The sequence below is a fragment of the Sphingomonas sp. Leaf38 genome (assembly GCF_001421825.1).
GTDB lineage: Bacteria > Pseudomonadota > Alphaproteobacteria > Sphingomonadales > Sphingomonadaceae > Sphingomonas.
In genome coordinates, this window is the sequence record NZ_LMLD01000011.1 from 1,327,941 (window position 1) to 1,383,330 (window position 55,390).

The following is a 55,390-nucleotide window of genomic DNA, read 5'->3' on the forward strand; positions in this document are numbered from 1 at the left end:
CGCTTGGGTTACGGAAAGATGACGCGCGATAGGACCGTTGTTAACCATCCGGGCGCATAGTCTGCCGGTTCCTTGACGAGAGCGGGGTGACGACATGGCTTCCAGAATGAAACCGGCACAGGGCTCGATGACGCTGGCCGAGATGAAGGAATTTGCGAGCTTTCCGAGTTCGACGCAGCGGTACATTCGCCGTTCGCTCGATGTCGGGCTCGACCGCGACGACGCGATGACGCGCTGGTCACGCGACGTGGTCGAAGCCGCGAGCATCCGGGCGCAGGCGCGGCTTTACAACACGCTCCCCGATCTGCGTGCGATGGTGCCCGACGACAGCGGCCTCGATGCGATCGAGCCGTTCCTGGCGCCGCTGATGACGCTCGTGGCGTTCGACCTGGGGCAGGGGCGGCTGACGGGCTTTTCCGCGCTGCGCTTCCTGTACGAGCGATTGATCGGTGCCGAGGTCCGGCCTTGGCTGCCGTCGGCATTCTGTGCGGCGGCAGCGCTGCCGCATCTGCATCCCGAGTTGCGCCGCAAGCTGCTCCAGTCAATCAGCGAGGCGGCGGCGACTGCGTCAGGCTGGTCGAACCGGCAGCCCGCTTTCTTCCCTTATTGGGTCGAGAAGGTAGATTCGGGCACGACGCTGACGAACTGAGAGGTACCTCTGTCGCTCCGGACTTGCGCACTACCGGAGCGGCGTCGCGCTATCGGCATGCCCGCCAGCCCATCGCGCCGCGGTCGGCTTGGTCGAGATGCAGATGGTCGGCATGGGCCGCGTTGTAGTCCGGCGACAGGGTCGTCGCGAACAGCTTGCATGCGCCGTCCCGCACGGCGTGGAGGAAGGTGGACTTCGCACCGCCGCGCTGCCAGTCGCGGGCGACGGTGATATACGTACCGTCGCTCAGGCGGAAACCGGCGATGTCGACCGCATCGGCGGTCGAATGCTCGCTCCACGTCCCCGCATCGCGGCCATAGATCCGCCGGCAGCTGTAGCTCCCGAAATGATCGATGCTCACGACCCGCGCTCCGAAAAAGCGGACGGCAGCAGGCTGGATGACGTTCCATTCCCACATCGAGAGCGCTGCGGCGACCGGGCAGGCGACGCCGAGCCCCGCGGGCACGAAGGCGATCTTTCGCGCGCCACCGGTCAGCCTGACCGCATCGGCATAGCCACATTGCCCATCGCCTTTGCGCGGCGGCAGGGCCGTGTACCGAACGCCCGCGCGGTCAAGCAGCGCCCGGCATTGCGGGAAATCCCCGGTCAGCGCCGTCAGCTTTCGTCCGGTGGACATCCCGATCGGCTGGTCGAGACCAAGCGGCGTCCAAGGCAGGTCCTGTGGGCGCGCGCGCAGCATCGACCACAGCATCAATCCGAGCGTCGCGACGACCATCAGCCCAACCAGCCAGCAAAGCGTCAGCCGTACCGTCCGCATGTCAGCCGCGCACCGCGTCCAGCAGTGGCTCTGACGTAACAGGATAGCCCAAGTCGTGCGGGATACAGAGATGCTCGATCCCGTCGCGCACTTCGGTCCATGGTGTCACGGTCCGCACCGGATGCGCACGGGCATGTGCGACAGCGGCGTCGAAGGTGGCAAATTGCGCCAGCCGTTCCAGATTGCGCCGGGTCGGAAAGATGATCGTCGCGCGCCCCGCATCCGCCTCCGCTAACACGGTGGCCGCGGTCGTCCAGAACAGCCGGACATTCTCCGTCGCATCGACGCGCGGTTCGGGCGCGCCCGCCGGCAAACGCGCCAGATAGAAGCGCGTATCGAAGATCCGGGCATGGGCATGCGCGGGTCGCCACCGCGCGAAATATTCCAGCACATCCAGGTCGAGACTGACGTCGGCATCCGTCAGCGCCGCGCCAAACGCGAGTCCGTCATGCAGCGCCGCGCGCAAACGCTCGAACGCGGAGGGGGACGGCATCGGCGACAGGCCGATCGGCAGGCCCGCTTCCTCGATCGTCTCGCGTACGGCGGCGATTCGTGCTGCGCTTTCCGAGTCGTCCTTCCCAAGCATCGCCGCGAGCGCATGGTCGCCCGGATCGACACGCCCGCCGGGAAACACCAGCGCGCCGCCCGCGAACGCCATCGCCTTCGCGCGTTCGACGAACAGCAATTCGGGCGCACCGCCGCCGGCATCGCGGAATACGACCAGAGTGGCGGCGGGAATGGCGGGTGGCGTGTCGGTCATATCCCGGCGTAACGCGTCAAGCGCCGATCGGGTAGCGCGAGCGATGGCGTCGCAGCATGCACGGGCGGCGTGAACGTACGGCGTTGACGGGCGGCGCGTACAAGCGGCGTCAACGCGCGGCGGGGACGGAGCCGGCGGCGGCAGGGGCAGCCCCAGCGGTCGGCGTGGCGTAGAGGAGCGACCAGCCCGGCGGCAGATAGTCGGTCGACATATAATAATAGAAGGCACACGTGCCATCACGCCGGTAGGTGCCGCCCTTGACGAGGCCGAGCGCGACGGTCCGATCGAAGACCGGTGCGCCGCTGTCGCCGGCCTTGCACGTCGGCCCGGCGACCGCGACCCAGGTCGGCAGGCACGCGCCGCCGCACAGGTCGCCCGCCGGCGCGAAATCGACCATGGCGACGAGCGCGCAGCTATACCCGGTGCGTTCGCCGCGGTGGCAGACGAAATCGCCCGCGCGCGTGCTTTCGCGGTTGCGCCAGGTCGAGACGCTCCGCGTCAGCGTCTTGGCAGTATCGGCATAGAATGCCGGCGCGAGCGTCTGGACGGTCGGCAGCGCATTGATCTGGACGTCCTGATAGCCCCACCCCCATTGGCCGAAGAAGTCGAGCGCGACGCTGCCCCGCTGCGCATCGACATAGCGCAGCGTGTCGGGACAGTGCGCCGCGGTCGCGATCGCGGACCGTAGGCCATCGGTGACGACGAACCCGGTGGTACAGGCGTAACGCCGACCATCGACCGTTCCGACGACTCGAGCGCCGCCCGCGACGATCGGCACTCGTGCGGGGGGCAGCGTCTGCGGCGCCCCCGGCGTCACGCTCGGCGAAGTCGGGTCCTGAATCGGCACGGCCTGCGCCGTGTCCAACGGGCGAGCGTCGATCGCCTCGATCCGAACGGGCACGCCGGTCATCGTTTCGAGCTTCCTCCGCAATGCACCGTCGCGATCCAGTTCCGCATCGCGTCCGCTGATCATCACCAGTAGCGCGCCGGTCTGCTGATCGATGCCCAGACCAGGCGGATGCGGGAGCGCGGCGCGGATCTGCGCCTGATAGGTGGCGATCCTGGTCAGCATCGTCGCGCGGTTGACGGTCGCGCCGGTTCGGAAGACGATCGGCACGACGCGGTCGCCAGCCAGAAAGGACTGATCCGCGACCGGATCGTTCCCGGTCAGCAGGATCACGATCCGGTAAGTGGGAAGGTGCTCGACGACGATCCCCGCCCATCGATCGCGATAGGTTTCGCGCAGCTGATCGGTGACGACGATGCTGTCGGTCTGCGCGCGCAGCCGATGCATCGCCTCGTCGAGCGGTACGGCGAACGCGCGGGTATATTCCGCAGCATCCTGCATCAGCGCATCGACGGGCAGTTGCGGGCGTGGTGCGATCGCGCCCGTCGCACCGGTCGCGGCCGTCTGCGCGGACGCGGGTGCCGAGACGAGGATCAGCAGGGTGAGGGCGAAGCAAAGCCTCACTTGGAACGTCGACATCGTGATACGTATCGCAATAGGAGAGGCGGGTACCAGTAACGCTCCAGCGTGAACCGGGGCTTGCCGGTATCGCATAAAATGCTGGTGAGGCCGCAACTCGGTTGACGGCGTCGACTAGCCGGACGCCCCCAGCACCAATCCGGTGCAGACCTGGTTGCGACCGCTTTTCTTGGCCAGATACAATGCGCGGTCCGCCGAGGCGATCAACGCGTGCGGCATTTCTGCCGAGCCACCATGGCGCCACAGAACGGTGGCGGCGCCCACGCTGATCGTCAGGATGCGGGCATCGGTCGGTGCATGGCGATGTGGCAATTGCAGACCGCGAACCGCGTCGCACGCGCGCTGGCCAATGTCCGCCGCCCAGTCGGCACCGCCCTGCGCGAGAACAATGGCGAGCTCCTCGCCGCCATAGCGCGCGACGATATCGTCGGATGAGAGCGGTAAGGCCTGTAGCGCGGTCGCGATCGCACGAAGACAATCATCGCCGGTCTGGTGGCCGTAGGAGTCGTTGAACTCCTTGAAATGATCGACGTCGAGCAACAGCAGCGACATCTGGTTCTTCATCGTCTTGACCTGCGTCCAGGCTTTGGCGAGCGCGATGTCGAACGCGCGGCGGTTGGCGAGGCCGGTCAGTCCATCCTTCATCGCCATCGCAATCAATTGATCCTCGAGCAGCTTGCGTTCGGAGATATCGCGGATCACGACCGCACGTTCGCCGAGACCGTCCAGCGTCGGGCCACCGACGGGACGCGAGGTGATCTCGGTCCAGACCAGCGTGCCGTCGTATCGTCTGATCCGCACCGTCACGGTCGCGCTGCGAATCTGGCCGGCGCGCAACTGCGCGGTCGCGGCGGCAATTTCGGGCAGATCCTCCGCAACGACGAACTCGGCGATCGAATGCCCGAGCGCTGCCTCTACCGGCCAGCCGAACAGCCGCTCGACGGAGGGCGAGATATAGCTGAACATCATCTCCGCGTTGACCGTTGCGATGACGTCGCTGCAATATTCGCCGAGCAGGCGAAGATTGCGAAGCTCTTCGCGATCAATCTCGGAAGGTGTTGTCATTGCGCGTGCGGTGCTCCGTGGCAACTTGTGGACGATGCACGGTTAACATCGCATCAATGCGCCGGCATCGGCTGCAGGCTTGGGTGCGGGGTCCGATCGCGTCGGCATCGCGCGCGGGCCGGCCGGCGACGGCGATAACCCGGCTTCGTCAGGTCGATCGTGGCGGCATCATGGGGATAGGCGTCCGCGGCCGGAGCAGGACGAACCGGAAGCCCCTCTCGCATTTTACGTCGGCACGGCTAACCGACTCTATAAAAATCCCGCGGCGTCAGCCTCGAATGCGCGGCGTGGCAGCGGTCAGCGCGGCGGCGATCGCCGCGTACATCGGCTTGGCCTTGAACGCGCGGTCGTAAGGGCAGGGACGGCGTCGCGCCTTGTCCGTCCGCGGCTCGAATCCCTCGATCCAGCTGTAGCGATCGCTCATGCCCCACAACAGTACATCGTCGAGCTGCGGATAGGACAACATCTGGTCGAGATAGCCGCGCGTATACGCTGCCACCGCCGCGTCGCGTCTTGCGATGTCGGCGGGCAGCGCGGCGTCGCGGACATCGAGTTCGGTGATGACCAGCGCGTACCCCATGCTCGTCACTGCATCGAGGAAACGGCGCCACTCGCCTTCCAGCGCCGCGATATGCACGCGCGTATCAACGCCCTGCGTGATGATATGCGATTGCACGCCGAGCGCATCGACTGGGACGCCGCGCGCCTTGAATCCTTCGAGCAGTCGCAGCACGCCGGCGCGGTGCTGGGCATTGCCGGGCTCCCAGCTCATATAGTCGTTGTAGACGAGTTGCGCGTGCGGCGCGGCGGCACGCGCAATATGGAAGGCGAGGTCCAGCGTCGCCGTTGAACCGCCCAGCGCGCGGGACAGTCCGGTCTGGTACAGCGTCGCATCGGCGGGATTCACGGCTTCGTTGACGACATCGTAGCTCTGGATGCGCGTGCCGTATCGCTCGCAGACGGTGGTGATATGATCGACTAGCAACTGTTCCGCCGCACGACGGGGGGTGGCGCCGAAATCATGATTTTCCGCCCAACGTGGCATCCATTTCGGCTGATGCCATAGCAGATTATGTCCACGCACCGGCAGTGCATTGGCCTGTGCCCAGGCGATCATCGCATCGAACCGGGCAAAGTCGAAACGGGTAGGGGTCGGCCGAAGCGCCTGCCACTTCAGCTCGTTCTCGGGCACCAGAATACCGCAGTCGCGCGTAAGCAGCGCGGCGTAGGCAGGATTGGCAAACGATCCGCGATCCGCCCCGGGCATTCCCCAAGCAAAGCAGGCGCCGAGCCGTATCCCCTTGCTTGCGGCGATGGCCTGGAGCCCGCCGGACGCAGCGGGGCGGTGCATGTGCGCGCGGCCGGCGCCACCCGCCGTTGCGGCCAGTCCCGCCAGCATCGTGAGTCCGGTGCGTCGTGTGATGTGCATCGATGATCCTCGCGGTTTGACTGGCGTAGCGATGTCATTGTGGGTTGCGGGTTGCGGGTTGCGGGTTGCGGGTTGCGGGTCGCGTGCGGGACGCGTGCCTTGTAGCGGGCAAGATCGTGCGCATCCGTCCTCAGCACGTATAGGCGCGGGTATCGCGAGCGCCGCGGTATCCGCGGTCGCGACCATCGGGATCGTGTGAAACCATGCCTGCAATCGGTCTCTCCCATCTGGCGCGCAACGCGTCCGGTGCGCATTGACAGCGCATCCGATAACCAGACATGGTATCGCTATCACGACGATGGCATCGACAGCAATGCCGCGATTTACGGGAGCGGATCATGCCTGACGGTGCCACGACATCCTTCGCAACGAGCCGCCGCGGCGTGCTTCGCTGGCTCGGATCCGCCTCGATCGCGGCGCTGACGCCTGGCGGCGCGGCGGCGGCGATGCGCGGTGCGATATACAAGGATTCCCGCGCGCCGGTCGATCTCCGCGTCCGCGACCTGATGGCGCGGATGACGATCGAGGAGAAGGTGGCGCAGACCATATCGCTGTGGGCGACGAAGGCGGACGTGATGACCGCCGGGCAACTCACGTTCGATCCTGCCAAGGCGAGCGCGGCCTATCCGGCAAGCTTCGGCCAGATAACGCGACCGTCGGATCTGCGCGGTGGCCCGTCGGTGGCCGAGGTCGCGGGCGGAACCGGTGCACGCTTCCGGGGGTCGGCATCGACGATCGCGTTCGTCAACGCGGTACAGCGCTGGGCACGCGAGGGAACGCGGCTGGGCATCCCGGTGATCTTCCACGAGGAATCGCTGCACGGGTACATGGCGCCCGATGCGACGATGTTCCCGCAGGCGATCGGCATGGCGGGCAGTTTCGACCGCGACCTGATGCGCCGCGCGCAGAGCGTGATCGGCCGCGAGGTGCGCGCGCATGGCAGCCATCTCGCATTGTCCCCGGTTGTCGATATCGCCCGCGATCCGCGCTGGGGACGGATCGAGGAGACGTTTGGCGAGGATCCGTACCTGTGCGGCGAGATGGGCGTCGCGGCGGTCAAGGGTTTGCAGGGCGACAGCACGACGCTGGCGCCGGGCAAGGTGTTCGCAACGCTGAAGCATATGACGGGGCACGGCCAACCGCAGGCGGGCAACAATATCGGCCCCGCGCCGATCGGCGAACGCGAACTGCGCGAGAGCTTTTTCCCGCCGTTTCGTGCGGTCGTCACGCGGACCGGGATCGGCGCGGTGATGCCGTCCTATAACGAGATCGACGGCGTCCCAAGCCATGCGAACCACTGGCTGCTTGGCGACGTGCTGCGCGGCGAATGGGGATTTTCGGGCGCGATCGTCAGCGACTACGGGGCGATCGAGGAACTCGACACGATCCACCATGTCGCAAAGGACCAGGACGAGGCGGCGCGCCTGGCCCTGCGCGCGGGCGTCGACAGCGCGTTGCCCGATGGTCTTGCCTATCGCACGCTGCCCGCGCAGGTCCGTGCTGGGGCGATATCGATCGCGGCGATCGATGCGGCGTGCGCGCGGATCCTGACGCTGAAGTTTCGCGCCGGGCTGTTCGAGGCGGCGAGCGTCGACGCGAAAGCGGCAGCGCGGCTGACGGGCAACGCCGAGGCCCGCGCGCTCGCGCTTGAGGCGGCACGCAGATCCTTATGCCTGCTGACCAATGACGGCACGTTGCCGTTGACCGCGAAGGGGCGGGTCGCGGTTATCGGTCCCAATGCGGCGATCGCGCGGTTGGGTGGCTATTCCGCGCCGCCGCGCCAGTCGGTGTCGCTGCTCGATGGCGTGCGCGCGATCGTGGGCAGCGCGGCGGAGATCGTCCATGCGCAGGGCGTCTTCATCACGCAGAGCGAGGACCGGTCGGTCGACGAAGTCCTGCTCGCCGACCCGGTCCGCAACCGCGCGCTGATCGCCGAGGCGGTCGAGATCGCGCGCGGTGCCGACACGATCATCCTGGCGATCGGCGATACCGAGCAGACCAGCCGCGAGGGGTTCGCCAGAAATCATCTCGGCGACCGCACCACGCTCGATCTGGTCGGCGAGCAGGGCGCGCTGTTCGATGCTCTGCACGCGCTGGGTAAGCCGATCGTCGTGACGGCGATCAATGGCCGGCCGCCCAGTTGGCCCGATGTCGTTGCGCGCGCCAATGCGATCATCGAATGCTGGTATCCGGGGCAGGAGGGCGGCACGGCGATGGCGGAGGCGCTGTTCGGGCGGATCAATCCGGGCGCCAAACTGCCCGTCACGGTGGTTCGCGAAGTTGGGCAGGTGCCGTTCTATTATAATCGCAAGCCCTCGACGCAGCGCGGCTATCTGTTCGCCGAGATGACGCCGTTGTTCCCGTTCGGACACGGGCTGAGCTATACGCGGTTCGAGATCGGCGAGCCGCGCCTGTCCGCGGCGCGGATCGGTCGGGCGGGCAGCGTCGTCGTCGAGGTCGAGATCACCAATATCGGCGCGCGGGCAGGCGACGAGGTGGTGCAGGTGTACGTCCACGACCTCGTCGCGTCGGTCGCGCGACCGGTGCTCGAACTAAAGGGCTTCGAGCGCGTCACGCTCGCGCCCGGCGAGCGCCGCACGCTGCGCTTCACGCTCGGGCCCGACGCGTTCGCACTCTGGGATTCGGCGATGCACGAGACGGTCGAGCCCGGCCAATTCCACATCATGGTCGGGCCGGACTCGGCGCATCTGAAGACTGCGGTGCTCGAGATCGCCTGATTCAATAGCTCATGCGGACCGACATCCGCAGCGTTCGCGGTGCGCCGGGAAAGATCCAGACCGGGCTGTACGAGCTTTGTGCATAGCGCGCATCGAACAGGTTGTCGGCTTCGAGCCGGGCAGTGAATGCAGGCGAAACGGCGTATTCGACGGCGGCCTTCGCCTTGAGGTACTCTGGCAGGACGAGGCCGCTCGTGTCGATCGCGCCAGCGCGGGCGCCGACATAGCTGATCCCGGCACTGACCGAGGCACCGCGACCGCCCGCGTCGAGAAAGCGGCCGAGCGCGAATAGCGTGGCGGCGTGTTCGGGGACGTTGAGGACCCGGTCGGTGGCGAAGCTGCGATCGTCGGTCCGCGCGCGCGTCAAGGCGTAGTTGGCGACGACCTGCCAGCGTTCGGCAATCCGCAACGAGGCGTCGAACTCGATCCCGCGGCTGGTCAGCGAACCTACCGGTGCGAGGAAGTTCGGGTCGACCGGGTCGTTGGTCAGGATGTCGCTCTTGGCGATGTCGAACGCGGTGACCGCGATGTCGAGGCCGGGCAACGCCGCCGTTACGCCGACCTCATAGCCGTTGCCGCGTTCGGGCGCGAAACCCTGACCGTCGCGACCGATGCCCGAATTCAGCAGGAAGCTCTCGCCCCAATTGGCATGAAGTGCGAACCGATCGTCGATCGCATAGCGACCGCCGAGTCGAAAATTGACCGGCGCGTCGACGCTCAGGCCAACGATACCGGTGCGGTTGTTGCGGATGCGCTGGCGATAGGCGTCGACCCGCACGCCCCCACTGAGCGTCAGGCGCCGCGTCACGTCCCACATATCCTGAACATACAGCGTGGCGGCGCGGCGCGTCTCGTCATTGTCGGTGAACGGCAGCAGCGGCAGCGCCTGGCCGCCATAGACCGGCGCAAAGACAGCGATCGCGTGGGGTACCGTCGCGGTCGGGTTCCGGCGGAGCAGTCCCTCGTGATAGGCGAGCGTATAGCCCTTGACGCCGATACTGGCGCGGTGCGCGCCGAAATTGCCGGTCAGTTGCAGCCGCGCCGATAGGTCTGCGACGGTGTAGTCGCGCGCGCGACGCTGACGCCACAGCGTGTCGCCGCCGACCAGCCTAGACTGGTCCGACGAGAATCCGCGTAGCGAGCCGGTGCGCCGCGCGATCCCGCCGTCGAGCGTGAGGTAGTCAGCGAGTGCGATCTCTCCGGACAGCTGGTGGCGGGTGTTGCGGAACCGCGTCGTTCCGTCCGCGGGTTCGCCGAAGTAGCGCGTGCGCGGCAGCGCATTGGCGTCGCCGTTGATCGCCGGGATACCGCGGTCGAACGGGGCATCGAATTGCGTGATCTCGCCGATATAGGTCAGGCGGGCGCCATCGCGCGGCGCCCATGTCAGCGACGGCGCCACGACGCGACGCCGCACGGGGACGAAATCGCGCCATCCATCGCTGTTCTCGGCGGCGACCACGATCCGCGCGGCGAGCGTAGCGGACAGCGGCCCGGTCACGTCCAACTCGGTGCGGCGCGTATCGAACGATCCATAGGTGAGCGTTGCCGTCGCACGCGGCGTGAAGCGGGGAGTCTTGCTGACGATGTTGACGCGACCGCCCGGATCGATGTCGCCGAAGACTGCGCCGGCCGGTCCCTTGAGCAGCTCGATCCGCTCGGTGGTCGCGGGATCGCGTGGGGGCGCGAGGCCGCGATTGGCGAGGAACCCATCGACATAATATTCCGCGCCGCCGTCGGGCGTGCCGAGAAAGCCGCGGATCGCGAAATTGTCGAGAAAGCCGCCGCGATTGTTCTGGTTACTGACCCCGCTGACCAGTTCGAGCGCGTCCGATAGACGGTAGGTCCCCGCAGCACTCAGCAGATCGCGTTCGAGCGAGCGGCTCGATGGCGACATGCGTTCGGTCGCGACATCCGACGACAAGGTCCGATCCGGTGCGACGCGGCGGGTGCCGAGCACCACGATCTCCTCGCTGCCAGTCTCGCGATCGGGCTCCTGCGCCGCCACCGAGAGCGGTAGTATGAAGCCGAAAAGGGCGGTGATCGGTCCGGTACGCCGCAGAAAAATCAGCAAGACAATTTGCCTTTTTGGTGATGATGTAACATCGCAGTGAAGGAGGTATGACACCTATGTCAATGATGATCACCGCGGCGGCGGTTTCCAACGACGCGCTGGCACGGACGACCCCGCCGATCGCGACGAAGCGTCAGCGGATCGTGTCCATCGACGCCCTGCGAGGCCTCGTCATGCTGTTGATGCTGGTCGATCACACCCGTGAGTTTTTCTATTCCCACGCGCCGGTCAGCGATCCGATGACGATCGCGACGACGCCACCCGCGCTGTTCTTCACGCGATCCGCCGCGCATCTGTGCGCGCCGGTCTTTGTCCTGCTGACCGGGCTGGCGGCATGGCTGTATGCCGAGGGCAGGGCGCCGGACGAGCGTCGCGCGGCGGCATCCTCATTCCTGGTGAAGCGTGGGATGTTCCTGGTGGCGCTCGAATGGACCATCGTCAATTTCGCGTGGACGTTCGATCCCACCCCGGCGCTCGTCTACCTTCAGGTGATCTGGGCGATCGGGTTGTCAATGATCGCGCTCGCCGCGATCCTGCATCTGCCGCGTCCACTTGTCGTCGCGTTCGCGCTGGTGATCGTGCTGGGCCATAATCTGCTCGATCCGGTTGCGATCGCCCCAGGCGAACACGGGCACGTGATCTGGGCGGTGCTGCACGACCGCGGGCTGCTCGTCCTACCCTTCGGTGGGCAGGCCCGGACATCATATCCGGTACTGCCATGGATCGGCGTGATCGCGCTGGGCTGGGCGATCGGACCCTGGTTCGCGCGCACCGTCGATCGCATTGAGCGCCGCCGTCGGCTGCTGGTTGCGGGGGGCGGCGCGCTCGTGTCGTTTGCGATCCTTCGCACGATCGACGGCTATGGCGAACCTCTCTTGCGGGAGCATGATGGCGGAACGCTCGCGACGGTCATGAGCTTTCTCAACCTTACGAAATACCCGCCGTCCGCCGACTTCCTGCTGCTAACCCTTGCGATCGGGGTGATCCTGCTCGCCGCAATCGAGCGGATGCCGGCGCGGGTGACGACGGTATTGGCGGTGTTCGGATCGGCGCCGTTGTTCTTCTACATCCTGCATCTGTATGTCGTGCATGCGCTGAATAACGTGGCCGGATGGGTGCTGGGCGTGGACGGCACATTGGTGAGCGTCCCGAATGTGACGGCGCTCTGGCTGGTGGCGGGGCTGATCGCGGTGCCGTGCTGGTTTGCGTGTCGCAGCTTTGCCGCGTTCAAGCGTACCCGAACCGGTTGGTGGTGGCGGTACCTTTGATACCGGTGAGGACGATGCGCGCGTGATCGTCGCGCGCATCGTCCGAAGGGGTCAGATCAGACCTTCGTGCTGCATCGCCGTCTGCACCGATGGACGGCGCATCAGCCGGTCGCGGAACGCGGCAAGCTTGGCCGGCACCTCGATGTCGTTCTTCTGCGCCCAGAGCAGCATGACGAACAGATAGAAATCGGCGACGCTGATGTCCGTACCGAACAGGAAGTCGCCCTGCATCGTATCGGCGAGATAGGTCATCCGCTTGACGATCGTCTCCGCGGCCTTGGCCTTCTCGTCATCGCCCGCGCCGGAGAAGAACGGCTTGAAGCTCTTGTGGATTTCGGTCGAGATGAACGCCAGTGCTTCGAGCAGATGCGTATGGCCCATCGCGCCCGCCGGCTTCAGCGCGCTGTCCTGATGCGCGATCCAGTCGAGGATGGCGATGTTCTCGCTCAACGTCTCGCCCGAATCCAGCGTCAGCGCAGGAACATAGCCCTTGGGGTTTATCGCGGTGTAATCGGCGCCGCTCTCGGTCCGCTTGCCCTTCAGATCGACCTTCTCGTGTTCGAACGAGAGGCCGGCCTCGTGCAGCGCGATGTGGTCCGACAGGCTGCAGGCACCGGGCGAGTAATAGAGCTTCATCGTGTCTCTCCGTGTTGGACGGCTTGAACGCGCAGGATACTCATTGGCTGCCCGGGTGACTGCGGCCCGGTTGACGGTCGATCGCTTATTCGAGGTCGTCGTCGTCGATCATGACCACGTTGGCATTTGGCCGCTGGTCGGCGACATCGGCGCAGACGTCGAGGATCTCGTCGCTGAACCGTTCGAACAGCTCGAGCGCGTCGTTTTCGGGCTCATCGCCGCTCAGTTCGCGCAGCACGGCGTATTTGACCGCAAAATCGCGCTCGTCGCCGTCGATCTCGGCAGTGAACTCGACCTGTTGCGCGACGTCGTTGTCGGTGAGGCTGGCTTGGTCAACGGTAATACGGTTTGGCATGGCTCAACTCCTGGAAACGAGACGGCCCTGCCTAAGAGACTCGTCGCAAGCAAGGACTTCGCGATATCGTTTTCGCTTTGTCGCCTGCGCGACGCAAACATCGAATTGCACGCGGGCGGCCGAGACACGTGCTAATCGATAAAAGTTATGCCCGTCGCGAGACGGCAGGGCTGCGGGAGGGGCTGGGACACGATGATGCAGACGGAACTATCGGCGCGGTCCAACCGGCGGCTGGTCCGGCTTGTCACCGAGAGCCCGATCGCATCGGTCATCAGCGATCCGCGGTTGCCCGACAATCCGATCATCGCGTGCAACCAGGCGTTTTGCGACCTGACCGGCTATCCGGCGGCGCAGGTCGTCGGGCGCAACTGCCGGTTCCTGTCGGGCCCGGCGACCGAGCCGTGGCTGTCGGAGGAGATCCGGCGCGGCGTGCGCGCCCATACGCCGGTGCTCGTCGAGATCCTGAACTACAAGCGCAGCGGGCAGCCGTTCCGTAACGCCGTGCTGGTCGCCCCGATCTATGACGAGGAGGACCAGCTGCTGTATTTTCTCGGGTCGCAGGTCGAGATCGACGCGGGTGCCGCGACACCCTCGAGCATGCGCCGGATCCGCGCGGCTGAGATGGTCAAGGCATTGTCGCCGCGACAAGGGCAGGTGCTCAAGCGTGTCGCGCAAGGCCTGCTCAACAAGCAGATCGCGGCGGATCTGGGGCTCGCCGAGAAAACGGTGAAGATGCACCGCGCGATCCTGATGGAGCGGCTGGCGCTGCGGACGACCGCGGATCTCATCCGGCTGGCGGTCGAAGCGGGGCTTTGAGATATCGACCGATACGGACCAAGTTCCGTATCGCGGCTCGTCTCGCGGGGGCGTATTCAGGTTCTGGTCGTCACAGCGGCCGGGGCGCGGGGTGTACAGCCAACGCATCGCGTCCTGGGTGGAACTCCCTCCGATACCCTTCAAGGCCGCTGTGGCGCCATCATCGGGGGACGTGCGCCGATCAATCTCGGCTTGCGCTTCCCGCAACGAGGCTGGTTCTCCACGCGAGCGGGCCAGCCGCAGCAAGGCGATGGAGATCCCGATGGACATCATAACACCGTTCCAATTCTCGCTGGTCTATAACGCGTTCTCGTTCACGCTCGCGGCGATGGGCGCGGCGACCGCATTCCTGTGGCTCAGCCGAACGCAGGTCGCGCCGGCCTATCGCACCGCGGTGACGATCTCGGGTCTGGTGACCGCGATCGCGGCGTATCACTACCTGCGCATCTTCGAGAGCTGGAACGCCGCATATGTCCTGAAGGACGGCGTGCTCGCCGCGACGGGCTTCGCATTCAACGACGCCTATCGCTATGTCGACTGGTTGCTGACGGTGCCGCTGTTGCTGATCGAGCTGGTGCTGGTCATGCGGCTGTCGCCCGAACAGACGTCGTCGAAGACATTTCGGCTCGGGTTTGCCGCGGCGTTGATGATCGTCCTTGGTTATCCGGGCGAGATCGCCGCGGACATTCCGACCCGCGCGCTGTGGGGGACCTTGTCGTCGATCCCGTTCGTCTACATCGTCTGGGAATTGTTTCGCGGGCTGGGCGCTTCGATCGAGCAACAGCCGGTGGCCGCGCGCGATCTCGTCCGCCGTGCGCGTCTGCTGACGTTCGCATCATGGGGCTTCTACCCGATCGTCTACATGGCACCCTATGCAGGGCTGACCGGCGCGACCGCGACGACCGTCATCCAGCTCGGCTACACGATTGCGGATCTCGTCGCGAAGGCCGGCGTCGGCGTGCTGATCTTCATGATCTCGATGCGCAAATCGCAGGTCGAGGCGCATGGCGCGACGGTCCACGCCGAATGACCGATCTGTTCGGCGGCTGATGGGCGCCACACGCCTGATGCACCACCACCGTGTCCCGATCGGGCGCGGTGGTGTCGTGCGTGCCGCATTCTGGCTCGCGAGCATGTATCTGATTGCGGCGATCGCAGCCGGAATGCCGCTCGATGGACCGACCGCGACGGTGATCGCGACACTCGTTTTTGTCGTCGGCGGGATGCCGCACGGTGCCTATGACATCGCGTTGCTCGTGCAGGCAACGCGGCTAGCCGGCGGCGGGCTGTGCCTTGCGGTTGCGGGCTATGTTGCGGTGGCCGGGGTGATGGCGGTGCTCTGGCTGGTAGCGCCGGTGGCTGCGCTGATCCTGTTCCTGGGCGTAGCAGCCGTGCATTTCGGCGAGGATTGGACAATGCTCGACGAGCCGCTGCTCAAGGTCGCGGCCGGTGCCGCGATCATTGCCGCACCCGCGATCGGGCATCCCTCCGCAGTGTCGCACCTGTTCGTCGGTATGGCGGGCGGGGCGGGCGGCGACGTCGTCGCACGCGCGATGATCGCGGTGGCGCCGGTCGCGTTGCTCGTGACGGGGGTGGGAGTCGTCGTCGCCTGGCGTGGCGGCGCGCGTGAATGGGCAGGGGCGATGGCGCTGGCGATCCTTATGCTGATCGTCGCGCCGCCGGTTGCCGGGTTTGCCCTGTTTTTCGTGTTCCTGCACTCACCGCGCCATCTTGCCGAGGCGCGCGGCCTGTTGCGCGGTATGTCGCGGCGGGCGTGGCTGGTCACCGGGGGCGGCATGTCCGCGCTCGCGATCGGTGGTTGGCTGGTATTCGCGGCCAATGTCGCACGGTGGCTGCCAGCGGACCCGACCGCGCAGGCCTTTCAGCTCCTCGCCACGGTCGCGCTGCCGCATTTGCTGTTGTCGCACTGGCTGGAGCGGCGGCTCGGCCGCCAACCACACGCCTGAATCGGATTTACGCCGACCGCGCGCGCAGGTGGCTTTGCCTTGCCGACAGGAGGGGGAGGCAGGTGCGAGCTATTGCGGTGCGTCCGCTCCACCATCAGCTCGGGCGCCGTCTTCCCCTGGCGGGGAAGGAAGGGAATGGACCTAATCCGCGAGCATATGGTCCGCGAGCGACCGTCCCGACAACCATGCGCTTTCGATTCGCGGGGCCAACAGCCAGTCGCCCGCTGCGCCGATCCCGAGATCGGCATTCCACAGGCATCCGAGATCGGTCGCTACGGCGCGCGCATAGCGCCAGCGATGGCCTGCGCGGACGATCGGCGTCGGCATCGGTCCCGGGCACTGCTCCGCCAGTGCCGCGAGCAGATGATTGACGACGCTGTCGACCGGATCTTCCAGATGCGTCGTCGACCAGTCCGGAGTGGCTTGAACGACCCAGGCTTCGGGACCCTGGCGTGCAGGCTTGGCACTGTTGCGGGCGGCCCAGCCGATGATGCCGGCGTGTTTGACGATATCGTCGGCGATCGCGAGTGGCGCGGCGAACGCGAACATTGCGGTCCAGCACGGCGATGCGTGGCAACCGCGAGCCGCGTTCGCCAAGACCGGGTCATGATCGGCGAGCAACGGCGCGGCCTGCTCTGCGGGCACAGCAAGCACCACCGTGTCGAACGGCTCCGTCGCGAACGGCGCGATGTGCCAGCCCGCACTATCATGGCGGAGCGCCGTGACCTGATGCTGCCAGCGAACGTCGGTCCGGTCGGCGAGATGCTTGACGATCATGCTCATGCCGGGCGTGCCGACCCAGGCATCGTCACCTGCGGCAGGCCAGGGTGCGACCACGCCAGCCGCCTCCCACGCGCCGATCGCGGCGGCGAAGCCGGGATCGCGCGCGGTCAGATATTGCGCGCCATGATCGAACGCGGCGATGCCCGCTAGCGTCTCGATCCGCCGGGTCGACATCCTACCGCCGGCACCGCGCCCCTTGTCGAACAGCGTCACCCGGTGGCCGGCATCCTGCAAGCGCAGTGCGCAGGACAGGCCGGCAATCCCGGCGCCAACGATCGCAACTTTCATGACGTTCTCCCGATACGCGCGGCCACGGGTCGCATGAACGTGTCCTGCTTCCACCGCAACGCCGGTGCGCCGCCGATCCGCGCCGACCGCGCACCAAGTTGATATCGATCACCGCCGGGAGGTCAGAACTCCTTGCGCAGCAACAGCCCGGCATAGCGTTTGTCGTCGCGCGGTACGAACCGGACGGTGCCGGCAAACGTGCCCGCGGTGAGGAACGACGAATAGGACGCGTTGGTCAGGTTTTTCACATAGGCGCGAAGCTGCCACCCGGACGCGTCGCTCAGCACGGCGACACTTGCGTTCCATATCGCATAGGACGGCTGGATCGTGCTTGGCGTTTCGGACAGCGCATATTGCACCTTGCTGCTGAACGTCACGTCGGTCTGCAGTTCTAGCGCCAGCGTATCGGTCAGCCCGAACTTGTACGCCGCATTCTCGTACAGCTTGATCTTCGGCGCATAGGGGAGCGGCTGACCGTCGATGTTGCAGCTCGTCGGTGCGCCGGTCGGGCAGAGGAAATTGCGTACCGTCGCATCGGTGTAAGCGGCGGAGATATCCAGCGTCAGACCCTTGGTCGGGCGCAGCGTCACGTCTGCCTCGACCCCGCGCGAGCGGACCGAGCCGGCGTTGATCAGCCGGCTGACCTGCGCGCCCGCGACGACGTCGTTGAAGCTTGCCTGATAGCCGTCGAAGTTGGTCGTGTATGCGGCCAGACTGTAGCTGAAGCTGCGATCCGACGTGCCGCCCTTCAGCCCGACCTCGTAGGAATTGGACGTCTCCGGGCTCAGCGGCACTTCGTCCAGCGGCGTCGTCGCATTCAACGACCGCATGTTGAAATACACGTTATATGCCGGACCCTTATAACCGTGCGAATAGGTGAAATAGGTCTGCGCGTGCGCGCCAAGATCATACTGGAGCCCGAGGCGATAGCTGTCGCCGCGCTTGTCGATCCCGCCTGTCGCGTTGTGGTACGCGCGGACGCCGGGCCGGTCCAGCGCCGCTGCGCCGGTGTCGAGCGGATCCGCGGTCGAGGTGCGGACGTGATAGAAATCCAGGCTGTCCCAGGTCGAGCGATAGCCGGCGATACCGCGGAATTTCGGTGTGAAATTGACGTTGGCCTCACCGAACAGCGCGTAATTGTCGTTGACGATGCCGTAGTTCGCCACGCCGGTCGTGCTGGATTGCGCGCCACCGGCCGCAAGCGAGGTCAGCGTGCGCTGATAGCGTTCGTCGGTCGTGGCGTGGAGGTAATAGGCGCCGACGACGTAATCGATCAGCCCGCCCCTGGGAGACGTCAGCCGCAGTTCCTCGGAGAATTGCTTGGTATTGACGCTGCCCGCATCCTGCCCCGACGGGAAGACGGTCGAGAGCGCAGCGACGCTGTCATAGTCCTGCCGCTGGTTATTGAGCCACTGTCGCCAACCGGTGATCGAGGTAATGTGGTAGTCGCCAAGCGCCAGTTCGCCGGTAAACGATCCGCCGTAATTCTCGTCCTTCACGTCGGTGATCGAATTGTTGTTGGTCCGGCGATTGCTCGCCCCCGCGACGATCCCGCTTGCGCCGAGCGCAGCGGCGAGATCGGGAGAATTGGTGACGACGCCGGTCGGATAGGCGGTGCGGCTGGTGGCGGCATAAACGCTGGTCGGCGTCGTATCGTGCGAATTGAGATAGTCGCCGATGATCGTGAGCTTCAACGCGTCGGCCGGAGTCACGACGAGCTTGCCGCGCGCGCCGTAACGCCGATACCCGTTGACGTCCTTGCCCTGCGCGACGTTGCGGACGTTGCCCTTGAAGTCGTCGTACAGACCGCCGATCAGCGCCTGCACCTTGCCGGGGGCGAGCGCGCCGGAGATGCCCGCCTTGATCCGATATTCCGCGTCGGACGTAAGGCCCGCTTCGCCGAACGCGCGGAACGCGTCGGTCGGGTTGCGGGTAACGATGTTGACCACGCCGGCCGAGGCATTCTTGCCGAACAGCGTGCCCTGTGGTCCGCGCAACACCTCGATCCGCTCGACCTCACCGAGATCGAGCGTCGATTGGCCGGGGCGGGTGAGGACGACGCCGTCGAGCACAGTCGACACCGAGGGCTCGACGCCCGGCGAGGTCGTGATCGTGCCGACGCCGCGGATGAAGATCGTGCGATCCTTGTTCGACGCACCGCTGCGGAAGCCGACCGACGGTATCGTCGCGGCGATATTCTCGACCGTGTTCAACTGGCGTTCGGCGAGCGACTGGCCACTGACCGCGGTGATCGCGATCGGCACCGACTGGAGCGTCTCGTTGCGATAGCGCGCTGTGACGATGACGTCGTCGCTTTCGGCCGCCGGGGCACTGGCCGCAGCGGCCGGAGCGGGCGCGTCCTGCGCGATCACCGGCGTCGCGAGCGCGGTGCTGGCGAAAAGCGCGAGGCTGAGACGCTGAGTGCGTGGGTCGAACATGGTTTCCCTCCCGAAATTATAGCGTCTTTTAATTCCCATTCGTGCGATGGGTATAAAGAATGACATGCAGGCCTGTCGTGAGAGCTTTAGCGGGCCTCGACTGGCCGCAGCACTGGCAACAACACATGGATCCAGCCGACAGCGAGCAGGTAGGAGAAGCTCGCGAACAGGAACAGCGGGAGATACCCGAGCCCGGCGGTCAGGACGAGTCCTGCAACCTTGGCGATAACCATGCCCCCGACATTGCCGCTGAACGACCCGAACGCGGTGACGCGGCCGAGTTTGTCCTGTGGCACGACGTCGGCGATCAGCGCGAAGAGATTGGTCGAAAATGCCTGATGTGCAGCGAGCGTGAGCGCCATCAGTCCGATCGTGACTGCGTAGCTGCCCGCATAAAGCACCAGCGGGATCGGCAGGACGCAGAGCGCGGCGACCAGCAATATGCCTTTGCGCACCGCATTGACGCTGTAGCCGAGGCTCAGCAACCGCGTCGAAACGCCGCCGCCGAGCAGCGACCCGGCCGCCGCGCCACCATATGCGATCGCCAGCGGCACACCGAGCGCGACGCCGCTCAGCCCATATTGCCGGTGGAAGAAATCAGGGAGCCAGAACAGGAGCAGCCACCACGTCGCATCCGACAGGATTTTCGCGCCCGCGACCGCCCAGGTCTGGCGGTTGCGTAGGATCGGGCCGTAAGCGGTGGGCGGCGTCGCGTCCGTTTCGACCGGACGTTCGAGCGGAACGGATGGGGAGAAGCGTACGCGGCGCGTCGCGATCAGCCAGACCGCGGCCCATACCAGCCCCAGCCCACCCGCCGCGACGAACGTCCCGCGCCAGCCGACCACGAGCGCGACACTCGGGATCGCCAACGGCGCCAGGATCGCGCCGATGCTGTTGGCGGCATTGGTCGCGCCGAACCCGCTTGACCGCCAGTTCTTCGGCAACACCGACGCGATCGTCTTGATTCCCGTCGGCGTTCCCATCGCCTCGGTCGCGCCGAGGCTGACGCGGATCATCACGAATTCGGTCATCGACCGCGCCCAGCCATGCGCCATCGCCGCGATGCTCCACGCCGCGACGCCGATCGGGTTCGCCCATTTGACGCCGAGCTTGTCGACAATCCACCCGGTGAACAGGAACGCGAACGCTGCCCCGCCCTGGAACCACGCCGCGAGCGTCCCATAATCGTCGTCGCTCCAGCCGAGATCGGCCGCGATCGTTGGCTTCAGGACGGAGATGATCTGGCGATCGACGAGATTGAGGATTCCTGCGGTAACGACGAGCGCGAACAGGAGTGCGCGCGCGCGGGCGCTGAGTTGTGCGACGGTCTTGGTAGGCTTGATCATAAGCGTCTAGCATGGACGACCCGAGCGCAGAGGCTAGCCAGTTTCTCTTCGCCGACCCGGTTATTTGGTTGCAGCGGAGGAGGGGCTCGCACGCCCTGCGTTACCGCGGATTTGCCTGGACCTCCCGCTCACGCAAGCATTTTTCCCCCCGAAGCCGGGAATCCGGACTGACTCCCGCGTTGGCCGGAGAACAGGGTTCGCGGGCGCTGTACGTAGTCCTTAACGTCCTCGAATTAGGGCCCGGCCTTCGCTGGAATGGCACAATTGGCGGGGGGCTCGCTAAATAATCAGCGGCCCGTGCTCGATCCGCGGCAGTACATGCCGCGCGAATAGATCCGCCTCCGCCGCATGCGGATACCCCGAAAGAATAAACGCATCGATTCCCTCGGCCCGGTACGCGTTCAGTTTCGCCAGGACCTGATCCGGATCCCCGACGATCGCAGCGCCGCACCCCGACCGAGCACGCCCGATCCCGGTCCAGAGGTTCGCCTCCGCATAGCCGTCTTCGGACCCCTCGCGCAGCTCGGCCTGACGTCGCACGCCAGCCGACTGCGAGTCCAACGACCGCTCCCGGATCGCGCGACCCTCGGCATCGTCGAGCTTCGACAACAGCCGATCGGCAGCCCCCCGTGCCTCCGCCTCGGTGTCGCGCACCACCACATGCACGCGGTAGCCGAACCGCAACGTCCGGCCATACTCGGCTGCACGCGACCGCAGATCGGCGATGATCGCCCGCACCGCATCCATCGTATCCGGCCACATCAGGTACACGTCCGCGTTGGTCGCCGCCGCGTCGCGCGCAGCGTCGGACAGCCCGCCGAAATATAGTGCCGGGCAGGTCCCGGACACCGTCGTCGTTCGAGGCGGATCGACCTTCAGCTTCCAGAACTCGCCATCATGATCGAGCGGCTTGCCGTCCAGCAACGTCCGCAGGATATGCATCGCCTCGACCGTTCTCGCGTATCGCGGCGCGCTCTCAAGCTTCTCACCCGGCAGGTCGCTCGAGATGATGTTGATCGCCAGCCGCCCGCCGAGCATCCGGTCGATCGTCGCGATCTGGCGCGCGAGTTGTGGTGGCCAGCTCTCGCCGATCCGCACCGCCATCAACAGCCGCAACCGCTTCAGCATCGGCGCGATTCCCGCGGCGAACGCGGTCGTGTCGATCCCCAGCGCATACCCCGACGGCAGCAGGATGTTATCGTAGCCTGCGGTCTCGGCCTGCATGACGATGTCGCGGCAATGCTCCCAGCTCGACTTGAGCGCTTCGTCGGGCACGCCGAGAAATTCGTAGTCGTCGTCGCACAGCGCGGAGAACCAGCTGATCTCGCACGGCAGCAGGTCGCTCATGGAAGGTTCTCACCCATCCCGGCCTGCAACACCGCATACCATTCGGCGCGTGTCCACTCGACCTTGTAAGCATCGGCCGACGCCGCGATCCGCGCCGGGGTCTGCGAGCCGACGATCGGAATGATCCGTGCCGGATGCGCCATGATCCACGCGAGCGTCGCGGTCGCTGCATCGACGCCGCAACGCGCGCCATGCTCGGCGAGCAGCCTGGCCGCGGGGTGCTCGCCCTGCGCCAGCCGGCCGCCGCCTAGGGGCGACCACGCCATCACCGCAACGTCGTGTTGCATCGCCTGGTCGAGCGTCCCGTCAAACAGCGGCGCCGTGCGCAGCGGCGAGAACTCCGGCTGCGTGCTCACGATGGGCTGGCCGAGAAACGACTGCAACGCATCGAACTCGTCACGGCTGTAATTCGATACGCCTATGCTGCGGATCTTGCCCGCCTCGATCATTCGGGTCAGCGTTTCGGCGACTTCCTGCGGATGCGTCAGGAAATCGCGGCGGTGGATCTGGTACAGATCGACCTGCTCCACACCCATCCGCGTCAGCGACGCCTCCAGTGCATCGCTGAGATACGGTGCGCTCGAATTATACGGGATGCCGGGCCGGATGCCCGCCTTGGTCGCGATCACCATCTGCGCGCGCAAGGACCGATCCTCCGCCAGCGCGCGCCCGAACAGCGCCTCCGCCGAGCCGAACCCGGCTGGCACGTCGCAGCCATAGATGTCGGCGGTGTCGAAGAAATTGATCCCCGCCGTCTGCGCCGCTTCGATCATCGCGCGGACGGGCGCAACCTCTCCGGCCAGCCGCCACATGCCCCAGGCTATCGGCGAAACGAAGATTTCGCTCTTGCCGAGCGGGCGGAGGTCGTTGGAAAGGCGGATCGTCGTCATAACGACGGCTCATGGCATAGGGATAGTCAGCTTGGTAGCCACGATCAGATACGGCGTCGTCGGAACGGGCATGATGGGCGTCGAACACATCCGGAACCTGGCGATCCTGCCGGGCGCCGAGATCGTCGCGATCGCCGACCCGGTCGCGGACTCGATCGGCTGGGCGACCGCGGCATTGGGCGACCGGGCCGCGGGTGTCGCACGGTTCGATTCGGTCGAGGCGTTCGCCGCCGCCGCGGAGGTGGATGCGATCGTCATCGCCTCGCCCAACAACACGCACCGCGCTGTGCTCGATCGCCTGTTCGACATGGATGCCGCCATCCTCTGCGAGAAGCCGCTGGCCACGACGATCGACGACGCGCGCTGGATCGTCGAGCGCGCCGCTGGTCATGCGAAGCCATTCTGGACCGGCATGGAGTACCGTTTCATGCCCCCCGCCGCCGCGTTCATCGACCAGGTGCACGGCGGGCGCGTTGGCCGCCTCCAGATGCTCTCGATCCGCGAACACCGCTTCCCGTTTCTCCCCAAGGTCGGCGACTGGAACCGCTTCTCGCACAACACCGGCGGCACCATGGTCGAGAAATGCTGTCATTTCTTTGATCTGATGCGGCTGATCGTCGGCGCCGAAGCCGTGCGGGTGTATTGTTCGGGCGCGATGGATGTGAACCACCTTGACGAACGCTATGACGGCCAGCGTCCCGACATCATCGATAACAGCTATACGACTGTCGACTTCGCCAATGGCGTGCGGGCGATGCTCGACCTCAGCATGTTCGCCGACGGCGCCGAGGATCAGGAGGCGATGTCCGCGACCGGCGACGCCGCGCGGCTCGACGTGCGGATTCCCGCGGGCGAATTGGTCTATTCCCCACGCGTCGGCTTTCTCAACCCGAAACAGGTCGAGCGGTCCCATGTCGCCGTGGACCCGGCGGCCAAAGCCGCCGGCTCGCACGAAGGTGCGACCTATTACCAGCACGCGGCCTTCGCCGCTGCGGTGCGCGGTGAAGGGCAGGTCCAGGTCACCGCGGAAGACGGCCTGCGCGCCGTCGCGATCGGCACCGCTGCCGAGATCAGCGCCCGCGAACACCGCGTCGTGACGATGACGGAACTCGGGTTCTAGATAGGGGGCAAAACCGGGCCGTCGAATTGCGGATACGCGTGTCCTCAATTGGAAGGCCCGTCGCCGAGGTCCGGAGCAAGGGAACGGTGTTGATTGGCCCTGCGGTTTTCAACCACCCCACCGCAAGTGGGGTCGGCGTGTCGTCATGCGACACAACGACACTGCAATCGGCTTAGCGAAGACCGGTGTCCAGCGCAGGAGAGCGCAAACCGATCGCGGTTATCGGGGATAAATGCGGCGTTGACTGAAGGCGCGGACGATATGTCACCGTGCTTTTGGTGCCCACGGACACCGCAAGCATCCCGTGAGCGATAGCTGCTGAGATAGGTCTTCGTCAGCCGCGGTCGGGCACCGGCCTATGCTGTTCGTGCCGATATCGGTCTGAGATGTGCCCGGATGCAGCACTCGCTGATCGTCAACGAACATGATTGTCGCAAAGGAGGCAACGCCGATCGAGTTGGCGAACAATCCTCCGGTAGGAGACAGCGTCATCCTGGATGATCGGTTTGCCAGTTTCGGCCTGCCGATCCATGACACTCGAACTGACCGACACGCTACCGCTGGCTGTAGCCGGTCCGAGATTTTTGAACCGTCATTTCACTAGCGCGGCCCGAAAGGCTTTGCTAAGCGACCTCACCGCAGGCACCCGTAGCTCAGCTGGATAGAGCGCTGCCCTCCGAAGGCAGAGGCCACTGGTTCGAATCCAGTCGGGTGCACCAAAATTCATTTTATATCCCCTGATTTCAATGCTTTAGCAGCATCTTTGGCTAACCTTTCCGCGAGGTTAGCCAAAAGTTTGATTGCGGCAGTGTCTGAAAGCGTGCGCTGGTCGGCCGCGGCGGTGTAGCGCGCGACCTCGCTGTCGGTCGTGTGACCGGTCCACGCTTTGATCTCTTGGTTCGAGCAGCCAGCCTCGGCGAATCGGCGTGCCGCGGCTTTGCGCAGGCCGTGGGCCGAGCAGTTCGGCAAGCCGGCCTCGTCGCACCACTGGCGGAATTTGTTGCCGAAGCCTTTCACCGAGAACTGCTTGCCGAATTCCGTTACGACGAAGATCGCGCCGACTGTCGGCGTCGCTAGGATCGATTCCGCCAGGCCCGGCATGATGGGCAGCGAGACGAAGACCTTTGTCTTTTCCTGGGTGAGTTCGAGGCGCGTATCGCGGACGCTGGCCGGTCCCATTTTCCGCGCATCACCGCCGCGCTGGCCGGTCCAGATCATCAGATCGAAAGCCAAACGCGCGATGGTGCCAACCGGATGTTGGCGCTCGTATGCGGCAGTTTCTTGCTCGGTCCAGCTATGGAACCCGCCACCGCTGACCTTGAAAGGTCGCGTGACGATGACCGGGTTGCTGCCAGCCATGCCGATCCGCATCGCGAACTTCATCAGCGCCGAGAGCCGCTTTCGAAGCATGTTCGCCGACGTTCGATGCGGCAGCAACTCGGCAAGCATCGCCTCGACGTGTCGCGGTTGCAGCTCGCGCACCATGATCTCGCCATAGCGCCGTCCCTTGCGGGTCCGTGCGCGCCAACGTTCTAGCGTGCCCCGATAGACGACGCGGGTTCGTTCGCCCGGATCGAGAAAATCGGGCGAGCGGTAGTAGCGTGACAGCAGGTCGTCGAACGTGCCAACCACAGCACGATTGGCGCCGGCTTCGATTTCAGGGGCGCTGACGCCGTCATTACAGGCGCGCAACTCCGTCAGGAACGCCTCGGTCCCTGGATCATTCTTGAAATAGTAGGTGACGAAACCCGTCGGGCGATACCGATAGTGGGCCTTCCCATGTCGGTCGCGGAATGTGCTGACGTGCTTTGGCAGCCAACGCCGTTTCACGCGAACATCTCGTCCAGGCTATTGGCGCCAACTGGCAACACGCCAGCGCCCGTCGTAACGATGATCCGGCCGGGCTCGATCTCTACGCGCACCGGAACACCGACCTTCTCCGCGGCGCGAAGAACACGGGCTAGATCCGCCTGCCGGACAAGGGCTCTGGCGCTCATGCTGCTATCCCCAAGTCAGTCAGACCCGGCTGTTTTGCTGAGGGAGAGATGGCTTGCGACACGACGGCGCGCAGTTTCTGCGCATGAGCCAGGAATCGCTTTGCCCGCTCTTCTAGACCACGAGCCGCTGCGATTATGTCAGCATCACATGCGCCGCGCTCTCCACCGATCTTGTAATTCAGATTGCGGACCGTGATACAAAGTTCGTCGGCGAGCCGGCCTTTGCCGAGCAATCCAGCTGCAGTGTCCAGGCCCATCATACGAGGGACCTCAATCGGAAATGCGACCTGTTCCCGATTTGAGGAACAGGCCGTTGACTGTGTGCATGGCTGAGGATGGCGGGCTGCAGAGGGAGCGGCGCTGAACATCATACGAGTCCTGTGGTGGAAGGTGCTGCAGGCCCGACGCCACCTCGAGGTCTTGTAGAGAGCGTCTCAACAAGACCGCCGAGAGTGTCAGAACATGGGCCGCGGGCGTCGTTTGATCGGGTGCAAATCGGCGGCGAGGCAAAGGAGTGCCTGCCCGTCGTCGAAGCGAACCGAGGCAAAGGTCTTGCGTACGGCGAGGACGTCGCACTGTTTTCCGGTCCGGCCGAGCCCTTGGAATAGGGCGCGGTCGCCAAAGCAGACTGCGACGTCGCCCACGTCACGAGTGCGCCGCTTCGGCGAATGGCCTGGGGGGCAGGGGGGTGTGCCCGGGCTCGACATTGCCGAGTGCCAGCAGGCAAATCCGGGTCCATTGCGTCGCGAGCGTCGCAACGAGGACGCCGACTGCCGTTGCGCCGGCGCTGCCGAATACGGCCAGGGCAGCACCTTGGAGGATGTCCTGCATCATCAGCCCCGACGATCCTGAACTCGGGCGGCGAGCATGATGATGGCGATCGGAACCTAGATCACCGCGAAGGCGACCGCACAGATGATCTTGATCGCCCGGCGCTGGCGCATGCGGCGTTCGGCACGGGCGTGGCCGATTGTGACTGCGCCCATCACTGATGCACCGGAACGGCTGGCAGGCCGACGCAGCGGGTGCAGGTTGCCAAGCCCTGCCAAGCGCAGGTGTGGGTTCCGTCGCCGCCGACGCACGAGTCCCATTCACTACATTCGCAGCCGCGGCAGATGCGGGGGTGCTGGGCAACGGGCGTGTCGCGCAGCTGCATGTAAACGTCGACATCGATTGGGAAAGCATCGGCGAAGGCATCGATCGTTGCGCGATAGCGCGCCGTGCTGCCCTCAGTTTCGAGGAGGCAGACAAGCGCCCTCGCATGGGACTGGTTATTGGCCGAGATCCGCAGCGCGACGGCATCGATCGACAGCCCAGCCGCCTTGCGACGAAGCTGGAGATATGCGGCCGGGCTGAGCGGCGAAGCTACCGTTGGCGCCGCGCGACGGAGTTCAGTTGGCATCGCGGAATGGATCATTCGGGAATCCTTTCAGACAAGGGGGTGGCGTTTCCGGAAGCGGGGGCTCTCGGCGTGGGTAGGTTCCGTCGACGGGGACGCGGCCGAGGCCGCGGCGAATCAGGTGGGCATGAGCGATGCGATCGCGGCGACTAGGCCGTGATCGTCGTTCGCCGGGGTTGGGTGATCATCGTTGGCCGGCCGTTTCGACCACGCCCCGAAAGGGAGGCGGACATCCTCGCGCGCGATGTCGCTGGGCCGGATCGTGCGGATCACGCTGAGCTGTGCGACAAAGGTATGGCCGCAATCGTCGTTTGTGCAGCTGAGCCGCAGCTCGCGCACCATGGGCGTGATCTCGGTGCTGTCGCGCACGATCGCCTTATTCTCGCAATGCGGGCAGGCGATTGCAGGCAGTCTGGTAAGCGTCCGTCTCGTCATTGTAGGCCCCCGGCTATCCCCGCCCGCGACGACGCGCCGAGAGGGAGGAAACTTTTCAAGCGCCGCATCAGCCGACCGGTGCGGCTGTACGCCTCTTCGGTCTCGGCTAGGGCACGAAGCACGTCGCGAGCCGTCGCGCCGGGCAGCGTGACGGCGATCGCCGCAGAAAGAGCATCGCCATACTCGCGCGCCACGTCGGCGAGATCCTCGGCCAGGGCAAGGCGGCAGGCGATCACCTGGGATACGCGAATCTCTAGAAGGGCGGCGTAAGTATCGAAGAATGGAGCCCCGTCTCCGCCATGGGCGCGGTGAGCGGTATCAAGGCGCAGAGCCTGCTCGATCGTCGGCAGCTTCCCTGTCGATGAGTCGGACCATTTGCGAACTAGGCTGTCGGAGCGCGTCACCACCTTGCGGGCACCCGCGAAGGTTAGGGTCCCCGCAATGCGCGTCATCGCGTCAGCCCATGTTACCGGGGTGCGTAGCTTCGTCATGCGCGAGCCTTCCAGTGCAAAAGGACGCCCCGATAGTACGCGACGGTCGGGCCGCCAGGGCCTACGGACCCAGATGCATCGTCAACAGGGAGAGAATTCGACGACAAATCCGCAGGATAGATGTCTGGACGCAATAGGTGTTTCGAAACTCCAGTCGCTGCCTCAACGGCAAGGCAATATTCTGCAGGTAGGCGCTTGCTGCTTTGAAGCCATTTCCAAACCGCGGTTTGTGAAATCCCACAGACGCGCGCTAGCGCAGACTGCGAACCTGCTCGGGCCACTGCGGCCTGAAGCGATTCATAGGGCGTGGCGTTCAAGCTCATAACCCCAGCTACAACCATAGGCATAGAACCGTCAACGGCAAAAAGCAGATCGATATCTACAACCCAAGCTGTAGCTCTGTGCCGTGTTGAACGCAGAACGCCTTAGAGAACGCATGGAGGCGCTCGGCCTCAGCCAGTCAGAGCTGGGACGGCGCGTCGGTATCTCCCAAACCTCCGTCTATAAGTTGCTCGTGGGATCCGCCTCGGGTTCAAAGCATCTGCATGTCATAGCCCGCGCGTTGGGCACGACGCCGGCTTATCTGTCCGACGAGACTGACGATCCGAGCGAGGGCGCCGTGCCGCCTCCTACTGAACGCGACATCGCCGAACATCTCGACCTCGTTCCCATCGCAATGGTCGACATGGCCTATGGCATGGGGGCGACATTCGCCGACGACCGGATCGGCGTCGAACTCGTTCACTTCCCAAAGGTTTGGGTCGATCAACTCACGCACAGCGCGCCCGCTAGCCTCGCCTGGGCGCGTGGCAAGGGTGACTCGATGGCGCCAACGATCAATGATGGCGACATGGTCTTGATCGACCGTTCGGAACGCCGGGTCGAGGATCAGGATCTGATCTGGGCTTTCACGATCGGCGACATGGCCATGATCAAGCGCCTCCGCATCCGCGGGGACAAGGTCACTATTCTCTCCGACAACAGCGAAGTGCCAGCCGACACGGCGCACCCCGACGAAATCAACATCATCGGCCGCATCACTCGCGTGGTGAAGCCAGTTTGACGCGAGTGTCATTATTATCGATTTGACTGATCAAAACGATTTGACCTTTTATCGCGCGGTTTCGAGCTTAATTTTCGTCGCGTAGCCGCGGTCGCCAAGGCTGTGTGACACCTCGCCGACGACCCACGCCACCGCGTCGATCTCAGTCTTGTAACCGAAGATGGTTGTCTTCTGCTCGGGCGAGATATCCGGCCGGCCGAGCGCAAGGCTGAGATCCAGCGACACCGGCTCGCGTCGCACGCGGCTATGCGCGGCGTTCGCCGCGGCGCTCGCGTCTTCCTCGCTGCCGTACACGCGTGATAGCTTCCTCGCACCGTTCGCCTTGCCGGCAGTGAACGTCTCGCGCTTGCCGCCCTTCCGATCGTGCCATGTGGCAGACACGCCGGGGACGTCGTCGCGTTTCTGCCGACTGAAATTGTGGCTGTCGCCGTCGCGCCGCCGGATCGTCAGGGCCGGCAGCGAGCGGCCGGCCGGCGTTTTGCCCTCGCCAATCCGGGAAAGTATCAGGTGGCCGCTCTTGATGGTGGCGACGGCGTCCAGCTCACGGCCGAGGCGTCGTAAGAATGCAAGATCGCTTTCGCGGCTCTGCGCCTTTGCCGTCACTGTGATCGACGCCAGAGCGGGCGCGCAGCTGGGTTTCAGGCCGTGGTGCGCCGCGATCTCGTTGACGACCGCGCCAAGCGTCGTGCCGTGCCAGCTCTTTTCGCGCCTGGTCTTCAGCTCGCTGGTAAAGTCGACCGATCGCGCGCGGATCGTGATAACGTCGGGTGGACCGGAATGCGCGACCTCGTCGACCTTGAAGCTGCCCTTGTCGACAAGGCCCGGCGTCACGTCGGTGCCCTGTTTCCAGCCGAGCTGGACGTTCAGGATCGCGCCGGTTTTCGGCAGTGCCAGGCGTCCGTCCGCGTCGGATAGAACGATGTCGAGCTGGTCGGCGGACTCGCCGCGCTTTTCCGATAGCGACAGCGAGATTAGCCGTTTGCGGATCCGCCCGTCGACTGCGGCGACGTCCTGCTGCAGCGTGCCAGTAAGATCGGTGCCGTCGAGCGTGATCCTAAAATCAGGAATGTTGGAGATCATGCTGGTGCCACGTCGTCAACGCGCAACAGGTCGATGCTGAACTCGATCTTGCGCGGGCGCCCATCTGGGCCGAGTTCCTTCAGGCCTTCGTCGATCCCCTGAATAACGAACGCGCCATAGACCTGGCCGGCGCCGTCGACCACCGACCAAGCGTTGCCGGTATCCGCCATGTCGCGCAAATCGTCGAGTGACGCGCGGCCGTCGCTGAGTTCGGCATGCGCGACGCCGCGGAGCGAGATCGTATCAGCGCCAACGCCCACGAATTGGGTCGCATCGCGCGCGCCGACCCGTTGGGACGTCGCGTGGATCCACGACGAGCGGTGCTGCAGCTCGTCGTGGACTATGGTCGAGATTGCGAACGGGAACAGGCCGATGGCTAACAGCATGACGTCACTCCCAATCCGGCCGGTCGGCGAACGCGGAACGACCGTTCGCCGAATCCCTCCGCTTAATGTCATCCAGCTTGCGCTCGAGCAGCTCGACAAGCTTTGCTTCGTCCATGCCGGGGGCCGCATGAAGATGGATCTCGTATCGCGCCGTCGCGCCGACCGATGCAACCAAGCGCATATTCTGCGGCCCGCCCGCCGGCACTCCTGTCGCCATGGCGGGCAGCGCGGTGCCGACCGCGATCGCCGTGGTCATCCGCCGGGATAGTCGGTCGAGGCGGCGGACGGGCTCGCCTGCACCGCCATCGATGCCGTTCGACAGACCCTGCATCATGAATCCGCCGAAGCCTGCGAACACGCGGCTTGGCGAGTGGATGCCGAGCTTGGTCTTGAACCAGTTCGCGGCCGACGACGCAGCACCAACGATCGTCGCCTTCAGCTGCCCCAGCATACCGGTGATACCGTTGATCATCCCGGTGATCATATTGCGGCCGAACTCGCCGAAGCGGCTGGGAAGCGAAGCAAACCACCCGAGCGCGCCGTTGACGATCGCCTTCAGCCCGTTCCACAGGCCGGCAAACCAGCCGGTGATCGCGCCCCAATGGCTGTAGATCAGGTATGCGCCGACCGCGAGCAGCGCGATACCGGCGACGATCGCAGCGGCGATGCCGATGATCGGGAGCAAGGCCATTTCGGTGTACGTCGCTGCAGCCGCGAACATATACATCGGGCCGACGATGCCGGCGAGTGCGATGGCGCCGATGCCAAGCACGACGAACAGCGCCGAAAGCCCGCCGGCGGTCAGCACGATCGCGCGCGTCAGCGCCGGGTGACGCTGCGACCAGTCTGCGAGCCGGCTGGCGAACGCACCTGCGCGACCAAGCACCGCGTTGACCGTCGGCATCAAGGTGTTGCCGAGCGAGATCGCGAGCGCCGCGGTGTTGACCTTCAGCGCCTTTGTCTGCTCTGCCGAGTCCTTCATGCGGTCGGCGAAGTCGGTATCCGTGACGCCGTTCGCTGCGAACGCCTTGGCGCGGATCGCGCGGTATTCCTTCAAGTTCTGGATGATCGGCCGTAGGCCCTGCTGCACCTGGCTGTCTTCAAAAAGGAAGCCGAGCTTACCGAGATCTCCGCCAGTCGCCTTTTTGGTCAGCTCGGCAATCGCTTCGAGCGGCGTCTTACCCTCGGCATACGCCTTTTTCAGAGACTTTGGGAGATCGATACCGAATTTCGAGAACGCTTTGATGGTCGCCGGTGACGCGATCTTCTGGATGATGTTCGACACGTTGGTCGCCGCCGACGCCGAATCGCCTGAACCTTTGCGGGCAATCTGCAGGGCTGCGGCGAGATCCGCGACGGCACGCGTGCCCTTCTGGCCGAGCGCCTGATACCCAGCGGTCAGCGACGGGAACGCGCTGGCCATATCCTTGATCTCAAAGGCACCGTCTTTGCCCGCTTGCGCCATGATATCGATCACGCGACTGGTCTGCTCGATCGGCACTTTCAGATTGTCGTTGGCTGCGAATGCCGCAGCCGAAAGGTCGGCAATTTCTGCCTTGTACGCCGTTGCGGCGCGGCCGATGGGCTTCATCATCTCCGTGGCCTTGGTCGGATCGAGCCCGAATCCCGACAACGTATCGACGCCTTTTTGCAGGTCGGCAGGCATCTGGTTGGCGGCGCGCGACGCGACCAGCAAGCTCGCGCCCATCTTGTCGGCCTGCGCCCTCGTCAGGTTCGCCTTCTGGGCGATATCGGTCATGCCCGACTGGAATTCCTGCGCCTGTTCGATCCCGCGGAGGATCGGCCGCGCCATCACCATGCCGGTCGCGAGTGAGGCGGCACCCCCCGCGGCGATGCCCGTTGCCATGCCCTGTCCGCGCGTGAAGCGGTCACGCGCCGCGCCGAACCGGCGCTGGCGATCGGATGTCTGCTCCAACCGCCGCGACTGCTCCTGAAGCTCGCGGTTCGTATCAGCAGCATGGTCGCGTAGCTCGCGTTCGTGACGCCCGAGATCTGCAGTCGACACGCCGGCAGCGCGCAACCGATCCCGAAGCGTCTGAAGTTCGCGCGATTCGGCATCGTGCTGCCGGGTAAGCTGCTGGGCTTCGCGCTTCGCCCGTTCGAACTCGCGCGACAGTGCGCGGGCCGGGTTCTCGGTCTGCTGCATCTCGCGGGCGAGCGCGGCGACGCGGGTCTGGGCAGACTGCATCGATTGCTCCGTTGTGCGCAGCCCGGCCTTCAGTTCGCGGAAGCCGCCGACGTCGGCCTGCGCACGCTCGATCTCCTTCAGCCGATCGCGCGTTGCCTTCAGCGCCTGGGCGGCGCGCGATGAGCCGCTTGCGATATCGCGGAGGGGGCGAGTAACCCTGTCACTCGCCTGCAGAAGCATCTGGATACGGAGGTTGCGATCGGCCACGCGGTTATTTCTCCGGATTGTGGCGCTTGGCCGCTTTGGTGCGCCAGCCCATCAATTCGCCGAGCGGCATCGAGGTCATGACGTCGGGCGACCAATGGAAGACGAGGGCGATATCCGCCATCGCCTCGCTTACGTCGTTGGGGAGTTCGTGACCTTCGCGGACCTCGGCAGCAAAAAATCCATGACCTCGCCGCCCAGCTGCATGAAGTCGGCCGGATCGAGGCGCGCGATCATCTGCTTGTGGAGGACGGGCGTGGTAATGCGCGGCAGCAGCGTTTCGAGCGCGGTGTAATCGAGCTGTGACAGTGCCATCATCGTCGTGCCGCGCAACTCGCCTGCGGCGGGCTTGCGCACGACGACGCTATCGATCGTCTGTTCACCGTTCTGGAGCGGCGTATCGAAGGTGATGGTGCGGAGGCTCGTCGAGCCGTTGAGGTCCGTCTTGTCGGTCATGGTCGAGGTCTTTCAGATACGGCCGAGCGGACGGCCAAGAATGCAGGGACGGCGTCGAAGGTGATGGCGCCGGATGATGGGCACGTCAGAAGCCGAGTGCGTTGCGGATCGCGGCGCGGCGATCGATGCCGCCCACGATCAGCACCATGTTGAGCGGGTCGGCCTCGATCTCGACGACGCCGTTCCACGTCAGCTTGTAGTAGGCGATGGCGGTCTTCACCTTGAACTCGCCGCCCTCGCCGGGCTTGGCCTCGCCCATGTCGATCTCTTCGTGCCGGCCGCGGATCACGACCTCGATCTGGTCGACGTCCTCTCTGTCGTCCTTCTGCCAGGCGCCGACGAAGCGGAGCTGTACGCCGGCGATATCGGTGTCGGCGAACTGGCGCAGCACGTCGACGACGGGGCCGCCGAGCGACCACTCCATCTCCATCGCCTCGCCGCCCATGTCGATCTTGACGCCGCTATCCATGCCACCGCCGCGCCATTCCTCGAGCTTGCGGGTCAGCTTGGGCAGCGTCGCGCTGCCAACCTGGCCGAGATAGTTGCCGCCATCGTTGTACAGCATCAGGTCTTTGATCTTGCGGGGCAGGCCCATCGCGTTTCTCCGTCAGATAAAGGGGGTGCGGGTGAATCAGGCGTCCGCGACGAGCTGGCCGAAGTCGGCCAGATATTCGTCGGTGATCTCCTGCTCGAGCCCGAGCTGTTCGAGCGGCGGTACCGGCGTGTATTTGTAATTGAGCAGCAGCTTGCCGACCTTCAGCGACGCGACCGGGTTCTTGTTCGTATCGAACCACGCCTCGCCGCCCAGGATCTGGCCGGCGGTCTTCAGCTTGCGGAACGCGGCGTTGATCTGCTCGACGATGTCGCGCGCGAGGCTCGGCAGCAGCGGCTTGTCGATCGCCCAGACGACACCGGCGACGATCGTATCGGCGAGGATCTGCGCGGTGCGCGTCGCGCTCTCAAACATAAAGTCCGGGTTCGTGCTGCAGGTGTGGTTTCCCCAGAACCGCAGCTCGCCATTGAGGCGGACGATCGTGGTGACGTCGGCCGCGTTGAGCAGGTTGGCGTCGGCGTCGGGATCCTGCAGGTCGAACTGTACGTCCTTGGTCAGACCGGTGACGTTGCGGACGGGGACGTTGGACAGCGTCTTGTGCCAGCCCTGCTCCTGGTCGATCAGCGCGCGCAGGCCGAGGGCGCGGGCGACCGCATAGCTGGGCTCGGCTTCGCCCAGGACGCCGACCGGCGTCGTGAAGTCTGGATAGATCAGCATCAGCTCGCGCGCGGTGAAGTTCGCGCGGTAGGCGATGGCGGCATCGCGGTTCGCGCCGATCGCACTGGCATAGGCCATGGCGCGCAGGCGTTTGGCGACGGCCGCGAGCTGGGTCGCGACGGGCTGCGTGTCGAGACCGGGCGCGCCGATGATACGCGGGCGGACGCCGACGACGTTGTCGGCTGCAAGCAGCGCCTGCATGCCGGTCTTCTGGCCGTTCACGTCGGTGCCGATCACAGCGAGGTTGGTGGCCGTCGCGTCGGCGCCGGGCGCCACGCGCACCACGACGATCGGCGCGCGTACCTGGTCGGCGATTGCGTTCAACACCCCCTTCATCGTGCCGGTGTTGCCGGCCTTCACGATCGCGCCCTCGATATCGGTGATCAGCACCGGGCGATTGACCGGGAACGCTGCGGCGTCCGCGGCGGGTGCAGTCACGACCAGGCCGATGACGGCAGTCGCGACGGTGCGGATGGTGCGGCTGGTACCGGCGATCTCGGCGACCGAAATGCCATGGAGATAGGTCATCGAAGGGTTTTCCTTTCAGACGGACAGCGCGCTGGCGGCACGCACAGGGACGGAGAGACTGACGGTCGCCGCGGGTGCCGGCGCGTCCGTGCGCCGGCCGGTGATCGTAAGGGTGTAGGCACCGAGCCAGGCACCGGCGGTGAAAGCGATGCGCGAGATCCGAATGCGATCCTCCTGGCGAAGCAGCGCGAGCGCTGCTGCGGCGAGGACACGCATGCGGCCGAGATCGTTCATCGGCTGGTCGAGCAGCTCGGGCAGCGTCGAGCCGTAATCGCGCCGCGCGAGGCGCGTGCCGAGCGGCGTACCGAGGATGTCGGCAATCGACTGGCGAAGGTGATCGGCACCGGCAAGCGGAGCACCCGTGGTGCGGTCCATGCCGTTCACTTCGGTGGTCCCGAAAAGCCGCTGCCCGGCTGGACAGCGGTGTGCGTATGGCCCTTGAGGCTTTTCCCATCGGCCACGACGTCGCCGGTCGCGGTCATGTCGCCTTCGAGCTTTACGTCGCCCTTCATCGTGACAGGTCCGACGAGGCGGATGCCGCCTGGCGCGGTGATCGTGGCCTTGCCGACAATCGTCGCGGTCAGATCGCCGCTGCCCGGATCATATCCGAACCATGAGCCGTCTTCGAAGTCGATACGGGTCGAGCCATCCTGCGCGGCGTGAGGATGCGCGTCCGAGCTGAGGCTGCCGATGATCATGCCCCGCCCGGTATCGCCTTCGGGGCACAGCACCGTGACCTGCTCGCCGATCGCGGGCGGCGCCCAGATGCGCGTCTTGCCCGCGCGACCGCACAGCCATGGAATATCGCCGGTCGTCAGATCATCGGCGAAGCGAACGCGCGCCATCCCCGTCGAAAGATCGACGGACGCGATGCTGCCCTCGCGTGCAAGGTCGCCAACAAGGCGCTGAATATCGGCAGGATCGGCCATCCGCGCACGTTGGCCGATCCTGTTTCGCGATACTTGGGTGCGGTCTTGTAGAGACCGTCTCTACAAGACGTTGCTCCGGTCAGGTCCGAAGTTCGAAGGTGCCGCTGACGTTGACGGTAAGGCCGTTTTCGCCAGGATATGTGCCCTGCAGGTCGGCATTCGTGATGCTGACCGCACCGCCACCAGGATCGATGTAAGCGAGCAGCGGTCGGCGTTTGGACGCGACGGCACCGATCACAGTGGGGACCCAGCCGAGCCCGCCCGGCCGCGCCGCGGTCGGCAACGCGAACAGCAGCACGCCACTACCCGAGCCGTTATCGATGATCGTTGCCTGCAGGTTGAAGTCGATCGTGTTGCCGTCACGCCGGTACCGGCCGACCGCGTCCGTCACGCTGCCCAGGTTGCCGACGCTGGAGATGAGCGCTGGCGCATACTCGACCCATTTGCCGCGGCGGTAGCTGGAGAACCCGCCTGGCACGTAGCCAGGCGGCATCTGATCGTCCTCGCAATCCCATACAATGCGATTCGAGAAGCCGGCATAGTCGACGAAGCCGTCGCACTGCGAGAAGTTGCAGTTCGTGATCGAGCCGTTGGTATTTGCAATGTGGATCTTGCCGCACCCAACGCCATAGAAGATCGAGCAGTGATCGAAGGAGAACTCGATCCCGGCATCGATATCGAGGAAACGCATATTCGGCGTATCCGACGCACGCCAGCTGCCCGTGCCGAAATGGGTGTGGCTGACCGCCAGCTTCGCAACGGTACCCGGACCTGAGATGGCGCGGATCGCCGCTGCGTTCTTGCCGGCTTCGATATAGCTCTGCTGGACATCGACCAGCACGGATCCTCGGCCGCGGCGTTCCGATCCGATGATGTCGAGGCCGGTGACGCCCTCGCCCAGCACGACGCATTCCAGCCGCATGACCTTGACCCACAGGCTTTCGGCGATCCGTACCGCGCCGCCACCCGCACGAACGCCACCGATCCAGACGTCTCGCAAGGTGATGCCTTCCGGGTGATCGGTATCAGGATCGCCGGGGTTGATCGGCTGGGCGATGCCGTCGATCGTGATCGGGAACAGATCGCCCAGCGAATGGTGATCGTAGATCCCGTTATCGACGCCGCCCCGGCTGTTGAGATAGCCATAGTCGCAATTCTGCGTGCGGCATCCCCGCAGCTTCAAGGCAAACGACCCGTCGTTGCGGATCGCGCGCGCCGCATCGACGACGGTGACGCCTTCCAGCTCGGCGCCGATCGACGACCGGGTGATGCCCGCGACAGACACCATCCACCCGGCAACCAGGCGATCGGGATCGGTGAGCCAGACGCCCGACAGGTCGTTGTTCGCGCCGTCCAGCGTGATCAGGTCGCCGTTGATGGCATTCGCCGGGCGGATGATCGCGCGACCGGAGACGCCGTCGAAGCGGACGTCGGAAGGAATGCGGATGCCGCGCGTTAGGCGGTACCCGTCGCGATCGGGACGGATGGGGATCGTGATCGAGCCCCCGCCGATCGATCCGGCAAACGCGATCGCATTCTCGACCGCCAGCGTGAAGGCGGCAGGGCTGATCGTTTCCAGCTCGGCGCGCGTGAACTCGTCGAGATGAAGGACTTCGTTCGGCCGGCTGTAAATGGCCCAGCCGCCACGACGTCGGCGACCGTACATCCGCCCGGTCTGCGCGCCGAATTTCACCTCGCCCAGCGCGGGCGTCAGGCTGTCGAGCAGTGCATCGTCGACCACCTCGGTATTCGGCGTGAAGGGCGGCAGTCCCGCGCCGATCCGGCGCTCGACCGCTTCGGCAAGGTCGGCCGACGCCTTGGCGAACGCGGCCCCGCCCTCGACATCATTCGCCGCCAGCTCCGCTCGCGCCGCAGCCGCGCGACCGAGAGCAAGCACAGGCTGGCCGGCTGCCGTGACGAGCGGCGTGATGCCGACACGTTTGGTGAGGCCACCGACCAGGACCGGGACGGTTTCCGCACCGGTGGGCGCGGCGAGCTCGGGGAGCAGGGAGATTTTCGACATGATCAGCGTCCTCGCGCGAGCCAGCGGAAACCGCCGTTCGCGTCCGCAGTGGGTGTTTTGTGGTTCTGGGCGAACAGCACCGCATGGTCGGCGGAGAGCGAGACTTCCTGCACGGTCGACTGCCCGTCATTGCTCTGGGCGGTGTTGATGATCGTCGCCCAGAGCCCGAGGCACATAGTCGGGAAGGGGCGGGGGAAGTTGAGCGTGAAGGTGGATTCGCTGCCGGGCAGGGCACTGATGCCCGACATCTCGACGAAGCCATCCGAGGTTCGGCGATACCAGAAACTCCCCTCGACGACATATTCCTCGACGCGGAGATAATCGCCGGCCTTCAGGCCCGCCGGGGTGACGAACGCGCTGACCGATAGCCCCTCCTCGACCTGCGTCGCGGTCGCCGCGCGGATCTGCGCGGCGGGCACCTTGGCCTCCGCGTCGAGCGTGGCGATACCATTGGCGACTGCGCGCTGCGTGTTCGCGACATAGCCGAGCAGGCGTTGGGCGAGCGTGAGCGACGACACGAACCGATCATCGTCGGTGCCGGCGTCGACCAGATCCTGCGTCGCGCGGCGGGCAATGCCGGCGCTGGCGGCGCTCGCGGCCGGGAGCTGGTCGACCGGCACCTTGGCCGTACCGCCGAGCGTGGCGACGCCATTGGCGGCACCGCGCTGGGTCAGCGGGACATAGCCGTTGAGTGCGCCGAACATCGCGAGCAGGCGAACGCCGAGCTTCTTCGGCGTCACGATCGTGGCATCGTCGGCCTCGGCGTCGACCTGCGCCTGGCTGGCGATCGTCGCGACGCCGCGTGTGGTTTCGGTCGCGGGTGGATACAGGAAGTTCGTATCGCCGAACGAGATCTGGTTGATCTCCGCAGTCGGGAAGGCGACGTCGATCGCGAGCAGGAACGATGCAACCTGCGCCTTGACGAAAATGCGCTCGACCTGGCCGACCACGGCGAACAGCGTGCCATCGGCAAGGAACAGGCCGAGACCGCGCACGCCATAGGTCAGGTCGGCATCGTCGCGCAGGACCATGTGGACGATGTTGTTGCCGACGGGCTTCCCCGAGATCGTATCGAGGCGGCGGAATTCGCCCGGCAGCGCGGTCAGCGTCGGGGCAACGACGAAAGCGGTATCGGTCAGACCGACATGGCTGATCGACAGGTCGATATCGTCCTCGACCTGAGCGGCGGTGAACCGCTGCAGGCCGAGCGTCGTCATGGTGAGCGCAAGCGCGGGGAGGATCATGGGCGGGTATCCAGATAAGCGCCGTCATCACCCTCCAGCGGCTCGCCATCCTCGGTCTGGAGGAAGAACTGCCATTCGGGTGATACGTCGATGGTGAGGTTGGCATTTTCACGGATGAAGCTGGAAAGCCGGGCGGCAGCGCGCACGCCGATCGCACCGGCGAGCGTGACGAGCTGCACCACTTTGAAATGTTCGCGCAGCGGCTTCACGCGCGACACCTCGCGCCCGATCTGGTCGACGAACGCGACCGAGGCGCGCGCGCCGCCCGGCGCGGATCCGGGGGCGGTCACCATGGGGATGACGACCTCGAACGTGTGCGCCGCGCCGCGAGGCGCGGTCTGATGCCACTCGACCAGCTCGATCAGCGCGTCGAAGCTGGCGATCACCGCCTCGACCGATGCGCGGGTGCCCTTGATCCGGTGCAACGCGATCGAGCCGGCGATAGCCGCGCGCTTCCTCGCTTCCGGCCAGTCGGCATCCCAGCGGTCGACCGAGAGGGACCAGGCGAGCCAGGGCAGGATATCGCCGGGGCAGGTGGCCGGATCCCATAGCGGGGCAAGCGGTATCGGGACGTCGCCGATCCGGGACGTCGCAATCTCAAGCGCGCGCTCGAGCGCAGTCGCATTGGGGGGCAGCAGCGTCACGTCGTGTATCCGCCATGGCGGATCGTGATGGCGGTGCAGTTGCCCGCCTGGCTGAGATCGCAGGCGATCGACGCGACCGGGCTCTGCAGGTCGACGTCGATGACACCGGCGACCTTCAGCGCGGCGGTGATGCCGACGCGGGTGATCGCGCGGCCGAGCTTGCGGCTGTCGGCCAGATACGCAACGAGCGCCGCGCGTGCGGCCGTCAGGATCAGGTCGGTATCAGGGCCGGAAAGCGTGAGCAGCGCGGCGACGATCTCGAACGACAGGATATTCGCCGAGGCGACGGTGACCGCGTCGCCCAGCGGGCGGATCGCGGGATCCGTGACGATCGCGCGGACAGCGTCGAGCAATTGAGACGAAGCGACGCCGCTGCCGATGCGCGACAGGACCGACACCAGCACTTCGCCGGGGGCCGGTGACGTGGCGCTGGCATCGAGGACGTCGCCGCTCGCATCCTTCGCGTGCTTCACATAGGCCAACTCGGGGCCGGCGACCGAGAAGCCCTCGGGAGCGAGGACGATGCGCTGGCGAAGCGCGTCGTCGGTTTCGGGGATCGTCGTCGTACCGTCGGTCACCGACAGCCGCGGCACCCCGACCAGGGCGGCGAGATGATCGAGGTTCGCGCCGGTGGCATAGGCGACCAGCAATTGCTTGCCGGCATCGTCGCCCGCCTGGCGGATCAGGACTTCGTGATACGCCGCGACCTGCAGCACCTTGACCGCGGGATCGCTATCGACGGTGGCATCGAAGCTCGGCAGGAATTCCCGCATCTTCGCGACCATTGCAGCGAGGATCGTCTCGTAACCGAGCAGCGGGACGATGGTCGGCGCCGGCAGGCGCGACAGGTCGACGGTCGTTGAGGGTGCGGTTGCTGCCATGATGCCCGCTATGTCGGCGCGCGCGCGGGCGAAAAGCTACGGCCGAGTTTTGTAGAGACGGTCTCTACAAGACAGCCGTGCCCCCCAAGCGGAAGCCGCCTGCGATGTCCGCTATGGGCAGGAAAGCGGACGGACCGCTTTCGGGCCCTGTCATGGGAAAGCCGACACTAAACGTAGGCGGGAAAACGCCTCAGACTTTGGCATCGGCGTATCGCACGGTTTCCCGCCGTTTTCTGGCCGATGCAAACCCTGTGAATTTTGCATCAACAATGTTGTTGCATATCCAGCGGGCGAGGCCTTGCCTTTTGGCACCGCTGCGATGATCGCCAGCTCATGCGATGTCTGAAGTCGATTGTCATAGCTATAGCCACGGGCGTGGCCGGTTGGGCTACCGGCAACGGCGTCCTGAATCTGATCATATTGCTTCTTGGTCCATCGGCAGCGATCAACTTTTCAGGGTATCATCGGGAGATAACCCCGCTTTTGATCTTCCTGGCGACGGCTTTCGGGCCGGTCACAGAGTCCTTCGCGGTCTGGGTTTTGGTTTGGCTGGCTCAATCGAAATTCGGTTTGGGTCATGTCAGCACATCGCTGGCGACCAGCGCTGCGATGGTCATACTGCACGGAATTTCTTGGGCGTCGCTCGCCGTTCTGCCGACCTTTGCAATGCACGCCGCGATCATGTTTTCAGCGAGATTGAGGCGTCGATCTGGATCCGGCTATCTCGTTATCGTCGGTGCCCACTCCTTGCAGAACCTCATTTCGGTCATTCGCCCCCTGCTCATGGTTTAGACACTTTCTGTAAGGCCGACCATGATGCAAAACTTTTGATTTTTGCATCACGAATGACCGGAATGGGAAGGAAAGCGGACTGACAGCTTTCGGGGCTGCATCCTGGAAAACCTGCCATGGAAGGCGCCCGCCAAATGCATCAAATTTCTGCATCGGCAGGTACCACGCTTTTCTGCCGTTCTTGGGCGGATGCGAAATTTGTGATTTTTGCATCAGGTGGCACTGCGTATAGCTGCTGCGGCCACTCCGAACTCCACTGCTTACCGACTGTCTTGAATGGCTTAAGGGTGGTGGAATCGGGCGAGCAGCTTATGCCATCAGTGGCGAGCTAATCCCGTAAAAATGGGGGCATCATGCGGTCTTTGCGTGCATTATTAATTATTGTCGGGGTAGTCGGACTATTCTGGTTCGGTTGGTCTCAATGGCAGGCACGCAAAGACGCTGAGCGTCGTGCTGAAGACGCTGAAACATCGTTGGGTCTAGCGGCGTCTAGAGTGGTGTTCATTACGTTCGAGCGTGCCGCCGATCTTAGGGTCGCAAAAATTAGGGGGAAGATCGCGGCGCGTGGGGGGTATGATGGAGCTATTTTCCATCCCCGGCAGGTCACGACTGCGCCCGTGACAGTGGACTATTTCCTACCGTTAGCGTCGATGAACGAAGGTGCTTATAATTGGAATGCAGAAACGAAGGTGCTTACGATCGATGCGCCGGATGTGAACATTGGGACACCGAACATTGACATGGTCAACGCCGTAACAAAACAGGACGGCGTTTACATCTCCCGTGCAGCTGGACTTCAAATGGCGAGGCAAGCAGCTAAAAGGTTGTCGTCGAGGGCATCTGAGGAGGCGAAGGGCCTAAGACACCTAAATGATGCGCGTGAAAGTGGACGAAAAACCCTTGAACAGATGGCTCGCCAGACACTCTCAGCCGTGGGCGTGAGTAACGCCAAAGTCTCGGTGTCATTTCCATGGGAACCTAAAAAGGGACGTCAGCCAACCTCCCGGTGGGATGAGTCAAAGTCGATTAAGGAAGTGCTGGCAGGAAGTTGATCGGCATAATGATCCAAAACCTTTGATTTTTGCATCATGAGGGACCAATGCGAAAATCAACCTGAACGAATGACCGCGTTCGGGAGTCCTGATTGTCCCCCGAGCGTCCGCTATTGGGCGTAAGAAGCCGTCAGGTCGGAACAGTTTCGCCGTCGATGTTTAGCTCGTAATCGCTGCCCTCGACCCAGAAGCGGATCATCCCGACATGATACTCTGCGAAGGACGTGTCTTCTCGATCAACGTGTGGAGTGTAGTGGATGACGAACCTTGCGCCGGCAGGGATCGGCTCAACCGCCCCCCACGGCTCTACCATCAATTCTATGGCTTGATCCGTTTCGTTTGAGAATCGCACTTTCATCATGAACGTGGTCTAAGGCTTGAACGAACGTCCGCAAGTGGGCGTAAGTGTAACGGCTGAGATGGGAGGATTGCGGACTGGCTGCTTACGGGCGAACATCGAGGTAAGCAGCCGTTCGTTCAGGTGTCGGGGCGGGGGGCGAGCAGCCGCTTTTTGTTGGAAAGCGGACGCGAACCTAGGTGAGCGCAGAAGCTAGCCTGATACCGACGTGGACCATCAAAGCACCCATTGCCGCACCCTTCGCAAAGCTGAACGCCAATTTCGGTCGCTTCATTGTTCGCCTCCTGTGCGTTAATCTTACCAACGGGCTGAAGGTCCGCAAGTGGGCGTTTGCAGCCTGTCCCACTGCTGGCAAAGCCGTCTGGCGTGCCGCACGTCGCATTGCGGTGGCTAGCTGCCGGTCCGCTTCCGATTAAGACGAACCAGTAGAGCGCCCGTCAGCACTATCGGGAGAAACGCGTTGGCTATCGGAACGCTCGCGGTATTCGTCAGTGCGCAAAATAAAAAATAGGCACCAAGTGCTATACTGAACGCTACCAGTCCTGCTCGTAGGAGCATTTGACTACTTTGCACCTTCGATCTCCGCTCAACCTCAGCAGCGACATTACGAAAACCTGCGAACGTCCGCTAGTGGGCGGAAGCGGAATGGCCGAGATGGAAATGAAAGTAGATTCACGGCTCGCCAATTCTGCAAGATGCGCTAGATTAAACCGATCTATCAGTGCTCTCGTCCATCACACTGTTGATCAGCGATGCGGCTCCGGCTTCGCCCAGCATCCTGCCCATTTTGATTGCGACCGCTGGGGTCATTGAAACGATCTCTCCGTCGTGTCCTTCGACGAATACATGTCCGTCTTCGACCCATACTTGGCGAGGATCGCCATACTTTTTCGCACTGGCCAAGTGATTCATCACTTGATGAAGCTCATCCGAGTTCAGCAGATTTCTTGGCTTGTCGAGATCCATCGTAATCCTCGCGATCGGAATGAGCCGATGGCTGATTAACCATCCCATACATCGACAGCAATGCTCGCCAATAGCCCGAGCCCGTCTCGTCCTTACATTCGCAATTGCTATAGGGGTGAGGCGGACGCGCCAAGACAGATCCGTTTCAGATCCAAATGCTCATAGTCGTGCGATTTGCCCTAGGGTATCGCCGGGGTACGTCGTACCATTTCTTGCCCACAAACCATGGATTTCTGCGGGTTGTAAAAGGCCGCGGCGGAGGGTGTCTCCGCCGAACCCATGTGGAACTAGGATATATAAAGCGCGCAGCTGAAGAGCGACGCGAGTCGATGGAGGGCGCTTTGCGTCAAGCTAGTCCCTACTGCTCAGAGTCAAGATTCTGATAGCTAGTGAAAGCTGGTGGGAATCAATCCGATTGCGACTTTGATGAGCGCCCCGACGACTTTTAGATTCAGCCGGATCGCCAGAGCGCGCATGGCCCATAAGCCTTCGATTAAGTCCTTCTCAGTCTCCCGCTCATTGCGCGCCATTGCGGGATCCTCGCGCTGCGGTGCTTACGCGTCGACAACAAATGGTCAGAGGCAGGATCGAACATATGGTCTGCGGGCTGCACGGCTTGGACTTGTTGGTTTTGTCATCCCAAGGCCGCACGTCGCGATAGGTCACTTGCCACTACCGCCGTTTAACTCCCGCCACCCCGTGCAATCACAGCCTCAACCAGGTCGGCGCTCAAAGGATCGTCGAATTGGCAACCTGCGTTGTAGTCGCTGGCCCATTTTATCGTTGCCGACACTCGGCCGATTAATGGAAGAGTAAGCCAAATTTTTGCGCCCACATTCAATGCTGAGTAGGTTTGAATCTGCGCGCCGCCAGTAGAGATATCGGCGACCTTGCAAAGCGTGCGGCGTGATCCGTCAAGTTCGGCATCGATAGCGATTGGCGTCCGTGCCGTTCGCCGTCTGTTTGCTTCGACGGGCTCATAATCTGCGCTGAACATTTTTAGAAAATAGGTCAGCCGTCATACGGCTTCATTATCATGGGCTAATTGTCGCTACGCTGTCCGGGGCGGAGGACTCGCTTTCGCGTACGATCATCTTCTTAGGAATGAACTTGAAGCGCGGCCGAGTGGATGTATGGCTCGCATAATACAAAATAATCATGGACCGAAGATCCGGCCGCGGCTCTGTGCTAAATATCGGAATAGGCCGCGGAGATCATGATGCCGGCTGTTTCGCTATAAACCGTCTCCCAAGCATGGCGAGTTGCCGGAGTAAAACGTTCGCCTAATATATCCGCGAATGTATCGATCAGAACGGTCCCGACCGCTTCATATTGGTAGGCCTTGACGCCGTATTTGACATGCTTCTTGCCCAAATCAGAAAGGAAAGGCTTTAGGTTTACGATATCGCCGACGTTAGCAACAAGGGCATCTATTGTTTTTGAAAAAACGGCGATCTGGTTCGTCATATCATCGGGAAATACCGCTCGTGCAAACGGGTGATCCAAAAGCAATCTATGATAAAATAGCTCGGCATACGGGCGGGGTGAGAGTCTAATCAGCTCGTAGCTTTCCGTCACCAGCCGAATTTGATCTACCGTTAAAGACATTTCGCCCTCACCCGACGGATAGATTTTTTTGTGTCGCCAGTTATTCCGGCTGACGCAATATATACTGCTCGTTCAGCATCATGAAGCCAAGCGCAATCGGTTTCGACCAGCGTGTTTTGCTTCGTAGAGGGCAATATCCGCCCGTTTGAGGATGACATCGCACGTGTCGCCGTCCCGGGTGGATGCGATGCCCAAGCTGACCGTTACTTTCGGCTGTCCGTCATCCCAAGATGCTTCGATACTAGCTCGTACGCGTTCGGCGATCTGCAACGCCACCTCCCTGTCTGTCTTGGGCAAGATGATGACAAACTCTTCGCCACCATAGCGACCGATCAGATCAGTGTTTCGCAAACACCCGTTTGCCGACGATGCAACGCGCTTTATCACATCGTCACCGATATCGTGGCCGTACCGATCATTCACGGCTTTAAAATGGTCGATGTCGAAGAGTATGACCGAGAGTGCGGCTTTTCCCGTCTCATTGTCTGTCAACGCGTCATCAAGATATTCGATGATCCGTCTACGGTTCGCGAGTCCGGTTAGGACATCTGTCGAAGCGAGCAACATTGCCGCAGCCGCGCTGCGGTTGGCGGCGTCACGGGACTCTTTCAGGACCTGTTGTGCTTCGATTTGCTCGGTGACATCACGGATGAGACCGAAAAGCCCAATAGCGTCATCTGTCGACGAATAATCACGCTCTCCCTGGGTCGCGACATAACGGACGGAGCCGTCGGGGCGAACGATACGGGCTTCGAACGCAAAGGGCTGGCCTTCGGCAAGTGCAAGCGCAATGACCTCGGATACGCCCTGTCGGTCATCTTGATGATATAGATCGATAGCCTGCTCCAAAGCCGGTGGTTTTCCCTCCGGAAGGCCGTGCATGCGGAAAACCTCTGGCGACCAGAAGATCGTCTGGTCGATAGAATTGACACGCCAATGCCCAATATGCGCCGCAGCCTCCGCCTGATCGAGAAGACGGATGCGTTCTGAAAGATTTACTCTCAAGCGATCACGCGCAGCGAGGAGCGTTGCCATTGGTAGCGACGAAACGAATAGCGACAATAGATAAAACTGAAAGAATAAAAGGCGCGTATCGGAGGACGCACGGATGAGGAATATTGGGCCTGACCCCCAGAAAAGCGCCAGTGATCCGAGCACCACGACGACCATCATGCTGATGATACCGCCGAGCATACCGCCGCGCAGGACGGCAATCACAATTACCATCATCGGTACGAACAGCATCGGGTATTGGGTTTGGTAGAACGTAAAACTGGCGGCGATGACTGTCAGTAGAACGATGCCGCTCAAATTAATGGCATCGCGCCCGGACACCCGTCGTCGCGTGGAGAGCGAAAGCTCGAATGCCGCTAGGAGCAGCGGCGTCACGAGCAACATGCCCAGCCATACCGTGCTGAACCATGAAAGAAGGAATTCGCCATTCAACCTTGGCGAAATACAGGTCGCCACCAAAGCACTCACCAGCGAGGCAATCAACGACGCGACGAAGAACGCAGATAGGCCCGATGGATTGATGAAAGAGACCCGTGCCCCCGATCGTCGCCGAAGTAGGAGGGTGGCAACCATCGCCTCAAGCCCGTTGGCTGCTGTAAATCCGATGGAGACGCAGAAACCCGATCCGGCGAGCAGATTGGCCGCAAAACTTGCGATTATCGCCGCCATCGCAAACCGCCAGACCGCGTGCCGGGGTACGACGAGTAGGGTCGCGAGCAGAATGCCACTCGGTGGCCAGATCGCCGCGATGCCATGCGCCCCGCGGGTCATAACTAACGACAGCAATGCAGAGGCGAAATAGGCAATGCCGAGAACCGCCGGACCGAGCGGCGAATCTCCCAACCGTGCAAATGTCTGGCGCATTTAAATCGACTAACTGAGAATCCTTAACGGTGCGATTACCAGCGGTCAGAGATCATCTTTTATTTTAAATCAACGGTGTGGGTGCTCGCGTTCCTGAACTACCGCCCGACCAGGGGGATGGAGAAATTAGCACGGTAGGGCGTAACTGAGCATTCATGGGGAAGGTGCCGGTCGAGGCTTCCGTCAGTATAGAGACTCGCCAGCCCATCACCAGAAAGCCATCAAGCGGCTGCGACATGTTCGAGCAACATGTCGAGCGCGCGCGACTGCTCGGCCTGGGTCACCCCCAACAGGCCGCGCTCGGCATAGCGAACGGCACGGCCCTTTCTTGACGGCTTATCACGCAAGCCCTCCTGGTGAACGCGCGCGATCTCGGCCGCGCGACCGGAGAAGCCGATCCACGCCTCGCGATCGGTCGAGCCGGCGCGGAGGTTGCGTGCACTGCGCAACTTGCGAAACATCGCCTTCTGCCGAATCGTACCTTTACGCCGCAGCTTGCCGGCACCGGCGTTCTGCTCACCGGCATCGACTGGCAGGTATTTTTCGACCTTGTCGTAGAAAAAGCTGCGGATCCCGCCCGCCTCGATGTCGAAGCCGGTCATCAGCGGCCCGTCGTGGACCCAGCTCTTCAGAAACACGACGCGCGCGTTCGCGTCGCCCTTCGGGTAAAGGAATTTGACCGCATAGTTGCCCGGCTTCAGCTCGCGGCGTTCGCGGCGCGGTGCGAACTTGCTGCCATCCGGCGCTTCCTGCCGCCCGATCCGCGCGGATTGGCTCTGCTGCACCTGGCGAGCCATCCGGCGCAGTAAAGATCGCCGCTCCGACGCGCCGAGCTGGCGCAGCAGCGCGCCGGCAAGCGACTGGATCTGTTCGAAGTCGTCGCTCATGCGCGGGTTGTTTCGACCGTCCCGGCGACCATGTCGTCGAGCACGACCTGCCACAGGTTCACGTGCCCGATCCCGGCGAAGGCATCAGTGCGGGGTGGCTCGGGCAGATGCGTGACGCGCGTACCGCCGGTGTCACGACGCTCGACCTTCACGCGCTCGGTGAGTTCGATGCCAATCTCGACATCGGCCGCGTCGCTGTCGAGGATCTCGGACTCGAAGCTAAACGGTTCCTGCTCGCCGCGCTCCATCAGATCGGGCTGATACTCGGCGATCCAGGCGAGGATCGGCACGACCAGGTCGTCGAGGTCGCCAGCGTAATCCTGCACAACGATCGACAGGGTGTAGCGGTATTCGAACGACAGCGAGCCGGTCGCGCGCGCGGCAATGCGTCCCTTGTCGATGAACATCGACAGGTTCTCCCGCTTCTTCGCCAGCGTGGGCACGCTGGCAAATAATAGATCGCGCAGGATTTCGGGCTTTTTCATATTAGAATCCCTTTTTAAACAGTCTACAACTGTCGCGGTCATTCGTCATCCCTGCCCGCGACTGCCTGGGCCGCGAAGCTACTGTTGTTTATGATGGTCTCCAGCCATGCCTGGAGCCGGCCAGAAAATAGACTGCCCAAGACGTTCGCAATTTTGATAGTCGGCTGTCTGCTAGCCGGTGGTCATCCCAAGCTCTGCAGCTTTATCCGCCAGCGCTCCTATGTCGCTGGACATGATCGCTGGCAGCGCTGCCTCGACAATATGATCAGGCCAAGCCCACCAACGAATTGCCAATAGCGCTGCGCGCGTTGCTTCGTCGAATCGATAGCGAAGATGCTTTGCCGGAACGCCGACGACGATCTCATACGGCTTGATGTCGCGCGTCACCACACTCCGCCCACCTATTACAGCGCCATCGCCGATCGAGATGCCAGAAGATATAAATGCGCCGTTGCCAATCCAAACATCATTGCCGATCCTGACGTCTCCTTTGGTGTCGTGATCAGCAACATTTGGAGCGCCGGGCCAATAGCGCTTGAGCGAGCTGAACGGGTAGGACGTGAAGGTGTCGGTTCGATGATTTCCTAGTGCGATAGTTACGCCGCCGGCGATTGAGCAATATTTCCCAACATGAAGTTTAGCGAGCCGCCTTTCGGCGATCGATACGTTGCCGTAGCTATGCTCGCCAATTTCCCATCCATGCTTCGCGATGTCATTTGCAAAAGTCTCTCGAAGGCCAACCCTGCTTGCTAGCGGCTCTTGTTCGTCGAGCGCAATGATCTTGCTGCGAGATAAAAGGCTTCGACCTGATAGGAACAACCGGCCATCGATTTCATCGTTCACCGTGAACCGTGTTGTGACTTCGTCGTCGCCATTCACCAAACACAGGTTGCCGTCCTCAATACGCCAACCCCGCTCGTTCCGGTGACTGTAACCCGCAAGGCGGCCATCAGCGATAAAATACATGGCGTCCGCCGAAACCGACATCGTCGTTGGGCTACGGAGCTTCCAAGCGCGACGTGAGATTCTGTCGAATGACAGCATAAATGGCCTTCCTAGTTTTTTGATGGGGCGGCTCAAGTCTCGCTGGCACCGACCAGCTACGACGGCTTACGGCGCATGCTCGGTTTTGTCATCGTGAGGTGGGCTGCTAGGCTGCCCACCGAATTTGGCATGGACAGCGGCGGATATGATCGAGTCGAGGAAAGACGTATTTGTTTCGCGATTTGAGCGAAGCTGGGTGGGTGGCCCCGACCATTCGCAAATACCTGCGCATGGTCGTATTCAAGACGCAACCGGTTTTCTAGACAAATTTACTCCTCCATCAGTACAAAAGATAATCCGTATAGAAACCGGCACATTTTTGTACGGTGGGCCTATGAAGGTGCATTTTGGGCATCTGTTGGTAGACTCGGTCATTAGGCTTTGGGCCTTCGATCCACAGGTTCACAAGCAGGTTGTGTTCGCGAAGCTTCAGGAGACGAAAGAGCCGACCGATTGGATATATGAAATACTGCGCCTTTTCGGCGTTGAGAGACACCATATCCGATTAGTCCGCCATACCGGGGTGTTTGAAAACATGGAGTTCGCGGTACCGGGAAGTCGGCTTGGTATTGGGCCAAGCGCTTCATATTTAGAATACCTGAAGAATATGCCGCTTGAGCGCATCTCGGATACTCCCAAAAAAGTGTATTTCGGGAGGATTCACATGGTGGCAAAAGGCACGGTTATAGGTGAGAGCTATTTTGCCAATACCCTCGAAGAGAACGGCTACGTATACCTCAAACCTGAAACGATGAATATTCATTTACAAACGTCTATACTAAGAAACGCTGAAACGATCGTATTCATGGAAGGCAGTAGCATATATTCGATAGAGCTTCTGACATCAGTCGATGCAAAGATCTACATGATACCTCGAAGGAATGGAACGACCCAGCTGTTTGAGCCTCATGTTTCGCCGAGAGCATCATTTTCAGTACTTGGTGATCCTGCGATGATCGTTCGACGTACGAACGTTCGTGGAAAGGGAGGGCCGAGTTCGCCGAGCTACTTGCTAAAACCTGAGGCGCTCCATCAGGACATGATATCGAAAGGCATCATAACTGGCCCATTTTCGCTTAGTGCTTATGAACAGGCAGAGCGTGCGGATGCATACGAGTATTTTGGTGGAGATGAAAAATTTGCCGATTTGCAGCTCAATGAAATTTGTGCTGCTCGAAGGGCGCTATAAACCGCGATCATGACTTGATAGAAACTGCTCGCGTCGTCGGGTTGTAGTACGTTTGGTTTGCGACCAGCCCCCCCGTCGCCGCAGCAGCGTCGCTCGCATATCCGGGCATTCGGATCGTCGCCGAGATCGTGTTAACAGACAACCGGCTCGAGCCGTTGATCCCGAACGCGACGATATTCGTGTCGAAGTAGATGCCTGTGCTGGGCTGATTAACTCGCGCAATAATAGGCTTTGCAGGCGTGCCATCGTCCATCAATATCTGAGTCCGGAATGCCGGCTGCCCGTTCGCGGTGCGGCGCAGAACGTGACTGCTCGCCGAAACCTGAGGATATTGCGGGACCGTATCCTGATAGCCGACGACCCCTTCAAAATAATTATTGTCGCTTTGCCCTGGGATTTCGGTTCCGCCCGTTGTGCACCCAGCGATCCCGACGACGTTCCTAAGCCAATTGTACTGCGAAAGGGTAGTCACTCCGTTGATCGTCGTGCTCTCGTACGAGATCATCGCATAGCCGCTGTTCGTGGGATCGGTGCTCAGAACGCGCCCGTCGCTGACTTGGCAATACGTAGAGCCCGCAAGATTGACCACGACCAAGGGGTATCCGGGAAACTTGGTGCCGTCCGCTAATAGCGCGCCCATCAATTCCGCCGTGCCAACCTCCACAACTGCGCCGATCGTCTCGGCTAGCCGATACAACTGGCTGCAATTCCGAAAAGAATTACCGCTGGCGTGGCCGGCTATAACGCCCCGCCCAAGGATGCGCGACGTTGAGATTGCGCGGCATACGTTCTCGAAATGGTTGTCAGTGCATACCCAAAAGGAGGTGGAACGCTTGAAGCCTACGCCACTGTAGGAGTGCGAAAATCGATTACACTTGGACGTGAACCTGGATTGGCTGCCGGTCAAATATTGGCCTACATCGCGCGAGCCAATATGCTCGCAACCTTCAACTAGAACCTCGCCCGAACCGTCGCCAATCGCAAGGCCGGTATCGCCACCCGCGAGCTGCCAATGCTTCCCGCCATACGTCGTCAGTCCGCGCACCACCACCCGACGAAACCCTTGCTTCAATGTGGTGCCATCGGAGGCGAAGTAATAGCCACGGATCGTCATGCCCGAAACACTTCCAGGTGAGCCTTCTAGGCCTGCCGGGGGTGGGTATCCCGCGAGATCTGGGACGCTCGTCGGCACCTTTTGCTTGCTGTGATCTATCCATCCGCCTTCCCAGACGATCTCGATGAGTTCGGACGAAATTCCCGCACCGTCCGAAGGCGCTTCTATAACGATCATGTCGTTATCGATATTGTCCGTGAAAAATACTGCACCGGGATCGCATCTGACGCGCAAAGACTTCGTCATCTGGACCCGAATGCCGCCCAATTTCGATCCTGCGCCGGCAATCAGATATCGGCCAGGACCAACAAGCGCTGTCTTTCCAAGCAGTGCGGCTTTGTAGAACAATTGACTTATACCAGCCGCGCTATCGATTGCTCCAGTCGCATCGATACAGGCAATATCGGCGCTGTGCACGACATCGATTGCGCGATCTAGCGCAGCCCGTGCCGTAGCCCCGAAAGGCGAAAGCGCGTTCGGGGCCTTCGAATCGAGCTGCGCCTGAGCACCCGCCAGGAATCCCGTAACGCTTGTTTGAGCGTCCACGACAGCTGCATCGATCTGCGCATCCTTACCAGCGAGATGAGCGTCAAGGTCAGCCTGAGATTGGCTGAATGCCTCCCCGGTTGCGGTGATCAGGTCGTTGACTTTCGTCGTCGCCGCCTCGTTAGCGACATCGCCGGCCATCGACCTAACATAGTCCATGAAAGCCTTCGGCGTAGGCTCGTCGATATCGTTGGCAGCGACGGCGATCTGCGCTGCTGACAGCCCCGCCGGTCCACGCTCCGAAACGACGATCCGCGACCGACCGGCAACCTCGAGCCGACGCATGAAGCGGGTCGCGATGCCATCGACGATCGCCGCGGTGGTAGTCGCCGTCCCGGTTGGTGCCGGCAGGATCTTGAGGACGCCATCGACGATGACATCCTGGCCGCTGTCGAGCTGTTCGCCGAGCGCGTATCGGAGAAGCTGCTGCTCATACAGCGCGTCGGTGATGTCGCCGTGGAAGGCGAACGAAAGGTAAGGGCGGCCGTTCGTACCGTTCGCGATCGTCGCCTCGACGCGGTCGAACACCTCGCCGCTCGGCTGATACAAGGCAGCGAAGAACCGGCGGTTGGCGAGATCCTCGGCCGCGCCGTCCGCGTCTTCGAGCTGCAGCTCGAGCACGATCGGCTCGCGACGGTAGAACCGGGCGGTGAAGTCTTCGTCGATACGGGCGCTGGTCGGCGTCATGCGGTGTTCCGTCAGGGTTTGGGGGTAGGGCAGGTGCCGGGATCGATCCAGTTGACCAGGCGGTCGCTGCGATCGGCGTTGCTGGCGAAGGCACGGGCCAGGCGGATGATGCCCGAACGGATCCTGGTCGGGATCTGCGCGATCAGCGACGGATCCTCGGGGAGGCCATCGGGGCGCTCGGCACACGTCAGCAGCGCGGCGGGGGGCGTGTCCTTCACCTTGACGGCGATCGGCGTCGAGACGACCGCGGGCGGTGCCTCAGCGTGCCGCGTGCAGGCCGGCAACGCCGTTGACAGCGCGAAACCACTCATGATCGACAAGGTTCGTCCGTTCAGCTTGCGCATCTGCCATCTCCATTCGGTGTGCGGCCGAGCTTGCTGCCTCTGCGGCAGCGCGCGCGGCGCGGGTGTCGTCATTCTGTCGGGCGTCGTGTTCGGCCAGCGCATCGGCGAGCGTGCGCGCGGCGAGCTGGTCGCTGTCGGCCTTGAACTTCACCAGCCCGGCGACCGTCTGCGTGCAGCGAACGCCGCGGGCGGTCTTGCCGATCGCCGTGAAGTCGGTGCCCGACCCTGCGCAGATCAGCTCGGCGCGGTGTTGCAGATCGTCGCGGTCGGCGCTGACCTGGCGGTACTGGACGTAGAGCCACGCGCCGACCGCCGCGACGGCGAGCAGGACGAGGAAGAACGCTTCGGCCTTCACCTTCGCGAACAGGGTGCGGATCATCGGGGCAGCTCCTTCAGACAGAGGTCGCGCTCGGCACGGCGCCGACGATCGAGCCCGCGGACCACCTGGCCGCCCGCCTTGTTCCACATGAGGAAAGCGTCGCAGCCGCCACGCCAGTCGCCGGCATTGAAACGGCGCGCGACGGTCGATCGGCAGTATCCGGCAGTGCCGATGTTGTAGGCGAGGCTGATCGCAGCCGAGAGCTGGTTAGGGCGCGCGCGCAGCGTCGGCGTACAGGCGAGAACGGGCTCGGCGTGGCGAATGAGCGCGGCTTCCTCGCGCAGTTCGCAGCCTTTTACCGTGTCGACCATGCCGGGCTTTACGCCGAGCGTTTCGCCACCACAGATCGTCCACACCTTGACGATGTCCTGGTACGCGACGAGCCGCGGCGTGCCGCCCGACTCCCAGCCGGAAACGAACGGCGTGACGATCAGCGCCGCTGCCGCGCCGATCACGCCGATCAGCGTCTTGCGGGGGGGCTTGGCTGAGGAAGTCGGGGGCGGGCCGTAACCAGGCATTATTTGGGGTCCTTTCGCGGGATGAGCGCGAGCAGCCGCTCGCTGAGCTTGCCGGGGAGTTCGGCCAGGACGGC

59 protein-coding genes and 1 tRNA gene (1 of these 60 running past the window's edge) are annotated in these 55,390 nt (G+C 63.4%); 12 read left to right on the plus strand and 48 right to left on the minus strand.

What is annotated here, in order from left to right; translation table 11 throughout:
* The first annotated feature begins 94 nt into the window (after positions 1–94).
* Entirely contained in the window at positions 95–649 is a 555-nt protein-coding gene (locus tag ASE88_RS13460; protein WP_056478489.1) for a hypothetical protein, read from the plus strand.
* 49 nt (positions 650–698) lie between these two features.
* Here the strand turns inward: ASE88_RS13460 and ASE88_RS13465 are convergent, their stop codons facing one another.
* The 5 genes from ASE88_RS13465 to ASE88_RS13485 form a co-directional block, all read right to left on the minus strand.
* Positions 699–1,427 carry an extensin family protein gene (locus tag ASE88_RS13465; RefSeq protein WP_055878347.1) on the minus strand — a complete coding sequence of 243 codons (729 nt, stop codon included), beginning with the start codon at positions 1,425–1,427 and terminating at the stop codon, positions 699–701.
* A 1-nt stretch (position 1,428) separates the two neighbouring features.
* The gene (locus ASE88_RS13470; RefSeq protein ID WP_056478491.1) at positions 1,429–2,187 is read right to left on the minus strand and encodes an NUDIX hydrolase; all 759 of its coding nucleotides are present in this window, start codon (positions 2,185–2,187) and stop codon (positions 1,429–1,431) included.
* Positions 2,188–2,296: 109 nt separating this feature from the next.
* Positions 2,297–3,673, minus strand: a complete 1,377-nt coding sequence (locus tag ASE88_RS13475; protein ID WP_200910209.1) for a hypothetical protein — start codon at positions 3,671–3,673, stop codon at positions 2,297–2,299.
* A 114-nt stretch (positions 3,674–3,787) separates the two neighbouring features.
* The gene (locus ASE88_RS13480; protein WP_056478493.1) at positions 3,788–4,738 is read right to left on the minus strand and encodes a sensor domain-containing diguanylate cyclase; all 951 of its coding nucleotides are present in this window, start codon (positions 4,736–4,738) and stop codon (positions 3,788–3,790) included.
* 268 nt (positions 4,739–5,006) lie between these two features.
* Positions 5,007–6,167, minus strand: coding sequence for an endo-1,4-beta-xylanase (locus tag ASE88_RS13485; protein ID WP_056478495.1), 1,161 nt, complete (start codon positions 6,165–6,167; stop codon positions 5,007–5,009).
* Positions 6,168–6,505: 338 nt separating this feature from the next.
* Here ASE88_RS13485 and ASE88_RS13490 point away from each other — a divergent pair, with 338 nt between their 5' ends.
* Positions 6,506–8,905, plus strand: a complete 2,400-nt coding sequence (locus tag ASE88_RS13490) for a glycoside hydrolase family 3 N-terminal domain-containing protein (RefSeq protein ID WP_056478497.1) — start codon at positions 6,506–6,508, stop codon at positions 8,903–8,905.
* A gap of 1 nt (position 8,906) precedes the next feature.
* On the opposite strand, the gene ASE88_RS13495 is transcribed toward ASE88_RS13490, so the two are convergent.
* Positions 8,907–10,976, minus strand: a complete 2,070-nt coding sequence (locus tag ASE88_RS13495; RefSeq protein WP_235527939.1) for a TonB-dependent siderophore receptor — start codon at positions 10,974–10,976, stop codon at positions 8,907–8,909.
* A 56-nt stretch (positions 10,977–11,032) separates the two neighbouring features.
* On the opposite strand from ASE88_RS13495, the gene ASE88_RS13500 reads away from it, so the two are divergent.
* A complete protein-coding gene (locus ASE88_RS13500; RefSeq protein ID WP_235527940.1) occupies positions 11,033–12,244 on the plus strand; it encodes a DUF1624 domain-containing protein in 1,212 nt (403 codons plus the stop codon).
* Positions 12,245–12,295: 51 nt separating this feature from the next.
* On the opposite strand, the gene ASE88_RS13505 is transcribed toward ASE88_RS13500, so the two are convergent.
* Together ASE88_RS13505 and ASE88_RS13510 are read right to left on the minus strand one after the other, a co-directional pair.
* Entirely contained in the window at positions 12,296–12,880 is a 585-nt protein-coding gene (locus tag ASE88_RS13505) for a glutathione S-transferase N-terminal domain-containing protein (protein WP_056478499.1), read from the minus strand.
* An 85-nt stretch (positions 12,881–12,965) separates the two neighbouring features.
* Positions 12,966–13,235, minus strand: coding sequence for a DUF1488 family protein (locus ASE88_RS13510; protein WP_055878329.1), 270 nt, complete (start codon positions 13,233–13,235; stop codon positions 12,966–12,968).
* Between the two features lie 195 nt (positions 13,236–13,430).
* On the opposite strand from ASE88_RS13510, the gene ASE88_RS13515 reads away from it, so the two are divergent.
* The 3 genes from ASE88_RS13515 (at position 13,431) to ASE88_RS13525 (ending at position 16,018) form a co-directional block, all read left to right on the plus strand.
* Positions 13,431–14,051 carry a LuxR C-terminal-related transcriptional regulator gene (locus ASE88_RS13515; protein WP_056479548.1) on the plus strand — a complete coding sequence of 207 codons (621 nt, stop codon included), beginning with the start codon at positions 13,431–13,433 and terminating at the stop codon, positions 14,049–14,051.
* Positions 14,052–14,313: 262 nt separating this feature from the next.
* On the plus strand, positions 14,314–15,081 hold the full coding sequence (locus ASE88_RS13520; protein WP_055878861.1) for a bacteriorhodopsin-like: 768 nt from the start codon (positions 14,314–14,316) through the stop codon (positions 15,079–15,081).
* Positions 15,082–15,100: 19 nt separating this feature from the next.
* Positions 15,101–16,018: a Brp/Blh family beta-carotene 15,15'-dioxygenase gene (locus ASE88_RS13525; RefSeq protein ID WP_235527941.1), complete on the plus strand. Its 918-nt coding sequence runs from the start codon at positions 15,101–15,103 to the stop codon at positions 16,016–16,018.
* 141 nt (positions 16,019–16,159) lie between these two features.
* On the opposite strand, the gene ASE88_RS13530 is transcribed toward ASE88_RS13525, so the two are convergent.
* The 5 genes from ASE88_RS13530 to ASE88_RS13550 all read right to left on the minus strand — a co-directional run bounded on the left by ASE88_RS13530 (position 16,160) and on the right by ASE88_RS13550 (position 23,110).
* Complete coding sequence (locus tag ASE88_RS13530) at positions 16,160–17,089, minus strand: NAD(P)/FAD-dependent oxidoreductase (protein ID WP_056478501.1); 930 nt, start codon at positions 17,087–17,089, stop codon at positions 16,160–16,162.
* A 122-nt stretch (positions 17,090–17,211) separates the two neighbouring features.
* Positions 17,212–19,527 (minus strand): TonB-dependent receptor, encoded by a 2,316-nt coding sequence (locus tag ASE88_RS13535; RefSeq protein ID WP_056478503.1) that lies wholly within the window; start codon positions 19,525–19,527, stop codon positions 17,212–17,214.
* 86 nt (positions 19,528–19,613) lie between these two features.
* Complete coding sequence (locus ASE88_RS13540) at positions 19,614–20,873, minus strand: MFS transporter (protein WP_055878321.1); 1,260 nt, start codon at positions 20,871–20,873, stop codon at positions 19,614–19,616.
* 279 nt (positions 20,874–21,152) lie between these two features.
* A complete protein-coding gene (locus ASE88_RS13545; RefSeq protein WP_055878319.1) occupies positions 21,153–22,220 on the minus strand; it encodes an LLM class flavin-dependent oxidoreductase in 1,068 nt (355 codons plus the stop codon).
* The gene (locus ASE88_RS13550) at positions 22,217–23,110 is read right to left on the minus strand and encodes an aldo/keto reductase (RefSeq protein WP_056478505.1); all 894 of its coding nucleotides are present in this window, start codon (positions 23,108–23,110) and stop codon (positions 22,217–22,219) included. The genes ASE88_RS13545 and ASE88_RS13550 overlap by 4 nt, the downstream gene beginning before the upstream one ends.
* A gap of 31 nt (positions 23,111–23,141) precedes the next feature.
* Between ASE88_RS13550 and ASE88_RS13555 the strand changes: the two genes are divergently transcribed.
* Positions 23,142–24,230 (plus strand): Gfo/Idh/MocA family protein, encoded by a 1,089-nt coding sequence (locus ASE88_RS13555; protein WP_268795096.1) that lies wholly within the window; start codon positions 23,142–23,144, stop codon positions 24,228–24,230.
* A gap of 642 nt (positions 24,231–24,872) precedes the next feature.
* Positions 24,873–24,949: transfer RNA gene (locus ASE88_RS13560), tRNA-Arg, on the plus strand.
* Positions 24,950–24,953: 4 nt separating this feature from the next.
* Here the strand turns inward: ASE88_RS13560 and xerC are convergent.
* From xerC to ASE88_RS18425, 8 genes are all read right to left on the minus strand, one after another.
* Positions 24,954–26,060 (minus strand): tyrosine recombinase XerC, encoded by a 1,107-nt coding sequence (gene xerC, locus ASE88_RS13565; RefSeq protein ID WP_056478507.1) that lies wholly within the window; start codon positions 26,058–26,060, stop codon positions 24,954–24,956.
* Entirely contained in the window at positions 26,057–26,227 is a 171-nt protein-coding gene (locus ASE88_RS18960) for a hypothetical protein (protein ID WP_156357026.1), read from the minus strand. Before ASE88_RS18960 ends, xerC begins: the two co-directional genes overlap by 4 nt.
* Positions 26,224–26,487, minus strand: a complete 264-nt coding sequence (locus ASE88_RS18965; RefSeq protein WP_156357027.1) for a hypothetical protein — start codon at positions 26,485–26,487, stop codon at positions 26,224–26,226. Before ASE88_RS18965 ends, ASE88_RS18960 begins: the two co-directional genes overlap by 4 nt.
* A gap of 385 nt (positions 26,488–26,872) precedes the next feature.
* Positions 26,873–27,061: a hypothetical protein gene (locus ASE88_RS13575; RefSeq protein ID WP_056478509.1), complete on the minus strand. Its 189-nt coding sequence runs from the start codon at positions 27,059–27,061 to the stop codon at positions 26,873–26,875.
* A gap of 151 nt (positions 27,062–27,212) precedes the next feature.
* Positions 27,213–27,644: a hypothetical protein gene (locus tag ASE88_RS13580; protein ID WP_056478511.1), complete on the minus strand. Its 432-nt coding sequence runs from the start codon at positions 27,642–27,644 to the stop codon at positions 27,213–27,215.
* A 99-nt stretch (positions 27,645–27,743) separates the two neighbouring features.
* Positions 27,744–28,061: an ogr/Delta-like zinc finger family protein gene (locus ASE88_RS13585; protein WP_056478513.1), complete on the minus strand. Its 318-nt coding sequence runs from the start codon at positions 28,059–28,061 to the stop codon at positions 27,744–27,746.
* Positions 28,058–28,552, minus strand: coding sequence for a hypothetical protein (locus ASE88_RS13590; RefSeq protein WP_056478515.1), 495 nt, complete (start codon positions 28,550–28,552; stop codon positions 28,058–28,060). The genes ASE88_RS13585 and ASE88_RS13590 overlap by 4 nt, the downstream gene beginning before the upstream one ends.
* Positions 28,549–28,899 (minus strand): transcriptional regulator, encoded by a 351-nt coding sequence (locus ASE88_RS18425; RefSeq protein WP_321163424.1) that lies wholly within the window; start codon positions 28,897–28,899, stop codon positions 28,549–28,551. The genes ASE88_RS13590 and ASE88_RS18425 overlap by 4 nt, the downstream gene beginning before the upstream one ends.
* A gap of 59 nt (positions 28,900–28,958) precedes the next feature.
* On the opposite strand from ASE88_RS18425, the gene ASE88_RS18430 reads away from it, so the two are divergent.
* Entirely contained in the window at positions 28,959–29,615 is a 657-nt protein-coding gene (locus tag ASE88_RS18430) for an XRE family transcriptional regulator (protein ID WP_268795219.1), read from the plus strand.
* Positions 29,616–29,663: 48 nt separating this feature from the next.
* Here the strand turns inward: ASE88_RS18430 and ASE88_RS13600 are convergent, their stop codons facing one another.
* The 13 genes from ASE88_RS13600 to ASE88_RS13660 form a co-directional block, all read right to left on the minus strand.
* Positions 29,664–30,695: a contractile injection system protein, VgrG/Pvc8 family gene (locus tag ASE88_RS13600; RefSeq protein WP_056478517.1), complete on the minus strand. Its 1,032-nt coding sequence runs from the start codon at positions 30,693–30,695 to the stop codon at positions 29,664–29,666.
* Positions 30,692–31,081 (minus strand): phage tail protein, encoded by a 390-nt coding sequence (locus ASE88_RS13605; RefSeq protein WP_056478518.1) that lies wholly within the window; start codon positions 31,079–31,081, stop codon positions 30,692–30,694. The genes ASE88_RS13600 and ASE88_RS13605 overlap by 4 nt, the downstream gene beginning before the upstream one ends.
* A gap of 4 nt (positions 31,082–31,085) precedes the next feature.
* Positions 31,086–33,497, minus strand: a complete 2,412-nt coding sequence (locus tag ASE88_RS13610; RefSeq protein ID WP_235527942.1) for a phage tail tape measure protein — start codon at positions 33,495–33,497, stop codon at positions 31,086–31,088.
* Between the two features lie 4 nt (positions 33,498–33,501).
* Entirely contained in the window at positions 33,502–33,618 is a 117-nt protein-coding gene (locus tag ASE88_RS13615; protein WP_056478523.1) for a GpE family phage tail protein, read from the minus strand.
* Positions 33,619–33,626: 8 nt separating this feature from the next.
* A complete protein-coding gene (locus ASE88_RS13620; protein ID WP_056478525.1) occupies positions 33,627–33,950 on the minus strand; it encodes a phage tail assembly protein in 324 nt (107 codons plus the stop codon).
* 85 nt (positions 33,951–34,035) lie between these two features.
* Positions 34,036–34,545: a phage major tail tube protein gene (locus tag ASE88_RS13625; RefSeq protein ID WP_056478527.1), complete on the minus strand. Its 510-nt coding sequence runs from the start codon at positions 34,543–34,545 to the stop codon at positions 34,036–34,038.
* 36 nt (positions 34,546–34,581) lie between these two features.
* Positions 34,582–35,748, minus strand: coding sequence for a phage tail sheath subtilisin-like domain-containing protein (locus ASE88_RS13630; protein WP_056478529.1), 1,167 nt, complete (start codon positions 35,746–35,748; stop codon positions 34,582–34,584).
* A 15-nt stretch (positions 35,749–35,763) separates the two neighbouring features.
* Positions 35,764–36,123 carry a GPW/gp25 family protein gene (locus ASE88_RS13635; protein ID WP_321163425.1) on the minus strand — a complete coding sequence of 120 codons (360 nt, stop codon included), beginning with the start codon at positions 36,121–36,123 and terminating at the stop codon, positions 35,764–35,766.
* A 5-nt stretch (positions 36,124–36,128) separates the two neighbouring features.
* Positions 36,129–36,677, minus strand: coding sequence for a phage baseplate assembly protein V (locus ASE88_RS13640; RefSeq protein WP_056478534.1), 549 nt, complete (start codon positions 36,675–36,677; stop codon positions 36,129–36,131).
* Between the two features lie 79 nt (positions 36,678–36,756).
* Positions 36,757–38,700 (minus strand): hypothetical protein, encoded by a 1,944-nt coding sequence (locus ASE88_RS13645; RefSeq protein WP_056478539.1) that lies wholly within the window; start codon positions 38,698–38,700, stop codon positions 36,757–36,759.
* Positions 38,701–38,702: 2 nt separating this feature from the next.
* A complete protein-coding gene (locus tag ASE88_RS13650) occupies positions 38,703–39,944 on the minus strand; it encodes a hypothetical protein (RefSeq protein WP_056478541.1) in 1,242 nt (413 codons plus the stop codon).
* Positions 39,941–40,588, minus strand: coding sequence for a phage tail protein I (locus tag ASE88_RS13655; RefSeq protein WP_056478543.1), 648 nt, complete (start codon positions 40,586–40,588; stop codon positions 39,941–39,943). The genes ASE88_RS13650 and ASE88_RS13655 overlap by 4 nt, the downstream gene beginning before the upstream one ends.
* The gene (locus tag ASE88_RS13660; RefSeq protein ID WP_055878853.1) at positions 40,585–41,469 is read right to left on the minus strand and encodes a baseplate J/gp47 family protein; all 885 of its coding nucleotides are present in this window, start codon (positions 41,467–41,469) and stop codon (positions 40,585–40,587) included. The genes ASE88_RS13655 and ASE88_RS13660 overlap by 4 nt, the downstream gene beginning before the upstream one ends.
* A 375-nt stretch (positions 41,470–41,844) precedes the next feature.
* Here ASE88_RS13660 and ASE88_RS13665 point away from each other — a divergent pair, with 375 nt between their 5' ends.
* Together ASE88_RS13665 and ASE88_RS18970 are read left to right on the plus strand one after the other, a co-directional pair.
* Complete coding sequence (locus ASE88_RS13665; protein WP_156357028.1) at positions 41,845–42,261, plus strand: hypothetical protein; 417 nt, start codon at positions 41,845–41,847, stop codon at positions 42,259–42,261.
* Positions 42,262–42,614: 353 nt separating this feature from the next.
* Positions 42,615–43,313, plus strand: coding sequence for a DUF4230 domain-containing protein (locus ASE88_RS18970; protein WP_156357029.1), 699 nt, complete (start codon positions 42,615–42,617; stop codon positions 43,311–43,313).
* A gap of 130 nt (positions 43,314–43,443) precedes the next feature.
* Here the strand turns inward: ASE88_RS18970 and ASE88_RS13670 are convergent, their stop codons facing one another.
* From ASE88_RS13670 to ASE88_RS18440, 9 genes are all read right to left on the minus strand, one after another.
* Positions 43,444–43,674 (minus strand): hypothetical protein, encoded by a 231-nt coding sequence (locus tag ASE88_RS13670; RefSeq protein WP_056478546.1) that lies wholly within the window; start codon positions 43,672–43,674, stop codon positions 43,444–43,446.
* Positions 43,675–44,376: 702 nt separating this feature from the next.
* Complete coding sequence (locus ASE88_RS18975; protein ID WP_156348298.1) at positions 44,377–44,637, minus strand: hypothetical protein; 261 nt, start codon at positions 44,635–44,637, stop codon at positions 44,377–44,379.
* A gap of 386 nt (positions 44,638–45,023) precedes the next feature.
* A complete protein-coding gene (locus tag ASE88_RS18980) occupies positions 45,024–45,167 on the minus strand; it encodes a hypothetical protein (protein WP_156348297.1) in 144 nt (47 codons plus the stop codon).
* Between the two features lie 152 nt (positions 45,168–45,319).
* On the minus strand, positions 45,320–45,634 hold the full coding sequence (locus ASE88_RS18435) for a PilZ domain-containing protein (protein ID WP_082463369.1): 315 nt from the start codon (positions 45,632–45,634) through the stop codon (positions 45,320–45,322).
* A 191-nt stretch (positions 45,635–45,825) separates the two neighbouring features.
* A complete protein-coding gene (locus ASE88_RS13675; protein ID WP_082463368.1) occupies positions 45,826–46,245 on the minus strand; it encodes a globin domain-containing protein in 420 nt (139 codons plus the stop codon).
* Between the two features lie 78 nt (positions 46,246–46,323).
* Positions 46,324–48,123, minus strand: coding sequence for a sensor domain-containing diguanylate cyclase (locus ASE88_RS13680; RefSeq protein ID WP_082466543.1), 1,800 nt, complete (start codon positions 48,121–48,123; stop codon positions 46,324–46,326).
* Between the two features lie 221 nt (positions 48,124–48,344).
* Complete coding sequence (locus tag ASE88_RS13685; protein ID WP_056478550.1) at positions 48,345–49,010, minus strand: phage virion morphogenesis protein; 666 nt, start codon at positions 49,008–49,010, stop codon at positions 48,345–48,347.
* Positions 49,007–49,495 carry a phage tail protein gene (locus ASE88_RS13690; RefSeq protein ID WP_056478552.1) on the minus strand — a complete coding sequence of 163 codons (489 nt, stop codon included), beginning with the start codon at positions 49,493–49,495 and terminating at the stop codon, positions 49,007–49,009. Before ASE88_RS13690 ends, ASE88_RS13685 begins: the two co-directional genes overlap by 4 nt.
* Before the next feature lie 171 nt (positions 49,496–49,666).
* A complete protein-coding gene (locus ASE88_RS18440; RefSeq protein WP_235527943.1) occupies positions 49,667–50,539 on the minus strand; it encodes a CatB-related O-acetyltransferase in 873 nt (290 codons plus the stop codon).
* 145 nt (positions 50,540–50,684) lie between these two features.
* Between ASE88_RS18440 and ASE88_RS18445 the strand changes: the two genes are divergently transcribed.
* Entirely contained in the window at positions 50,685–51,728 is a 1,044-nt protein-coding gene (locus tag ASE88_RS18445; RefSeq protein WP_082466544.1) for a glycosyltransferase 61 family protein, read from the plus strand.
* Positions 51,729–51,735: 7 nt separating this feature from the next.
* Here ASE88_RS18445 and ASE88_RS13705 read toward each other — a convergent pair whose 3' ends face one another.
* The 5 genes in view from ASE88_RS13705 to ASE88_RS13725 are tightly spaced (at most 11 nt apart) and all read right to left on the minus strand, a layout consistent with a single transcriptional unit that may run on beyond the window.
* Positions 51,736–54,075: a hypothetical protein gene (locus ASE88_RS13705; RefSeq protein WP_056478568.1), complete on the minus strand. Its 2,340-nt coding sequence runs from the start codon at positions 54,073–54,075 to the stop codon at positions 51,736–51,738.
* 11 nt (positions 54,076–54,086) lie between these two features.
* Positions 54,087–54,386, minus strand: a complete 300-nt coding sequence (locus ASE88_RS13710) for a hypothetical protein (RefSeq protein ID WP_235527944.1) — start codon at positions 54,384–54,386, stop codon at positions 54,087–54,089.
* The gene (locus ASE88_RS13715) at positions 54,334–54,798 is read right to left on the minus strand and encodes a hypothetical protein (RefSeq protein WP_055878281.1); all 465 of its coding nucleotides are present in this window, start codon (positions 54,796–54,798) and stop codon (positions 54,334–54,336) included. The genes ASE88_RS13710 and ASE88_RS13715 overlap by 53 nt, the downstream gene beginning before the upstream one ends.
* Entirely contained in the window at positions 54,795–55,316 is a 522-nt protein-coding gene (locus ASE88_RS13720; protein ID WP_082466545.1) for a lysozyme, read from the minus strand. Before ASE88_RS13720 ends, ASE88_RS13715 begins: the two co-directional genes overlap by 4 nt.
* A protein-coding gene (locus ASE88_RS13725) for a hypothetical protein (RefSeq protein WP_055878278.1) crosses the window boundary here: on the minus strand, positions 55,316–55,390 show its end. The gene runs 279 nt beyond the window's last position; the window shows 75 of its 354 coding nt (coding positions 280–354); its start codon lies off the right edge, out of view; its stop codon occupies positions 55,316–55,318. The genes ASE88_RS13720 and ASE88_RS13725 overlap by 1 nt, the downstream gene beginning before the upstream one ends.

Bases quoted from the DNA above. Each gene is read 5' to 3' on its own strand.
- ASE88_RS13460 (WP_056478489.1), top strand. From the start codon at position 95: ATGGCTTCCAGAATGAAACCGGCACAGGGCTCGATGACGCTGGCCGAG.
- ASE88_RS13465 (WP_055878347.1), bottom strand. From the start codon at position 1,427: ATGCGGACGGTACGGCTGACGCTTTGCTGGCTGGTTGGGCTGATGGTC.
- ASE88_RS13470 (WP_056478491.1), bottom strand. From the start codon at position 2,187: ATGACCGACACGCCACCCGCCATTCCCGCCGCCACTCTGGTCGTATTC.
- ASE88_RS13475 (WP_200910209.1), bottom strand. From the start codon at position 3,673: ATGTCGACGTTCCAAGTGAGGCTTTGCTTCGCCCTCACCCTGCTGATC.
- ASE88_RS13480 (WP_056478493.1), bottom strand. From the start codon at position 4,738: ATGACAACACCTTCCGAGATTGATCGCGAAGAGCTTCGCAATCTTCGC.
- ASE88_RS13485 (WP_056478495.1), bottom strand. From the start codon at position 6,167: ATGCACATCACACGACGCACCGGACTCACGATGCTGGCGGGACTGGCC.
- ASE88_RS13490 (WP_056478497.1), top strand. From the start codon at position 6,506: ATGCCTGACGGTGCCACGACATCCTTCGCAACGAGCCGCCGCGGCGTG.
- ASE88_RS13500 (WP_235527940.1), top strand. From the start codon at position 11,033: ATGTCAATGATGATCACCGCGGCGGCGGTTTCCAACGACGCGCTGGCA.
- ASE88_RS13505 (WP_056478499.1), bottom strand. From the start codon at position 12,880: ATGAAGCTCTATTACTCGCCCGGTGCCTGCAGCCTGTCGGACCACATC.
- ASE88_RS13510 (WP_055878329.1), bottom strand. From the start codon at position 13,235: ATGCCAAACCGTATTACCGTTGACCAAGCCAGCCTCACCGACAACGAC.
- ASE88_RS13515 (WP_056479548.1), top strand. From the start codon at position 13,431: ATGCAGACGGAACTATCGGCGCGGTCCAACCGGCGGCTGGTCCGGCTT.
- ASE88_RS13520 (WP_055878861.1), top strand. From the start codon at position 14,314: ATGGACATCATAACACCGTTCCAATTCTCGCTGGTCTATAACGCGTTC.
- ASE88_RS13525 (WP_235527941.1), top strand. From the start codon at position 15,101: ATGGGCGCCACACGCCTGATGCACCACCACCGTGTCCCGATCGGGCGC.
- ASE88_RS13530 (WP_056478501.1), bottom strand. From the start codon at position 17,089: ATGAAAGTTGCGATCGTTGGCGCCGGGATTGCCGGCCTGTCCTGCGCA.
- ASE88_RS13535 (WP_056478503.1), bottom strand. From the start codon at position 19,527: ATGTTCGACCCACGCACTCAGCGTCTCAGCCTCGCGCTTTTCGCCAGC.
- ASE88_RS13540 (WP_055878321.1), bottom strand. From the start codon at position 20,873: ATGATCAAGCCTACCAAGACCGTCGCACAACTCAGCGCCCGCGCGCGC.
- ASE88_RS13545 (WP_055878319.1), bottom strand. From the start codon at position 22,220: ATGAGCGACCTGCTGCCGTGCGAGATCAGCTGGTTCTCCGCGCTGTGC.
- ASE88_RS13550 (WP_056478505.1), bottom strand. From the start codon at position 23,110: ATGACGACGATCCGCCTTTCCAACGACCTCCGCCCGCTCGGCAAGAGC.
- ASE88_RS18960 (WP_156357026.1), bottom strand. From the start codon at position 26,227: ATGAGCGCCAGAGCCCTTGTCCGGCAGGCGGATCTAGCCCGTGTTCTT.
- ASE88_RS18965 (WP_156357027.1), bottom strand. From the start codon at position 26,487: ATGATGGGCCTGGACACTGCAGCTGGATTGCTCGGCAAAGGCCGGCTC.
- ASE88_RS13575 (WP_056478509.1), bottom strand. From the start codon at position 27,061: ATGATGCAGGACATCCTCCAAGGTGCTGCCCTGGCCGTATTCGGCAGC.
- ASE88_RS13580 (WP_056478511.1), bottom strand. From the start codon at position 27,644: ATGATCCATTCCGCGATGCCAACTGAACTCCGTCGCGCGGCGCCAACG.
- ASE88_RS13585 (WP_056478513.1), bottom strand. From the start codon at position 28,061: ATGACGAGACGGACGCTTACCAGACTGCCTGCAATCGCCTGCCCGCAT.
- ASE88_RS13590 (WP_056478515.1), bottom strand. From the start codon at position 28,552: ATGACGAAGCTACGCACCCCGGTAACATGGGCTGACGCGATGACGCGC.
- ASE88_RS18425 (WP_321163424.1), bottom strand. From the start codon at position 28,899: ATGCCTATGGTTGTAGCTGGGGTTATGAGCTTGAACGCCACGCCCTAT.
- ASE88_RS13600 (WP_056478517.1), bottom strand. From the start codon at position 30,695: ATGATCTCCAACATTCCTGATTTTAGGATCACGCTCGACGGCACCGAT.
- ASE88_RS13605 (WP_056478518.1), bottom strand. From the start codon at position 31,081: ATGCTGTTAGCCATCGGCCTGTTCCCGTTCGCAATCTCGACCATAGTC.
- ASE88_RS13615 (WP_056478523.1), bottom strand. From the start codon at position 33,618: ATGGCGGATATCGCCCTCGTCTTCCATTGGTCGCCCGACGTCATGACC.
- ASE88_RS13620 (WP_056478525.1), bottom strand. From the start codon at position 33,950: ATGACCGACAAGACGGACCTCAACGGCTCGACGAGCCTCCGCACCATC.
- ASE88_RS13625 (WP_056478527.1), bottom strand. From the start codon at position 34,545: ATGGGCCTGCCCCGCAAGATCAAAGACCTGATGCTGTACAACGATGGC.
- ASE88_RS13630 (WP_056478529.1), bottom strand. From the start codon at position 35,748: ATGACCTATCTCCATGGCATTTCGGTCGCCGAGATCGCCGGTACCAGC.
- ASE88_RS13635 (WP_321163425.1), bottom strand. From the start codon at position 36,123: ATGGACCGCACCACGGGTGCTCCGCTTGCCGGTGCCGATCACCTTCGC.
- ASE88_RS13640 (WP_056478534.1), bottom strand. From the start codon at position 36,677: ATGGCCGATCCTGCCGATATTCAGCGCCTTGTTGGCGACCTTGCACGC.
- ASE88_RS13645 (WP_056478539.1), bottom strand. From the start codon at position 38,700: ATGTCGAAAATCTCCCTGCTCCCCGAGCTCGCCGCGCCCACCGGTGCG.
- ASE88_RS13650 (WP_056478541.1), bottom strand. From the start codon at position 39,944: ATGATCCTCCCCGCGCTTGCGCTCACCATGACGACGCTCGGCCTGCAG.
- ASE88_RS13660 (WP_055878853.1), bottom strand. From the start codon at position 41,469: ATGGCAGCAACCGCACCCTCAACGACCGTCGACCTGTCGCGCCTGCCG.
- ASE88_RS18970 (WP_156357029.1), top strand. From the start codon at position 42,615: ATGCGGTCTTTGCGTGCATTATTAATTATTGTCGGGGTAGTCGGACTA.
- ASE88_RS13670 (WP_056478546.1), bottom strand. From the start codon at position 43,674: ATGATGAAAGTGCGATTCTCAAACGAAACGGATCAAGCCATAGAATTG.
- ASE88_RS18975 (WP_156348298.1), bottom strand. From the start codon at position 44,637: ATGGATCTCGACAAGCCAAGAAATCTGCTGAACTCGGATGAGCTTCAT.
- ASE88_RS18980 (WP_156348297.1), bottom strand. From the start codon at position 45,167: ATGGCGCGCAATGAGCGGGAGACTGAGAAGGACTTAATCGAAGGCTTA.
- ASE88_RS18435 (WP_082463369.1), bottom strand. From the start codon at position 45,634: ATGTTCAGCGCAGATTATGAGCCCGTCGAAGCAAACAGACGGCGAACG.
- ASE88_RS13675 (WP_082463368.1), bottom strand. From the start codon at position 46,245: ATGTCTTTAACGGTAGATCAAATTCGGCTGGTGACGGAAAGCTACGAG.
- ASE88_RS13680 (WP_082466543.1), bottom strand. From the start codon at position 48,123: ATGCGCCAGACATTTGCACGGTTGGGAGATTCGCCGCTCGGTCCGGCG.
- ASE88_RS13685 (WP_056478550.1), bottom strand. From the start codon at position 49,010: ATGAGCGACGACTTCGAACAGATCCAGTCGCTTGCCGGCGCGCTGCTG.
- ASE88_RS13690 (WP_056478552.1), bottom strand. From the start codon at position 49,495: ATGAAAAAGCCCGAAATCCTGCGCGATCTATTATTTGCCAGCGTGCCC.
- ASE88_RS18440 (WP_235527943.1), bottom strand. From the start codon at position 50,539: ATGCTGTCATTCGACAGAATCTCACGTCGCGCTTGGAAGCTCCGTAGC.
- ASE88_RS18445 (WP_082466544.1), top strand. From the start codon at position 50,685: ATGATCGAGTCGAGGAAAGACGTATTTGTTTCGCGATTTGAGCGAAGC.
- ASE88_RS13705 (WP_056478568.1), bottom strand. From the start codon at position 54,075: ATGACGCCGACCAGCGCCCGTATCGACGAAGACTTCACCGCCCGGTTC.
- ASE88_RS13710 (WP_235527944.1), bottom strand. From the start codon at position 54,386: ATGAGTGGTTTCGCGCTGTCAACGGCGTTGCCGGCCTGCACGCGGCAC.
- ASE88_RS13715 (WP_055878281.1), bottom strand. From the start codon at position 54,798: ATGATCCGCACCCTGTTCGCGAAGGTGAAGGCCGAAGCGTTCTTCCTC.
- ASE88_RS13720 (WP_082466545.1), bottom strand. From the start codon at position 55,316: ATGCCTGGTTACGGCCCGCCCCCGACTTCCTCAGCCAAGCCCCCCCGC.